Here is a 57,671-nt window from a genome sequence, read left to right as displayed (position 1 = left end):
TCGTGCAGTCCCGCTCGAAGCGGCCGTCCCGGTTCGACGAACTGACCGAACGCGAACGCGAGGTGCTGTCACTCGTCGCCGAGGGCTTGCGCAACAGCGCCGTGGCGGAACGGGCGCACATGAGCGAGAAGTCGGTCGAGCGCCACATCAACTCGATCTTCTCCAAGTTGCACCTCACCGACGAACCCGAGAGCAACCGCCGCGTCCGATCGGTCCTGCTCTGGCTCTCCGAACACGACTAACGCTCCAGCAGCAGCCCGAGCTGGCGTGAGCGGGCGACGAGCGCGCCGCTGCTGTCCCAGAGCGATCCGGTCTCGATCATCCGGCCGCCGGCGAGGTCGTCGCATTCGAAGCGGGCGAGCACCCACCCGGGCGCTGGTCGGCGGCGGACGTGGACGGTCAGCTCGATCGTCGGCACCCACCCGACGCTCCCCATGAGCGGATAGAGCGACGGTGGGAACACGTCGGCGAACATCGTGAGTGCCATCGTCGTCGGATCGGTCCCGTCCGCGAACCGGACCCAACCCGACACGACGGCTCGATCCGAACCGCCCGCTCGTGCACACGACGGGTCGATCACGACGTCGACACGATCGAGGATCGGCAACTCGACGCCTTGATCGAGCTCGGCTCGTGGCACGCAGCGCTCCGGTGGAGACACCTCCGGCTGCGCCACGGTGACGGCACCGTCGGCGCCGACGTCACGAGTCAGGTCGCCGAACGCGCCGGTCGTCGTCAGCCGCTGCCGCCCGTCGAGCTCGAGCGAGGCACGACCGACCGAGACCGTGCGACCACGCTTCACCAGCTCGGCCTCGATCGTCGCGGTGCCGACGGCATCGACGGGACGCAGGAAGTGGGTGGTCACCGACATCGGATCGGGCTGCTCGGTGATCTCGCTCAACGACCGCAGGGCGGCGAGCGTCGCATATCCGCCGTTCGCGGTCTGCCCGATGTTCCAGCGATCGGTGATCGACGTCGTCCAGCGACCGTCGCCCTCGTGCCGGATCGCGGTCTCGTCGTCGAAGTGCCCCACGGTCCTATCGTGGCAGCGCTCGTCGGCGCGGTGCGGCTTCGCTCAGCAGGACATCTCGATGGTGACGTCGAACGGCGTCGTCTCGATCGCGCCCGTTTCCGCGTTCATGGTGCCCGACTGCAGCAAGGTGGCGGTGCCGCTCGCCGATCGGCCGTCAGCCGGCACATCGATCGGCTGCCCTTCTTCGTGGAACCAGAACTGCTGGTCGACCGACACCGAGAACTCGGGGGATTCACCCTGATCGGCCGCGATGCCGCCGGGTTCGAGGAAGATCACCGACAGCTCGCCGCCCTCGACCACGGTGCCCGCGTCGTCGACGAGCGGGAACACGGCTTGGAGCGTGCCCGCCACGGTGGAGCAGAAGGTGTAGTAGTCGTCGTCGGGGCCGGGCTCGACCTGTGCGAACTGATACGTCGTGCCGTCGATCACGACCGTGGCGGTGCCGTTCCCTGCGGCGGGGGCGTCGCCGCCGTCAGCGTCGCCGCCGTCAGCGTCGGCGACGTCGGCGTCAGAGTCGCTATCGGACTCGGCGTCACCGGACTCGGCATCATCGCCGGCGTCCCCGGACACGTCCGCCGCCGCGTCGTCGCTGTCCGTCGAGTCGGTGTCGTCGCCGCCACAGCCGGCGAACACCAGCAGGGCGGCGATCAGGGCCGTTCCAGTCCGTCGCATGGAGCAACGGTACGAGACTTCACGGGCGACGTCGACCGAATATCAGCCGACCGGCGCGATGGTCAGCGCCGGACGGTCAGGATTCGACGGCGTGCCGCTCGAGATCGTCGAGGTCGACGTACTCGAGCGCGCTCACGTGGGTGGCCTCCAGTACGACGGGGCAGGCGCGTCCGGCCGACAGCGCCTCGGCCCAGCGGTCGGCGCAGACGCACCACTGGTCGCCGTCGGTCAGGCCGGCGAATCCGTACTGGGGCATCGGCGTCGACAGATCGTTGCCCTGCTCGGCGGAGAAGGCGAGGAAGTCGTCGGTCACCCGGCAACACACCACGTGCAGGCCCGGGTCGTCGCCGCGGTTCTCACAGCAGCCCGTTCGGTAGTAGCCGGTGCGCGGGTCGTACGAGCAGGGCATGAGTTCAGTGCCGAGCACGTTGATCTGCTGCATCGCCCCGTTGTAGCAGGCGAGGCCGCGCCGACGGGTCAGCCGGCGCCGTCGCCCATGGCTTGCGCCATGGCCTCCATCATCTGGGCGATCATCTCGGAGCGGGGCGGCATGCCGGGGAACTCCTCGGGTGGCTCCGGGTTCTGCCGCTCGGCCACGCGATGCCAGCGTTCGAGCGCGATCTCCAGCCAGTCGCCGTGTGGGATGACCCAATAGCGGTCGTCGCGGACGGCGTCGAGCACCAGCGATGCAACGGCCGACGGTTGCATGCCTTCGTCGATGGCGCGGCGCACGTGGCCGATCTGGATCTCCTGCGCGATGTCTCGAGGCGGGAGTTCGCCGAGCTCGGCCGGCCAGTTGCGGTCGGAGTCGACGATGCCGGTCTTCACCCAGCCGGGGCACAGGCAGCTCACGCCGACCGGCATCTGGGCCGCCTGCATGCTGTTGTAGAGGTTCTCACTGACGGCGACGACAGCGTGCTTGCTGGCGTCGTACGGCCCGGCCAGACCGGGATAGAGCCCGGCCATCGAGGCGGTGTTCACGATGTGGCCGCCGCCCGACATGACGAGGTGGGGGAGGAACGCCCGGATGCCGTGGACGACGCCCCAGAAGTTGACGCCCATCACCCACTCCCAGCCCTCGATCGGGCCGAGCCACGGATCGCCCGCACCGACGACGCCGGCGTTGTTGCACAGCACGTGCACCCCACCGAACCGGTCGACCGTGGTGGCAGCGAGCCCCTCGACCTCCTCGCGTTTGCTGACGTCGACCTTCAGTGCGAGCGTCTCGACGCCGTGGGCGCCGACCTCGTCGGCGGCGGCAGCGAGTGCGTCGTCCTGCACATCGGCGAGCACGACCGAGCAGCCGGCCGAGGCGAATCCGTTCGCCAGTGCCAACCCGATGCCGCTGCCTGCCCCGGTGACGACCGCGACCTTCCCAGAACCCAGCTCCATGATGAACCCCCTCGTGAGCTGGAGCGATCGTAGCCGCGCCGGCGAACACGGCTCGATGGGTGCTCGTCCCCTCCTCGTAGACTGGGACCACTCCGCTCCGGACGATCGCCATGACCACCGCTGACGATTCGAGCAGGGACGAGTCGCCGACCCGGCGTTTCGGACCCGACGCCGTGCCTCCCGAGTACCGCTCGGTGGCGGCTACGGCGACGCTCGTCCCAGGTCGGATCGAACCGGATGTCTGTCTCGGCCCCGGCCGCAGCGACAGTCGTCGGCTGCTGATCGCGTGGTTCGTGAAGAAGTCGTTCTACTGGATGTTCTTCGGCGGTGCTGCCTTCGCCAGCCTCATCCACTTCGTCGAACGCGTCGAGAACGACTTCCGGGTCAACTACCGATCGCCGGAGTCGGTCGAGCACGGACTCCTGTCGGCGTGGGCCTTCGTGGTCCTGGCCGTGCTCATCCGCATCGCCATCGCCTGGATCGCCCTCGCGATGGCCTATCCGCTGGCTCGGGCCCGTGACGCCGATCTCGAGCCGCGTTCGGGTTGGAATCGGCACTATGCGACGTTCAGCGATCGCTACAAGGTGGCCAAGGCGTTCCGCGCGTTGCGGTGGACGCACCATGTCCGTCAGGCGGCGCTCGACCGCGTCGCGCCCGGACCGAGTCGATGGCGGCGCATGGATCCGGCCCTCGACGTCGCCAACGTGCTCGGCGTCATCTCCTTCATTGCAGCGGGCTTGGCGTTCACGACGATCAGCGTGACCGACCTGTTGATCTCCTGAGTCGGGCCGCGACATTGCGCGCGTGTCGTGGCGAGTCGAACGCCCCCACACAGCGTTCGGGCGCTCGGGGCTCTAGGGTGGAGCAAACCACTCTCGAGGGATCACCGGGGCATCATGCACAAGAACGCCAACTTCAGTTTCGAGGACGTCGCCCTCGTGTCGATCGAAGCGGTCGAGGCACCGATCGTCGTCACCTCCGACGAGGTCGACGAGCGGCTGCGCCCGTTCTACGAGCGCACCGACGGCAAGCCGGGTCTGCTCGAGACGCTGGCCGGCATCCGCGAGCGCCGCATGTGGCCCGAAGGCGTGTCGTTCACCGACGCCGCTGCCAAGGCCGGCGAGGCGGCGATCGTGGCCTCCGGCGTCGACCGTTCGAAGATCGGCCTGATGATCGACACGAGCGTCTGCCGCGACCGGCTCGAGCCGTCGAGCGCGGTCACGGTCCACGACGCGCTCGGTCTGCCCACGACCTGCCTCAACTTCGACATCGCCAATGCCTGCCTCGGCTTCGTCAACGGCATGCACCTCGCCGGCGTGATGATCGAGGCCGGCCAGATCGACTACGCGCTGATCGTCGATGGCGAAGGCACCCGTGAGGTCTACGACAACACGATCAACAAGCTCAACGAGCACGGCCAGGGTCTCGACGACATCATCGCCAACTTCGCCACGCTCACGCTCGGTTCGGGCGCTGCCGCAGCGGTGATCGGCCGCCACTCGGAAAACCCGGGGAGCCATCGCATCATGCGTGGCTTCTTCCATGCGGCGACCCGTCACCACGAACTCTGCGTCGGTTCGCTCGAGGGGATGACCACCGACACGCGTGGGCTCCTCGACGCCGGTGTCGAGCTGGCGAAGCTGGCCTGGGAGGACGCCGGGGCCGAAGACGGCTGGGGCGGACGCGATCGCTACGTCCTCCACCAGATCTCCGAAGTGCACACCAACGCGATGCTCGACGTGCTCGGCCTCGACCCCGACAAGGTCCCCAAGACCTTCCCGTACTACGGCAACATCGGCCCGGCTGCGGTGCCGATCACGCTGGCAGCCGTCGCCGACGACCTGTCGACGGGCGATTCGGTGGTGTGCATGGGCATCGGTTCCGGCCTCAACGCCGGCGTGCTCGAACTGCAGTGGTAGACGCCGCGGGCGAGATCGCCGCGAGCCTCCCACCCGACGACCTCGACGGGCTCGACCCGGCGTGGTCGCGCCTGGTCCGGGTTCCGTCGACCGACGGTGTCGGCCGCACCTGGCACCTCCTCGACAATCAGGTGGCCGATCCGACGGTCACCCTGCTGTGCGTACACGGCAACCCGTCGTGGTCGTACCTGTACCGCGATCTCGTCCGGCGGGCGCCGGACGGCGTGCGCGTCATCGCCGTCGATCAGCTCGAGATGGGCTTCTCCGAACGATCGGGCACCGTCCGACGATTGGCGACCCGGATCGACGACCTGACCCAGCTCACCGACGAACTCGCGCTCACCGGGCCGGTCGTCTCGGTCGGTCACGACTGGGGTGGGGCGATCTCGCTCGGCTGGGCGCTCCGTCACGTCGACCGGTTGGCGGGCGTGGTCCTCATGAACACCGCCGTGCACCAGCCCGAGGGCTCCCCGGCTCCGGGGCTCATCCGCATCGCTCGATCGAAGCCGGTGCTCCGCAACCTCACGGTCCGCACCCCCGGCTTCGTGACCGGGGCGCTCGGCCTGTCGTACCCGCCGATCCCGAAGGCGGTGCAGCGGGGCTTCTATGCGCCCTACCGGTCCGCTGATCGTCGGGCGGCGATCGCCGAGTTCGTCGGCGACATCCCACTCGAACCCGACCATCCGAGTGCCGGGCCGCTCGATGCGATCGCCGACGGACTGGACGTGCTGGCCGATGTGCCGGTGCTGCTGGTGTGGGGCGCTCAGGACCGGGTGTTCTCCGATCTGTACCTGCACGACCTCGAGCGTCGCATGCCCCACGCCGATGTGCACCGCTACCCGAAGGCGTCGCACTTCGTCTCCGAGGACGCAGACGCGTTCGGGCCGATCCTCGAGTGGGTCGACACCCTCGACGACCGCCGTCAGCAGCCCGCCTCACCCAGCGATCGCCCGACGCGTCTGCTCGACGTGCCGGCGTGGTCGGGGAACACGGTGGCGATCGCCGGTGCCGACGGTGCACCCGATCTCACCTTTGCCGACTACGCGGCGCGTGTCGACGCGGCGGCGGCGTGGCTCATCGCCGAAGGCGTGTGCCCGGGCGATCGTGTCGCCCTGATGATCCCGCCCGGCGCCAACCTGGCCGTCGCGTTGTACGCGGCATGGCGCATCGGCGCCGTCATCGTGCTGGTCGACTCCGGTCTCGGCCCACGCGGGATGAACGCCGCCATGCGTGTCGCCGACCCCGCTCACCTCCTCGGCATCCGGCGTGCGGTCGTCGCCGCCCGTGCACTCCGGTGGCCCGGACGACGTCTGTCGGTCGACGACATGAACGAGGCGGTCGACCGCCTCGTCGAGACCGAACACGACCTGCCGCCGCTCCCGACCGCCGACGACCCCGCGGCCGTCGTGTTCACGTCGGGTGCGACCGGCCCGTCGAAGGGCGTGCTGTACGGGCACCGTCAACTCGAGGCCCAGCGTGACGCGTTGCGCCGGCTGTACGACATCACCGACGACGATCGTCTCGCGGCAGCCTTCGCGCCGTTCGCGCTCTACGGGCCGGCGCTCGGCATCGCCTCGATCGTGCCCGACATGGACGTCGCCGCACCCGGCACCCTCACGGCAACGGCACTCGGTGACGCCGCCGTCTCGGTCGATGCGACGATCGTGTTCGCATCACCGGCGGCGCTCGTCAACGTCGTCGCCACCGCCGACGAGCTCACCGATGCCCACCGAGCCATGTTCGCCCAGGTCAGGCTCGTCCTGTCGGCGGGCGCCCCTGTCCGGGCATCACTGCTCCGCCAGGTCGCAGCGCTGTTCCCGAACGCAGCGATCCGGACGCCGTACGGCATGACCGAATGCCTCCCGGTCGCCGACATCTCGCTCACCGACCTCGATGCGCTCGACGCGGCAGGCCAACTCGGCGACGGCGTGTGCGTCGGTCGGCCCGTCGCGGGCGTCGACGTCGCGATCCGACCGCTCGACGAACTCGGCGGGCCCGACGGCGACCTCGTCACCACGCCCGGCGTGACCGGTGAGGTCGTGGTTCGTGCCGCCCACATGCGGGTCGGCTACGACCGGCTCTGGTACACCGAACACCGTGCGTCGAACCCCGAGGGATGGCACGCCACCGGCGACGTCGGACACCTCGACGACTCGGGACGGCTGTGGGTCGGCGGACGGATCGGCCACGTGATCGCGACCGGCCGCGGTGCCGTGACCCCGGTACGGCTCGAACAGCAGATCGAGACGCTGGGCGACGTTCGCGCCGCTGCCGTGGTCGGCGTCGGACCGAAGGGCGTCCAACAGCTCGTCGCCATCGTCGAGACCGACACGAAGCGCCCACGCCTCGCCGACGTCGAACTGGTCGACGCCGTCCGCTCGGTCGCCGGTGACGACATCGCGGCCGTGCTCGAGGTCGGTGCGATCCCCGTCGATCGGCGCCACAACTCGAAGATCGACCGCAGTCGGCTCGGCAAGTGGGCCGAGCGCGTGCTCGCCGGCGGCCGGATCGGAACCCCGTGAGGATCCTCGTCACCGGCGCCACCAGCATGATCGGCCGCGCGACGGTCGAGCGGCTGCTCGCCCGTGGCGACGACGTCCGCACCATCCAGCGCAACCCGTCGGGGCTCCCCGTCGCCGAGACGCTCGGCTCCGTCACCGACCCTGCTGCCGTGCGCGCTGCGTGCGACGGTGTCGACGCCGTCGTCCACCTCGCCGCCAAGGTCGGCGTGACGGGGGAGTGGCACGAGTACGAGAACGTCAACGTCCGGGGCACCGAACTCCTCGTCGCCGCCGCTCGACAGTCGGGCGCGGGTCGGTTCGTGCACGTGTCGTCACCATCGGTCGCTCACGCCGGCGACGCGCTGGTCGGCGCCGGAGCCGACCCCGCCGACCCGACCGCGACCAAGGGGCACTACGCGACCAGCAAGGCGCTGGCCGAGGTGGCGGCCCTCGACGCCTCGTCGGACGACCTCCCGGTCGTTGCCATCAGGCCGCACCTCGTCTGGGGCCCCGGCGACACCCAACTCGTCGGTCGCATCGTCGAGCGGGCTCGGAGCGGGCGGCTCGCACTGGTCGGCAGCGGCGCCGCGCTGATCGACACGACCGTCGTCGACAACGCGGCCGACGCGCTGGTCGCAGCGGTCGACCGAGCGCCCGAGCTCGGCGGCCAGGCGTTCGTCGTCTCGAACGGTGAGCCCCGGACCGTCGCCGAACTCGTCGCCCGGATCGCCGCCGCCGCCGGAGTCGACTGGAACGACCGCCACGTGCCCACCGCCGTCGCGAAGGGCGGCGGAGCCGTCGCCGAGCGAGTGTGGGCCCGCACCGGTCGCACCGACGATCCGCCGATGACGTCGTTCCTCGCCGAGCAACTCTCCACCGCCCACTGGTTCGATCAGCGCCGCACCCGCGACGCCCTGGGCTGGCGTCCGGCTGTGACGCTCGCAGAGGGCTTCGAACGGCTCGCTGCGTCATACGGGTCGGCGTGACAAGCTGACGAGGTGAGCAGCGCAACCCGCCGCACGGCGACGCAATGGGGCGTCTACGACGTCGACGTCGTCGACGGTCGGATCGCCTCGGTTCGCGGCATCGACCTCGACCCCGACCCGTCGCCGATCGGTGACACCCTCGTCGACGGTGTGCACTCGCTCCGCATCGAGCGACCCGCCGTCCGGCAAGGCTGGCTCGACGGCGGCCCCGACCGCGCACGCGACCGGCGCGGCGCCGACTCGTTCGTCGAAGTCGACTGGGACGTCGCCCTCCGCCTCGCCGCCGACGAGATCGACCGGGTTCGAACCGAGCGTGGCAACGAGGCGATCTACGGCGGGTCGTACGGCTGGGCGAGCGCCGGCCGCTTCCACCACGCGCAGTCGCAGCTGCACCGCTTCATGAACGTGATCGGCGGTTGCACCCGTTCCGTCGGGTCGTACTCGACTGCGGCGGCACAGACGATCCTGCCCCACGTCGTGGAGCAGTGGTACCGGATGGAGCTCGAGCAGACCACCTGGTCGGAGATCGCCGACGGCGGCGAACTCGTCGTCAGCTTCGGCGGACTCCCGGTGCGCAACAGCCAGGTCTCGTACGGGGGCATCACCCGGCACGAGGTCGGCGACGGCATCCGACGGGCACACGACCGGGGCGTCCGGTTCGTGACGATCGGGCCACAGCGTTCCGACACGCCCGGGTACACCGACCACCGCTGGATCCCGATCCGGCCGGGCACCGACGTCGCGCTCATGCTCGCCGTCGCCCACGTGCTCGGGACCGAGGGGCTGGTCGACCGGGCATTCCTCGATCGCTGCACCGTCGGCTACGAACGCTTCGAGCCGTACGTCCGCGGTGAGAGCGACGGCATCCCGAAGACCCCCGAGTGGGCGGCCGCGATCACGGGGGTGCCCGCCGATGTGATCACCGGGCTCGCCCGCGACATGGCACGGCACCGAACCCTGCTCAATGCATCGTGGGCGCTCCAGCGGGCACACCACGGTGAGCAGCCGTACTGGATGCTCGTCGTCCTGGCGTGCATGCTCGGCGACGTCGGCACCACCGGCGGAGGCTTCGGCTTCGGACACTGCAACGAGGGCCACATCGGCAGCGACGGCCGCCGGTTCGGTTGGGCGGCGCTCCCGCAGGGCACGAGCCCGATCACCTCGATCATCCCCGTCGCCCGGATCGCCGACATGCTGCTGTCGCCGAACCAACCGTTCGACTTCGACGGCCATCGACTCACGTACCCTGAGATCGATCTCGTCTACTGGGCGGGCGGCAACCCCTTCCACCACCATCAGGACCTCAACCGTCTGGTCGCAGCCTGGCAGCGACCGTCGACCGTCATCGTGCACGAACCCTGGTGGACGCCGATCGCCCGGTTCGCCGACATCGTGTTCCCGGCCACCACCGCCCAGGAGCGGATCGACGTCTGCATGTCGAGCCACGATCCGTACGCCCACGTCATGGAACAGGTGGTCGAACCGCCGGCCGATGCCCGATCCGATCATGCGATCTTCGCCGGCATCGCCGAGCGACTCGGACTCGGCGACGCCTTCACCGAGGGGCGTGACGAACGAGCGTGGATGGAACACATGTGGGAACGTTCGGCCGAGCGCGCCCGAGCCGACGGTTTCGACTTGCCGTCGTTCGACGACTTCTGGGCGGCGGGCCGGTACGAGCTCCCACCGGCCGCCGAGCAGCGTGCCGCCTGGCTCGTCGACTTCCGTGACGACCCGGCGGCCCATCCGCTCGACACGCCGTCGGGCCGCATCGAGATCTTCTCCGACACGATCGCCTCGTTCGGCTACGACGACTGCCCCGGGCACCCGGTCTGGCTCGAACCGTACGAGCGCCTCGGCGGCGCCCTGGCCGATCGGTTCCCGCTCCATCTCGTCAGCCACCAGCCGGCGACCCGCCTGCACAGCCAGCTCGACCACAGCGAGTTCAGTCGGCGTCACAAAATCGACGATCGAGAGGTGGTCCGGATCCACCCGGACGCGGCCGCCGAGCGCGGCATCGCCGACGGCGCCACCGTTCGGCTGTTCAACGACCGTGGCGCCTGTCTGGCAGCGGCACGACTCGACCCCGACCTGGCGCCTGACGTGCTGGCGCTTCCGACCGGTGCCTGGTACGCCCCGGCCGAGCCCGGAGTCGTCGGCTCGCTCGAACTCGGCGGCAACCCCAACGTGCTCACCCGCGACGTCGGCACCTCGTCGCTCGCCCAGGGGCCCAGCGCTCACACCTGCCTGGTCGAGATCGAACCGTTCTCGGGCGAGGCGCCGTCACCGAACGCCTACGAACCGCCGCCGTTCCGGTAGGCGGGAGTCGGCTCGGAGCCGGAGCGTCAGCAGCCCTCGGACGGGCGAGCTGTTGCCATCTGCTCGGCGAGTGGCCGCAGATCCATCCACCACGGGGTCGCGCTCGGACGATGCGCACCCGCTTCGACGAGTTCCGGGAAACGTTCGAGCGGTGTCGTGACGATCGAGCCGTCGACGTGGCCGAACATGTGGCTCGACCGATCGCCTCGATCGAGGGCATCGAGCAGTCGGCCGATCGCATCCGCCGCCAGACGCGACGCCTGGATCCGGTCGAACGGGCTCGGTGAGCCGCCCTGTTGGACATGACCGAGGATGGCGCCTCGAACGTCGAAGTCGCCGCCGCTCTCGTGCTCGAACAGGGCCGAGATGAACTCGGTCGTGTAGAGCGGGTCGGCGTGCTCGCTGCGCACGACCAGCCCTCGACGCTTGCCCAACTCGAACCCGGCTCGCAGGGTGGCGAGGTCGGCCTGGAGCCGATCGAGCGAGATGCCGTCCTCGGGGAGATAGACCCGTTCGGCGCCCGTCGCCAAGCCACTCATGAGCGCGAGATAGCCGGAGTCGCGGCCCATGACCTCGACGACGAAGCATCGTTGCGACGCCACCGCCGACTCCTTGATCTTGTCGACGTCGACGATGATGTTGTTGAGCGCGGTGTCGGAGCCGATGCTGAGATCGGTGCCGGGCACGTCGTTGTTGATCGTGGCGGGTAGACACACGATCGGGACGTCGATGCCGGCCGCTCGGGCGGCGTCGCCGATCAAGCGGTTCGCTCCCTGGTACGCGGTCCAGCCACCGACGACCACCAGGCCGTCGAGGCGGTGGCGTGCGATCGTGTCGGCGATGCGGTCGAAGTCGTCGGGCTCGGGCAGTCGCCGGCTGGTGCCCAGTTCGGCGCCTGGTCGAGCCGACCAGCCCGACACGCTCATCCAGCCGAGTTCGGTCGTGTCGTCGTCGATCAACCCGCGGAACCCGTCGACGAGGCCGACGATCCGGTGACCGCGCGCCATCGCGACGCGCACGATCACGCGCACCGCAGCGTTCATCCCAGGCGCCGGCGCACCGGCGTGGAGCACACCCAGCCGTCGTGGGGGAGTGCCGTCGGGTTCTTCGCGGGGTCGGACGGGGACGAGGGTGCGCAGCAGCTCGAACGACGACGTGAAGCTGCTGCCGCGCAGGGCCATGGCTCGGTCGATGTCGTTCGAGGAGATGACGTCGGCGATCGATCGAGTCGCCTCGACGCACTCCATCAGCGGCGACGTCACGACACGGTGGCCACGGATACCGACGAGCTGTGGTTCGGCCCCCGGGTCGGTGGCCAACAGATGCGTCGTGGCGGCGTGACCGAGCACCGTGCCGAGGTATCGATCGAACGCGGTGGGCGAACCGCCGCGCTGGACGTGGCCGAGCGTGGTGACGCGCGTGTCCTCGCCCAACCGCTCCTCGAGCACGGTGCGCACGTCGTGGGCCGTGATCGGGTTGCCGTGGCGATCGACGACGCCCTCCGCGACGAGGACGACGCTGGCGCGGCGGCCGATCTTGCGGCCGCCCGAGAGCACGTCGCACATCGTGTCCTCCCAACCGTCGGCCGGCGGGTTCTCGGGGATGAGCACGAAGTTGGCGCCGGCGGCCAGACTGCCCATCAGCGCGAGATAGCCGCAACGACGCCCCATCACCTCGATCACGAAGGTGCGCTGGTGGCTCGACGCGGTGCTCTGGATGGCGTCGACGGCTTCGATGATGCGGTGCAGGGCCGTGTCGGCGCCGATCGTCATGTCGGTGCCGACCATGTCGTTGTCGATCGAGCCGACGAGTCCGACGAGCCCCAGCTCGTGGTGGTCGGCAGCCGCCTCGGGAGCGAGCTCGCCGGCTGCCACCAGCTCGTCGAGCAACGCGGGCCACTCACGTCGGAAGAGATCGGCGCCGGTGAGACTGCCGTCGCCGCCGATCACCACCAACCCGTCGACCCCTCGTTCGACCAGGTTGTGAGCGGCGCGGCGTCGGCCGTCGCGCGTCCGGAAGTCGTCGCTGCGAGCGGTGCCGAGGTCGGTGCCGCCGAGCTGGAGGATGCCGCTGACGTCGGCCGAGGTCAGCGACTGGATCAGTTCGCCACCGTCGACGAGCCCTTGCAGTCCTTCACGCACGCCGAACACCTCGGCGCCGGCGGCGAGCGCGGCGCGGACGGCCGCCCGCACGGCGGCGTTCATGCCGGCCGAGTCGCCGCCGCTCGTCAGGACCGCCAACTTGCGGGTGCCGGTCACGACGGGGCTCCTTCCACGACGCGGGCGGTCTGTTCGGCGATCGCGTGCTCCTCGTCGGTCGGGACGACCATCACGGTCATGTCCGACGCTGGGGTCGTGATCACCGGCTCGTGCTGTTCGTTGGCCGAGACGTCGAGTTCGACGCCGAACGCCCCGAGGCGCTCGCAGACCCGTCGCCGGACCTCGGCGCTGTGTTCGCCGATCCCGGCGGTGAACACGAGGGCGTCGCACCCGCCGAGCACGGCGACGTAGGCGCCGACGTATTTCACGATCCGGTGACAGAACACGTCGAGCGCGAGTTCGGCATCGGCGTCGCCGGAGCGTGCCCGCTCGGTCACGGTTCGCATGTCGGAGTCGCCGCAGAGACCCACCAACCCACTGCGGCGCACCAGGTCGGCCGACACGTCGGCCTCGCTGCGACCGGACGCTCGTGCGACATGGCCGATCACGGCCGGATCGATGTCTCCGGTGCGGGTCCCCATCACGAGCCCCTCGAGTGGTGTGAGACCCATCGACGTCTCGACGCACCGACCGTGATCGATGGCGGCCATCGACGCACCGTTGCCGAGGTGGGCGACGACGAGGTCGAGTTCGTCACGCGGCCGACCGAGCGCGTCGGCGGCCCGGGCCGACACATAGTCGTACGACGTCCCGTGGAAGCCGTATCGGCGCACGCCGTAGTCGTCGAACCAGCCGCTCGGCACGGCGTAGCGGTACGCGTGGGCGGGCACGGTGCGATGGAACGCCGTGTCGAACACGGCGACGTGGGGAAGATCGGGCCACGCTCGCCGAGCGGCACGGATACCGGCGAGGTTCGCCGGGTTGTGCAGGGGCGCGAGCGGCACCAACGACTCGATGGCGTCGACCACCGCGTCGTCGATCAGGGTCGGCGCCACGAAACGTTCACCGCCATGGACGACGCGGTGACCGACCGCCTCGACGGGTGCGTCGCCCAGCTTCTCGATCACGTCGGCGAGTGCGTATTCGTGATCGACGACCTCCTCGATCAACCCTCGGGCGAGTCGGCGACCGTCGGTGGCGTCGATCAGCTGGTACTTGACCGACGAACTGCCCGAGTTGAGGACGAGGACGGCCATCAGGCGTGCTCCACGCCGGCTTGGATCGCGGTGATGGCGATCGTGTTGACGATGTCGGCCACCAGTGCGCCTCGCGAGAGGTCGTTGACCGGCTTGTTGAGGCCCTGCAACACGGGGCCGACCGCAACGGCGTCGGCCGACCGCTGCACCGCCTTGTAGGTGTTGTTGCCGGTGTTGAGGTCGGGGAAGATGAACACGGTGGCCTGGCCGGCGACATCGCTCCCGGGCAGCTTGCTGCGGGCGACGTCGACGTCGACGGCGGCGTCGTACTGGATCGGCCCCTCGACCTTCAGGTCGGGCCGCAGCTCGCGTACCCGCTCGGTCGCTGCCCGCACCTTGTCGACGTCGGCGCCGGTGCCCGACGCGCCGGTCGAGTAACTGAGCATCGCGATGCGGGGTTCGATCCCGAACATCGATGCGGTGTCGGCCGACGAGGTGGCGATGTCGGCGAGCTCGTCGGCGTTCGGGTCGGGGTTCACGGCGCAGTCGCCGTACACGAGGACGCGATCGGCGAGCAGCATCAGGAACACGCTCGACACGATCGACGTGCCGGGACGGGTCTTGACGAACTCGAGTGCCGGCCGGATCGTGTGTGCGGTCGTGTGCGCCGCACCCGACACCATGCCGTCGGCCAGGCCCTCGTACACCATCATCGTGCCGAAGAAGCTGACGTCGGTCAGGATGTCGTGTGCCCGCTCGAGCGTGATGCCCTTGTGGGCGCGCAGCTCGTGGTAGCGCTTCGCGAAGCGCTCGGTGAGGTCGGAGTCGAGCGGGTCGATGATCGGGATGTCGCCGAGTGCCAGGCCGAGATCGGCGATGCGAGTGCGGATCTGGTCCTGCGGCCCGAGCAGGGTGAGGTCGCACACCTGTCGCCGGCAGATCCGTTCGGCGGCTCGGAGGATGCGGTCGTCGGTGCCCTCGGGCAGGACGATGTGGGCCTTGGCCGCCTTGGCCCGCTCGATCAGGTCGTACTCGAACATGATCGGCGTCACGACGTCGGATCGGCCGACCTCGATGCGTTCGCCCAGGGCGGCCAGATCGACGTGCTCCTCCAGGTGGGCGAGGGCGATGTCGATCTTGCGTCGGTCGCCGGGGGTGATCGCCCCCTCCACCTCGTTCGCCGCGATCGCCGTGTCGAAACTGTCGGTCGAGACCGAGAGCAACGGCACCGGGACACCGCCCGACATGCCGGCGATCAGTGATGTGACGCGATCGTCGGGCCGGAGGCCGCCACTGAGCAGCACGCCCGACACGCTCGGGTAGGCAGCCGACGTCCGGGTCAGCATGGCGGCGAGCACGACGTCGGGACGGTCGCCGGGAGCGATGAACACGGTGTCGTCCTCGACGTGGTCGAGCATGTTCGGCACCGACATCGCGGCCACCTTCACGTGACCGACCGAACGGGTGAGGTCGTCCGGGTCACCGGCGACGAGCTCGGCACCGAGCGCTCCCTGGAGCTGTGCGAGCGAGGGTTGGCGCAGCTCGGGGAGCTCGGGCACGGCCCACACCGGATCGTCGCTCGACTGCTGGGCCAGACGCTCCCGCAGCGGTCCGAGTACCGACGGGCCGACGCGATTCACGACCATCGCACTGATCGCGTCGTCGCCGAACGAGTCACGGCCCACCCGGAATCGTTCGACGATCTCGTCGACGCCGCGGTCGTGACCGTTGACCACGACGACGATCGGGGCGCCCAGGTGCTCGGAGATCCGCAGATTGACGTCGAGCTCGATCGGTGAGGAGGCACCCGTGAAGTCGGTGCCCTCGACGACCACGAAGTCGCTGACGGCCTCGATCTGCCGGAAGCGTTCGACGACCCGAGCCATGCCCGCTCGGGACGCGTTCCCGAGCTCGCTCCGTTCGGAATCGGTGAAGGCGTAACCACACCGTTCGTCGGGCAGCTCGTAGCGTGCTCGGATGAGTGCCAGGTCGTTGTCGTCGCCCGACTGGACGACCGGTCGGAAGAAGCCGACCCGACCGACCCGCCGGGAGAGGAGTTCGACCAGGCCGAGCGCGACGAGCGACTTCCCGCTCGCCGGACCCATCGCCGTCAGGTACACCGCGCGCGTCACGCCCCCGACAGTAACGGCAACGACCGGGGCGCGGCAGTGGACGTCCGGCCCGGTCGGCCAGGGTTCATCGTCCCGTCACCGGTGCGTGACCCGTGTGGCCACGCCGACGCTCAGGTGGTGGCGTTCGCTGCGGTGTCGATCCAGGGGCCGACGCCGCTGATGCGGTCGACGGCGACGCGCACCACGACCAGGTCGGGCGAATCGCGCAATGCCAGCGGGTGTCTGTCGAGACCGGTGTACTTGCGGGCGAGGCGATCCATCAACGTCGGGTCGGCGCCCGTCGTGAGCGTCGCCGTGCCGCGCGCGACGAGGTGGCGCTGGAACCCTTGATCGTTGCGGATGTCGTCCTCGATCGAGATCACGACCGATGGGTCGGCCTCGAGATTCTTCGCTTTTCGGCTCGATCGATCGCAGCCGAAGACGATCTCGTCGTCTTCGATGATGACCCACACGACCGACACCTGGGGCGTTCCGTCGTGGTTGCGGGTCCAGACGTGCGCGACCGCATCCGATCCCAGGAGCGCCTGGGCCGGTGCTGACAACAAGGACATGGTGTGCCCCCTTTCCCCTCGGCCATCCAGTACACCGCGACTTCGACCGCGTGTCCAGAGCGATCGCGGTCAGGGGACGAGCGCGGCAGCCAGTGCGTCGGGATCGTCCGCGGTGACGATGAAGCGTGTCGTGTCGAGTTCGGGGGTGTCGATCACCAGCGCCCGCTGTTCCTTGCGGATCACGGCGACGATCCGCTTGCCCTTGCCGCGCCACGTCCCGATCTTCGTGTGGCCGGGTACCGACAGACCGGGGGCCCGGAAGCCCGACAGTTCACCGTGCGGGTCGTCGACCACCGTCACCGACTCGATCGCCGACCGGGGGATGTGGAGGTCGCCCAGGAACCCCATCACCTTCTCGAATCGCGACAGTTCGATCACAACCTCGTGCTGATTGACCGACATCGACTCCATGACTGCGTCCTTTCCCGGGTTGGCGCGATCACCGTACGAGTCGCCACCGGACGCGACATCATCCCCCGGTCGGATCGTGGTCCGTCCGGAGGATGATGTGCCGGCGAGGGGAGGCCTCGTCCCTCCGTGGTCGACCGGTCAGGTCGGGTCGTGGTTCATCTCCCAGTGCTCGGGCGACCGCCACAGTGCGCTGGCCGTGAGGTTGCGGATCGCCGTCATCTCGCTCGGCAGCCGGGTGTGGAGCTTCATGAACAACTCCTCGACCTGGAGCAGCTCGGCGTCCCAGTCGGCACGGTCGATCGACATGCAGTCGAGGAAATCGGCCTCGGTGAAGTCCTCGAGGCCCTTCCAGTTGATGTCCTGGTAGCGCGGCATCCAGCCGAGCGGGCTCTCGACACCGACCGCCTTGCCCTGCGAACGCTCGACGATCCACTGCAGGATGCGCATGTTCTCGCCGAAGCCGGGCCACACGAACCGGCCGTCGTCGTCACGACGGAACCAGTTGACCTCGAAGATGCGGGGCGGGTTCTGGATGCTGCGTCCGAAGGCGAGCCAGTGGTTGATGTAGCTACCCATGTGGTAGCCGGCGAAGGGCAGCATCGCGAACGGGTCGCGTCGCACGACGCCCTGCTGGCCGAACGCTGCCGCGGTCGTCTCCGATCCCATCGTGGCCGCCATATAGACGCCGTACGCCCAGTTGAAGCTCTGGACGACGAGCGGGATCGTGCCGGAGCGGCGACCGCCGAACACGAATGCGCTGATGGGCACGCCCTTGGGGTCGTCCCAGTCGGGATCGAGCGCCGGATTCTGGGCAGCGGGCGCCGTGAACCGGGCGTTGGGGTGCGAGGCCTTCGTGTCGGAGCCGGGCGTCCAGTCGTTGCCCTGCCAGTCGATCGCGTGAGCGGGCGGTTCGCCGTCCATGCCTTCCCACCACACGTCACCGTCGTCGGTCAGGGCGACGTTGGTGTAGATGGTGTTGGCTCGGATCGACTCCATCGCCGACGGGTTCGTGGCGAACGACGTGCCGGGGGCGACGCCGAAGTAGCCGGCCTCCGGGTTGATCGCGTACAACTTGCCGTCGTCGGGGGAGGGCTTGATCCAGGCGATGTCGTCACCGATGGTGGTGACCTTCCATCCCTCGTCCTGGAACGACTGTGGCGGAACCAGCATGGCGAAGTTCGTCTTGCCACAGGCGCTCGGGAACGCTGCGGCGACGAAGGTCTTCTCACCCTCGGGGTCGGTGACACCCATGATCAACATGTGCTCGGCGAGCCAGCCCTCGTCGCGGGCCATCGTCGAGGCGATGCGCAGCGCCAGGCACTTCTTGCCGAGGAGTGCGTTGCCGCCGTAGCCCGAGCCGTAGCTCCAGATCTCGCGCTCCTCGGGGAAGTGCACGATGTACTTCGTGTCGGGGTTGCAGGGCCACGCGACGTCGGTGTCGCCCTCGGCGAGGGGTGCGCCGACGGTGTGCATGCAGGGCACGAACTCGCCGTCGGTGCCGAGCACCTCGACGGCGCCCTTGCCCATGCGGGTCATGATCTTCATGTTCACGGCGACGTAGGCGGAGTCGGTGATCTCGACGCCGAGCTGGGCGATGTCGGAGCCGAGCGGGCCCATGCTGAACGGGATGACGTACATCGTCCGGCCCGCCATGCAGCCGTCGAAGAGACCGCCGAGGATGCCGCGCATCTCGTCCGGGTCCATCCAGTTGTTGGTCGGGCCCGCGTCCTCCTCGGTGCGTGAGCAGATGTAGGTGCGGTCCTCGACGCGGGCGACGTCGCTCGGGTCGGAACGGGCGAGGAAGCTCCCGGGGCGCTTCTCCTCGTTCAGTCTGATGAACGTGCCGGCGTCGACGAGTTCCTGGGTGAGTCGGTCGTATTCCTCCTGCGAGCCGTCGCAGAAGTGAACCGAGGCCGGCTTGCAGAGTTCGACCATGTCGGTGACCCATGCGATGAGTCCGTCGTGCTGTACGTAGTCCGGGATGTAGTCGGGGGAAGCCATGACTCCATCGTCAATTCCGATCGCCCATCTGTCCACGGCCGAACGTCCCGGATCGGCTGGGGACATGGGTCGTTCGGACGATGCTGAGAGATCGTTCAGGGGCGACATCCGAAGCGGCTCGCGGCGCCGTAGAGTTCCGCGCCGCCATGAATCGTCCCAGTGAAGACGCAGCGCTCGAACGGCTCCGCCGGTTCGACTCGCCCGACCGATCGTCATCCGGCACCGCCGAGATGCCGGCGGCGGCGCGTCCGTCCCCGCCGCCCTCGCAGCTCGACCAGAACACCGGCACCGGCCAGTTGTTCGCGTCCGTCTTCGTGCCCGGCCTGCCCTCGATGAAACGGCACCCCGTGCTCGGCATCGTCCTGTTCGTCGTCGGGGTGCTCCTGCCGTTCGTGATGCTCGCCTGGGTGTACGCGAACCGCGACGACCTGGTCGGATTCGCTCTCGACCCACAGTTCCTGCTGATCGTCACCGCGGCAGCGCTCGGCGCCGTCGTCGTGCGGCTCGCCGCCATCGGCGAGGTGTTCCACGCCCACCGGCGTTCGCCCGGGATCGCCGGTCGATCGTCGGTCGCCGCCGTGCTGGTGCTCGCGCTCGGCCTCCCCGCGTACTGGGTGGCGTTCCAGGCCAACGAGGCCCGCACCGTTGTCGCCGACGTGTTCGCCGGCGGCAGCGACGACCCGCTGTACACGCCGACGAACGCCGCGGTCGACCAGAGCGACTTCACGAACATCGTGCTGTTCGGCGGCGACGCCGGCCCGGGCCGGTGGGGGCTCCGTACCGACACGATGATCCTCGTCACCATCCACGAGCCGACCGGTCGCACGGCGCTGGTGTCGATCCCGCGCAACCTGACCCGCATCCAGTTCCCGCCAGGCACCCCGATGGCCGACGCGTTCCCCAACGGATTCGACGATCTGGGCAACGCGATCTTCCCGTACGTGTCGACGCGCGACGAACTCATGGCCGCCTACAGCCGCGACGGGCTGCAAGCCGAGGCCGTCGCACTGTCCGAAGCACTCGGCTACTCGCTCGGCATCCAGATCGACGACTTCGCCCTCGTCAACATGCAGGGCTTCACGGAGGTGATCGACGCCGTCGGTGGCGTCACCCTCGACCTGGCGACCAGCATCGAGCTGCCACCGTCGCTGCCGGGCGAGCGCGAGCTGCCGTCGTCGATCGGCCCGGGCGCCGTCGACATGGACGGAGCGATGGCGATCGCATACGCCCGTTCGAGGTACGCCGACTCCGACTACCAGCGGATGGGTCGCCAGCGTCAGCTGCTCGCAGCGCTCGGCTCCCAGGTCTCGGCGACCGAGGCGTTGACCGGGTTCGGCTCCGTCACCGGCGTGCTCGACGACTCGATGCGGACCTCGCTGTCGTCGAGCGAGTTCAGCCGGCTCCTGGACCGCCTGGGCGACAACCAGGCGATCCAGGAGTCGGTCGGTCTGATCCCGCCGCTGATCGAGCCGGGCAATCCCGACTACGTGCAGATCCGCACGATCATCGCCGGTGTGCAGAACGCCATGGCGACGGGCAACCCGTCCGGCTACGCCGGCTGAGACCGCTCAGCGTTCGTGATCGCCCTGTCGGTACAGGGCGGTGAGTTCGTCGAGCTTCGCCTTGACGTCGGCGTCGATCGGTGACTCGACCGCTGCGACCGACGCGGCGAGCTGTTCCGGGCGGCTGGCACCGATGATCGGTGCCGTGACCACCGGGTTGGCGAGTACCCACTGGATCGCCATCGTCGTCATCGGCACCCCGGCGTCCTCGGCGACGGCCCGCAGGTCTTCGACCGACGCGAACATCTGATCCTGCCAGTAGCGCTCCGAGTACATCTCGCCTGCGCCGCCGAGCGTGAACCGGGTGCCCTCGGTGGGTGCGCCCTGCCTGTGCTTGCCGGTGAGCAGGCCGCCGGCGAGCGGGTTGTACGGGATGACGGCGACGTCGTCCTCGTCACACAGGCGGAACAGCTCGCGTTCGTTCTCTCGGAACAGGAGGTTGTAGCGGGGCTGCACCGCCTCGAACCGGCTGATGCCGAGCGCCTCGCTGCGACCGATCGCCCGGGCGAGCTGGTACGCCATCGTGTTCGAGCAGCCGACGTATCGGACCTTGCCCGACCGCACGAGGTCGTCCAGTGCCTGGAGCGTCTCGTCGATCGGTGTGTGCGGATCGAAGAAGTGGATCTGGTACAGGTCGACGTAGTCGGTGCCGAGGCGCTCGAGCGACCGGTCGATCGCCCGCATGATGTTCTTGCGGCTGTTGCCCTGATCCCACGCGTTCGGTCCGGTGCGGAAGAAGCACTTGGTGGCCAGGACGATGTCGTCACGACGACCGTGACGTGCCATCCACCGACCGATCAGCTCTTCGGTCCGGCCGATCGTCTCGACCGGACCACCGATCGGGTACACGTCGGCGGTGTCGAAGAACGAGATCCCGGCGTCGTACGCCGTGTCCATGATGGCGAACGAGGTCTCGTCGTCGCACTGGAACCCGAAGGTCATCGTGCCGAGGCACAGCTTCGAGACGCGAAGGCCGGTGCGGCCGAAACGAACATGTTCCATGGCCGCACCGTACCTTCGGCGTGGTCAGCCCATCAGATCGGCGGCTTCGTCGATGAGTGCGGCGAGCTCGTCGATGTCGTCGTCGTCCATCTCGTCGGCCAGCCGGTCGGCTTCGGCGACGAGCGACGCCATCTCGATGTCGTCGGCGTACGGGTTGTCGCGCAATACCTCCGCGAAGACGGCCACGACGGTCGCGAGGCGGAAGTCGTCCGGCGTGCTCGCCCAATCGATCTCGACGTCGCGCAGGTCGATGTCCTCGTCGATCTCGGTCACGTCGCCGTCGTCCGGGTCCTCCCACCGCAGGAACACCTCGCCGATCTCGTCCCGGTCGTCGAGGTCGACGCCACGCTCGAGTTCGAGCTCGTAGACGGCGGTTACCTGGTGACCGGCACCGAGCTCGCCGGCGTCGACGTCGTCGTTGCGGAAATCGCTGTCGCGCACACCCCGGTTCTCGAACCCGATCAGCCGGTAGGCCTCGACGATCTCCGGGTCGAACTCGACCTGGATCTTGGCGTCCTTCGCCACGGTGAGCAGTGTCGATGTCAGCTCGTCCTCGAACAGGCGCTCGGCCTCCTCGTCGGTGTCGACGTAGGCGTAGAAACCGTCGCCCTGGTCGGCGAGCTGCTCCATCGTGACGTCGTTGAAGTTGCCCATGCCGAAGCCGACCGTCACGAGGTTGATGCCGCGGTCGGCATCGTCTCGGATCATCGCCGCCAAGGCGTCCGGGTCGGTCACGCCGACGTTGGCGACACCGTCCGAGGCGAGCACGACCCGATTGATGCCGTCGTCTCGGAAGGCCTCGCCGGCCAGTTCGTAGCCCGTGCGGAGTCCGCTCTCGAGGTTGGTCGACCCGCCGGGCTCGAGGTCGTCGATCGCGTCGAGGATCACGTCTCGTTCGCTGACCGGCGTCGGGAACAGCACGACGCCCGAGGCGTCGGAGTAGGTGACGATCGCGACCGTGTCGTCGTCGTCCAACTCCTCGACGAGGATCTCGAGCGACTCCTTCACCAGCCCGAGACGATCGTCTCGATCCATCGACCCGGACGTGTCGACCACGAAGGTGAGCGCGGCCGGACCCCGGTCGTCGTCGTCGACGATCTCGCCTTGCACACCGATGCGGACGAGCACATTGTCGTCGTCGAACGGTGATGGGCCACCGTCGACGCTGATCTCCAGACCGCTGCGCGGCGTGTCGTAGTCGTACGAGAAGGCGTTGACGTACTCCTCCGGGCGGACCGACTCGATCGGCGGGAGCACCCCTTCGTCGATCCACCGTCGCATGACCGTGTACGAACCGGTGTCGACATCGAGGGCGAACGTCGACAACGGGTCGTCGCTCGTCTCGACGAAGTCGCGATAGCCGTAGTCCTCGAAGGTGTTGTCCTGCTCGCGGTCGGTCGGCTCGACCGGTTCGGACTCGAACAACCCGCCGGACCCGTCCTCACCGGCGGTCGGCGCCGCGGCCTCGTCGGCGAACTCGGCGTCGGCGTCCCCGGCCGGAGCATCGGCAGGTTCCTCCGCCGGCTCCTCGGTCGCCATGTCGTCGCTCTCGGCGTCGTCACCGCTGTCGTCTCGGGCGTCGTCGGCTGGCTCGGACGCCGGTTCGTCGGCCGGTGGTGCGAAGACGTCCTCCTCGTCTCGCCCTCCGTCGGACGACTCGGACGACCGGGACGACTGCTCGACGTCGTCGTCGCTCGAAGAGTCGTCGTCATCCCCACTGCAAGCAGTGAGCATCACCCCCACGGCGACCAAGGCCGCCACTGTCTGGTTCACGTTGCTGCGCTTCATGGCGGTTGGACGAACGTCGCCACCGGACCGGTTCCCGATGCCCATGTGTCGAACGGATGACGAAACGGGGGCCTCCCAACCGGTCGGCGACCGGGTCGAGTCCGTACCGCCGACTGTTCACCACTCGGTCGACGGGTGTTCACCGACCGGCGATCGGACGTCCACCACCCCGATCTAGGTTCGCCGACGATCCCACGATCCCCAGGCGAATGGAGACCCCCGTGACCGTTGACGACGGCATCAGCAACCCTTCGACCAACCGTCCCTTCCAGGACGTGTTGGCCACCAACCTCAGCCGCCGCAAGGCCCTCATCGGCGGCGGCGCCACGGCTGCGATCGCGTTCTTCGGCGCATCGAGCGTCGCCGAGGCCGGCGCGCCCGCCAAGACCGGCAACGGCAAGGGCAACGGCAACGCCGTGTTCCACAATTCCCTGATCGGGTTCGCTCCGTGCCCGAACCCGGGTGGGCCGAACCCGACGATCTCCGACGACTACCAGTACGACGTGATCATCCCGTGGGGCACTCCGCTGCAGCCCGGCGGCGTCGACACCAACGGGGGTCGTCCCGCCTCCGAGGCCGAGGCGCTCCAGCAGATCGGACTCGGGCACGACGGGATGCACTTCTTCCCGATCAACGGGCGCAGCGACCACGGAATCCTGTGCATCAACCACGAGTACGGCACCACGCCCCACGTGCTCGGCAAGGCGTTTCCCGAGAGTCTCGAGGACGTCCGCATCTCGCAGGCGATCCACGGCAACGCGGTCGTCGAACTGAAGCGCACCAACGGCGCGTGGGAGCGGGTCGCGTCGAGCTACAACCGGCGGATCACCCCGAACACCCCGGTCACCTTCGACGGTCCCGTCGCCGGGCACCCGCTGCTCGACAACCCGGCGGGCAACGCTCCCGCCGGCACGGTGAACAACTGCGCCAACGGCTCGACGCCGTGGGGTACGTACCTCACCTGCGAAGAAAACTTCAATGGCTACTTCGGCGCGAACGAGACGTTCACGGCGACCGAGCGTCAGGCGCGTTACGGCCTGTCGTCCGGCGGGTTCGGCTACGGCTGGCACGTCTTCGACGAGCGATTCGACCTGACGAACCCCGACTACGCGAACGAGTCCAACCGCTTCGGCTGGATCGTCGAGATCGACCCGATGAGTCCGACGTCGGCACCGGTGAAGCACACGGCGCTCGGGCGCGTGAAGCACGAAGGCATCGCACTCACCGTCGGCCGTGGCGGTCGCGTGGTCGGCTACATGGGCGACGACGAGCGGTTCGACTACATCTACAAGTTCGTGTCGGCCAAGAACTGGAAGTCGATGCGTGCGCAGGGCAAGAGCCCGCTCAGCGAAGGCCAGCTGTTCGTCGCCCGTTTCGACGACGACGGCACCGGCCAGTGGCTCGAGCTCACGATCGACAACCCGGTGCTCGCCGCCGAGTTCGCCGACCAGGCCGAGGTCCTCGTCTACGCACGCCGAGCCGCCGACCTGCTCGGCGCCACCCCGATGGACCGCCCCGAGTGGACCTCGGTCGCCCCGAACGGCGACGTGTACTGCACCCTGACCAACAACACCCGCCGCACCGAGGCAAACGCCGCCAATCCGCTCGCGCCGAACCCGGACGGGCACATCATCCGCTGGCGCGACAGCGACAAGCACGTCGGGACATCCTTCGAGTGGGACATCTTCCTGATCGCCCAGGACAGCCACGGCACCGAGGCTGCCTACGGATCACCCGACGGCTTGTGGGTCGACCCCGACGGCCGTGTGTTCGTCCAGACCGACGGCGACCAGCCGTACGGCAACAACCAGATGCTCGTCGCCGACCCCAAGACCAAGGAGATCCGGCGCATCTTCGCCGGCGTCGACGGCGACGAGATCACTGGCATCGCCGTTACCCCTGACCGTCGGACGATGTTCGTCAACACCCAGCATCCGGGCAACGGCGACCCGTCGTCGACCAACTTCCCGGTGCCGGGAGCCGGCGGTCCCGAGATCCCTCGCGACGCCACCTTCGTGATCACCCGCAAGGACGGCGGCGTCATCGGTTCGTGACGTCTGCGCCCCGGCCCGGTTCTGGTAGGGAGACCGAGTCGGGGCGCAGCCTCGATCCCGAAGCGGCGCTCAGCTGTCGCGTTCGGCGACGATCTGCGACTCGCGGGCGGCCGCTGCGAAGATGCCCTTCGACATCAGCGACGACTCGACCTTGCGGCGCCGCAGATAGACCTCTGCCCGCTTCGCGTGCACGTCGGGATCGTCGGGTGCTGCCCACCCGGCGAAGTCGGCGAGGTGGCTCGCGAGTCGGATGTCGCCGTCGTCGAGCGCCTGATCGGCTCGGTCGAGCAGGGCCTGCGTGCCGCCGGCCAGCTCGGCCACGACGGCACCCACGGCCGCGTCGGGAGCCGGCTTCAACCGGCTCGCGGCACCGTCCCACCAGCCTCCGAACTGGCGCCAGACATTGCGAACGACGAACTCGGGCTCGTCGTAGAGGGGTCGAAGGTAGGGGAGCGCCAGGGTGTCGTCCGGGACCCGAACCGTGTGCACGATCTCGTCGAGCTTCGCACCGGCGTTCATCATCGACACGACCTCGTCGACGATCGCGTCGAGCGCATCGGCGACGGTGTTCAGCACCGTCGAGATCCGCTCGGCGCCGGCGATCGGCAACCCGTGCGCCGGTACGACCAGTTCGGGCTCGAGCGCCGCCATCCGTCGCAGCGCCGCTGCCCACTCGATCGGGTATCGCTGCACCTTCTGCGGGTTGCCGGCGTTCGGGAAGTTCCAGATCAGGAAATCGCCGGCCATGATCGCCTTGCGATGCGGCAGCCACGCCCACAGATGGTCATCCGTCTCGCCGCGATCGTGGAACAGTTCGATCGTCTCGTCGCCGACCTGCACGGTGTGGGAGTCGCCGACGACGGTCGTCGGCCAGAGGGTGCTCGCCGGCAGGAACTGTCGCCAGCGGGCGAGCGCCTCGTCGTCCGACTCGGCCAGCAGCAGCCCCTGGTCCTGTCGGATTCCGCCGAACTGGCGCTGGTTGATGTCGATGTTCCAGTCGTTGGTCGCCCGGTAGCGCTCGAAGCGTGCGCTGACCCGCTCGTGGCCGATCACGTCGATGTCGTTCCAGCGCTCGGCGAACGCCCCGCTGCCGCCGACGTGGTCGATGTGACCGTGGGTGTAGACGAGATGGGTGACGGGCACGTCGGACCAGTCGTCGATCGCCGCTGCCACGTCGTCGCCGCTGCTGCGGTGTGAGGCGTCGAACGCGATCGCGCCGGCGTCCGTACGCACGACGGCGGAGTGGCTGAAGCTCTCGACGACCGCCATGCCGTCGCCGATCTCGCTGAGCTCTTGCGTGACGCGATTGACCGGCTCGTCGAGGATGCGGTCGTCGATGATGCGGCTGGAGAGTGCGAGCAGATCGGCCATGTCCCGACGGTACTGCTCGGCCCGAACGGGGAACGGACGGAGAAGGTGCGGAACGGGTCCGAACGAGTCGAGAAACAACCGGAGAACTGCCTGGTAGCGGCGGGTGGGCGTCCGTACCGTCGCTCTCGTCCACCCCCGAACCAGGAGGCAGCATGATCCGTACCCGAACCGCCCTCGCCGCCACCGTCGCCGCAGCGCTCACCCTCGCAGCGTGTGGTGACGACGACGGCAACGACACCGCCGCGCCCGTCGAGTCCGTCGCCGATGACGACATGGCCGATGACGACATGGCCGATGACGAGATGGCCGACGACGACATGGCCGACGACGAGATGGCCGATGACGAGATGGCCGATGACGAGATGGCCGATGACGAGATGTCCGACGATGACATGGCCGACGATGACATGTCCGATGACGAGATGTCCGACGATGACATGGCCGATGACGAGATGGCCGACGATGACATGTCCGACGATGACATGTCCGATGACGACATGTCCGATGACGACATGTCCGACGATGACATGGCCGACGATGACATGGCCGACGACATGTCGATGAACGACCTGATGAGTCGCATCATCGACCGTGACGATCTCACCGTCCTCGACGACGCGATCCACGCCGCCGGACTGCAGGACGCCCTGCACGACGAGGGTCCCTTCACCGTGTTCGCTCCCACCGACGAGGCGTTCGCCGCCTACCTCGGCGAGATGGACATGACCGCCGACGACGTCCTCGCCGACACCGACGCCCTCACGACGCTGCTCGAGGCCCACGTGGTCGAAGGCAGCGACGACGCCGCCATGGTGATGGACATGAACGGCCAGGCCTTCACCACCCTCGCCGGCAGCGAACTCACCATCACCGTCGACGGTGACACGGTGATGGTCGGCGACGCCACCGTCGTCGAATACGACATCACCGCCGACAACGGCGTGATCCACATCATCGACACCGTCTTGACGCCGCCCGCCGGCTGAACGAACCTCGCTGGGTGCGGCGTTCGCCGCACCTGGCGACGGGAGCGCACATGACCTCCATCGACATCGACCACGAACAGCACGACGACCGGCACGACCAGCACGACGACGCGGGGCCGGACGAACCGTCGACGCCCGGCGACGACCGCGTCGCACGCCTCGTCCATCCACGGGCGATCCGGTGGTTCCACTGGATCAACGTCCCGCTGCTGACCATCATGGTGTGGAGCGGCCTCCGCATCTACTGGGCCGAGGACGTCTATGCGTTCGGCATCGGCAGCTGGGAGTGGTTCGCGTTCTTCCCCGAGGTCGTCTACGAACAACTCGGCCTCGACCGCCGGTTGGCGCGCGGGATGGCGTTCCACTTCTCGTTCGGGTGGTTGTTCGTCATCAACGGCGTCGCCTACTCGATCTACCTCGCTCTGACGGGGGAGTGGCGGCACATCGTCCCCGACCGACGGGTGCCGAGAGAAGCCGCCCAGGTCGTCGCTCACGATCTGCACCTCCGCAAGGACGCCCCGCCGCAGGGCAAGTACAACGCCGCCCAGCGCATGGCGTACACCGCCGTGCTCGTCATGGCGGCGATCCTCGTGATCAGCGGCTTCGCGATCTACAAGCCGACCCAGCTCCACCCGCTGCCGTACCTGTTCGGCGGCTACCAGGGCGCACGGCTCACCCACTTCGCGATGACGATCGGCATCGTCCTGTTCTTCGTCGTCCACCTGCTCCAGGTGGCCCGTGCCGGATGGAACAACTTCCGCTCGATGATCACCGGCTACAGCCTCGAACCCGCCAGTCCCGCCGACGTCGCGGCCCCCGACGTCACCACACCCACCGACGAGGAGGCCACGTCATGAGTGGCACCGAAACCACCGACGATCGCCCTGGACCCGACGACGACCGGCAGCACGACGACGATCGGGCCCGGCAGCTCGCCGCCCAGACCGCCGACGCACCCACGATCCCGGTCTCGGAGTTCCGCACTCGCTCGCGGCGATCGTTCCTCACGGGTGCCGCCGCCGTCGTGGTCGGCGGCGGGCTGTGGCGGTGGGTCCAGACCCAAGACACCGACGACGGCATCCCGCAGGTGCTGCGCGACACCCTCGAGGCGAACGAGTCGATCTGGACCGCCCTGCCCGCGCGCTCGGCGCCCGAGTACGACATCGCCGACGCCAGCCCGATCCAGATCAACGGCCGACTCGGGATCCGCAACGAGATCGACCTCGACGAGTGGACCGTCCGCGTCGAGGCGCCCGACGGCACGATGCTCGATGAACTCGACATCTCGACCTTCGAGGCGCTGCCCCAGTACGACCTCGTCTACGAGCACAAGTGCATCGAGGGCTGGTCGAACATCACCCACTGGGGAGGGCCCCGTTTCGCCGACTTCCACGCCCGCTACGCCGACGAGGTCGGCGACGTGCCCTACGTCGGGCTGGCGACGCCCGATCGTCAGTACTACGTCGGCTGGGACATGCCGTCGATCCTGCACCCGCAGACGCTGCTCGCGATGCGTGAGCACGGCGAGCCGTTGTCGCAGGCGCACGGTGCACCGCTCCGGCTCGCCACGCCGAACAAGTACGGCATCAAGGCGATCAAGCGGATCGGCGTGATCCGGTACTCGTACGAGCGCCCGGCCGACTACTGGGCCGAGCGCAGCTACGACTGGTACGCCGGACTCTGATCGTCCGGCATCGCCGGGTCAGGCGCGCGGCTCTCGGGGCAGACCGAGCACCCGCTCACCGAGGATGTTGCGCATGATGTTCGACGTGCCACCCATGATCGTGTAGCCGGGCGCGTAGAGGAGGCCGTGCACGACGTCGTTCCACACCGTGGCGTCGGCGCCGTAGACACGGGCGACGAACTCGGCGACCTCGATCTCGTGCTCGGTGCAGAAGCACTTCGTGGCGGCGGAGAACCCCGTGGGTGCCTGCCCGAGCACCTCACGAGTGACGAGGATGCGTCCGATCCGGTAGGCCGATTCGAGTCGGGCGATCTCCTGGCGGACGCGCGGGTCGGAGGTGTCGGCCCGGTCGCACGCGAGTTGGAACAGGGCACGGTTCGAGACCAGCCGGTCGATGCCGCCGCGTTCGTGTTCGAGCTGGCGCATCGTCTGCTTGAACGCGTTGCCCTCGACGCCGACCAGGTTGGGGAGCGGCACCCGCACGTCGGTGAAGAACACCTCGCAGAAGTGCTGGTTCGTGGTCATGTCCTTGATCGGACGGACCTCGATGCCGGGCGTGTCCATCGGCACGATGATCTCGCTGATGCCCTGGTGGGGCGGGCCGTCGCTGCTCGTGCGGCAGATCAGGTAGATGTAGTCGGCGACATCACCGAAGCTGGTCCAGATCTTCTGGCCGTTGATCACCCACTCGTCGCCGTCGCGTCGTGCCGACGTGACGAGCGATGCGAGATCGCTGCCGGCGTTCGGTTCCGACATGCCGATGCACCAGGTGGTGTCGCCCGACAACATGCCCGGCAGGAACTCGGCCTGCTGGTCGTCGCGGCCGTAGGCGATCAGGGTCGGCCCCATCTGTCGGTCGGCGAACCACATGGCCGCGATCGGTGCGCCGGCGGCGATCAGTTCCTCACCGATGATCAGGCGGTCGACCGGCGGGCGACCCTGGCCGCCGAACTCGGTCGGCCAGGTCAGGCCGATCCAACCCAGTGCGGCCATCTCCTTCGCGAAGTCCTTCGAGAAGCCGTTGATCCACGAGTCGTTGTGACGACCGAACCGCTCCACCGCGTCGGCGGCGACCTGACGGGCCTGCTCACGCAACTCGATCTGTTCGGGCGACCACGCGAAGTCCATGGCGACGATCGTATGCGTGAGCAACCCTCACCCCCGAATCGGTCGGGACGGACGGGCTCGCGCACTGAGTGGTTGGCCAAACCCGAAATGTGACATTTCCGTGGTCGGATTTTCCGGTTCTTGAACGAATTCCTCGGAATTCCTTGAATTTCGGGGTGACAGCGCCGAGACGAGATTCATACGCTGGAAGCATGTTGGGTACTCGGAACGGCGCGATTCGGCGAATCGCCACCGCGATCACAGCGGTATCTGTACTGAGCGTCGTCGCCACCGCGCCGAGCGTGCTGGCTGACGAACCCCCGGCCGGCGAACCGGCTCCCGAGACGACCGCTCCCACGAGCACGGTCGCTCCGGAGGCCACGACGACGACCACCGTTGCGCCGACCACGACGACGACCACCACGGTCGCCCCCACGACGACCACGACGACGGTTGCTCCGACGACGTCCACCACCACGACCAGCACGACCGTGGCGAGCGACGACGGTGCCGTGGGAGTCGTCGACGGTGACACCGTTGCCGTCGGGGCCCCGCCCGTGCCGACGACCACGATCGTCGCCGTCGGTCTGCCGCCCGTCCCGCCCACCACCGTGGCGGTGGCGGTCGGTCTCCCGCCGGTGCCGCCGACGACGGCCGCGCCGGCCTCGACGCCGACGCCGACGGCCGCGGCGCCGACGCCGCTCGCCACCCGCACCCGCCCGATCCCGACCGTCACCCGTGACCGCGTCGGTGATGCCACGGCGATCGTGTCGCTCGGCATCGAGCGCTTCGCCGACCTCTTCTGATCTGGCGCCTTCTGATACGGCGCCGGCCCGCTCGAGCCGCCCTCGGGACGACCTGACGCCGGACGCGACGAACGGCCGCCCGGAGGCGGCCGTTCGGCTCGATCGATTCGCTTCGGGTGATCAGCGGTTGCCGATCTCCACGTAGTCGCGCTCGTCGGGGCCGGTGTACCACTGGCGGGGACGCGAGATCTTCTGATCCTTGTCGTTCAACAGCTCCTGCCAGTGGGCGAGCCAACCGGCCGTGCGCGGGATCGCGAACAGCACGGTGAACATCTCGACGGGGAATCCCATCGCCTGGTAGATCAGGCCCGAGTAGAAGTCGACGTTCGGGTACAGCTTGCGGTCGACGAAGTACGAGTCCTTCAGTGCGACCTCTTCGAGGGCCAGCGCGATGTCGAGCAGCGGGTTCTTGCCGGTCACCTCGAACACGTCGTAGGCCGTCTTCTTGATGATCGTGGCCCGGGGGTCGTAGTTCTTGTAGACGCGGTGGCCGAAGCCCATCAGGCGGCCCTCGCCGTTCTTGACCGAGTCGATGAAGGCCGGCACGTTCTCGACGGAGCCGATCTCGCTGAGCATGCGCACGACGGCCTCGTTGGCGCCACCGTGCAGCGGGCCGTACAGGGCGCTCGCCGCAGCGGCAGCCGACGAGTAGGGATCGGCGTGGCTCGACCCGACGACGCGCATTGCGGTCGTGCCGCAGTTCTGCTCGTGGTCGGCGTGGAGGATGAACAAGATGTCCATCGCCCGCTCGAGGATCGGGTCGACCTGGTAGTCGTTGCCGACCTTCCACATCATGTTGAGGAAGTTGGCGGGGTACGAGAGCTCGTTCTCCGGGTAGTTGAACGGCAGGCCCTGGGAGAAGCGGTACGACATCGCAGCGATCGTCGGGGTCTTCGCGATCAACCGCAGGATCTGCTTGCGGCGGGATGCCTCGTCGTCGATGTCCTTGGCGCCGTCGTAGAACGTGCCGAGCGCGGCGATCGCCGACACGAACAGGCCCATCGGGTGGGCGTCGTAGTGGAAGCCGTCGACGAACCGCTTGCGCATGTTCTCGTGGATGTACGTGTGGTGCGTGACGTCGTGGCGCCACTGCTCGAGCTCGGCCGTCGTCGGGAGCTCACCGTGCAGCAGGAGGTAGGCGACCTCGAGGAAGGTCGACTTCTCGGCGAGCTGCTCGATCGGGTAGCCGCGATAGCGGAGAATGCCGGCGCCGCCGTCGAGATACGTGATCTCCGACTTGCACGACGCCGTCTGCATGTAGGCGGGGTCGTACACGAACAAGCTCGGGTCGAGCTCGCGGACGGCCGCCGCAGGGAACACACCGCCTTCGATCGGTACGGTGACGGTCTTGCCGGTGCGGTCGTCGGTGATGGTGATGGTGTCGGGCACGTCGCTTCCTTCGTGTCTCACGCGTTGAATAGGGCTGTTCTCCCGTGTCGGGACTGTATCGGCCCAGGGCACCAACGCTTCAACGAAGCGTTTGAACATCTGATGACGGCCCGCCCGGTGGGCATTGGCCCGCGCCGACGGTGACTCAGAGCGGGGTGTTGCCGTGCTTGCGGCGCGGCAGGCGCTCGCGCTTGTTCGCCAGCATCGACAACGCGGCGGCCACCTCGCGACGTGTTTCCGCCGGGTCGATGACGCCGTCGACGAGGCCACGGTCGGCCGCGATGTACGGGTTGAGGAGACGTTCGGCGTAGTCGACCTCGAACGCCGCTCGTTCCTCGTCGGTCGCCCGGCGCTGCAGGATGGCGGCGGCCTGGCCGGCGCCCATCACGGCCAGTTCGGCCCAGGGCCAGGCGAGGCACACGTCGTTCCCCATCGTCTTGGAGTCCATGACGATGTAGGCGCCGCCGTAGCTCTTGCGCAAGATGATGCAGATCCGGGGCACGGTCGCCCGTCCGTAGGCGTAAACGAGCTGGGCGCCGTGGCGGATCATGCCGCGCCACTCGAGGTCCTTGCCGGGGTAGAAGCCGGGCGTGTCGACGAGGGTGAGGATCGGCAGGTTGAACGAGTCGCAGAACGACACGAAGCGGGCGGCCTTCTGCGACGCCGGGATGTCGAGCGTGCCGGCGAGGTTCATCGGCTGGTTGGCGATGATGCCGATCGGGCGACCGCCGACGGTCGCGAAGGCGGTCACGACGTTGCCGGCCCAGCGTGCGCGGATCTCCATGAACGAGTCGTCGTCAACGATCGCCTCCGCGACCTGGCGCACGTCGTAGCTACCGGTCGACGATTCGGGGATCAGTTCGCCCGCCTCGGGGCACGGCCGGTCGACCGGGTCGGTGACGGGCCAGCGCGGCGGTTCGAGGTCGACGTGGTCGGGCAGGTAGGCGAGGAGCTCGGTGACCATCTCGGTGCCGGCGTCTCGATCGGCGACGACGCCGACCGGCAGGCCGGCGTTCTGCTCGAGCGGGCCCGGGCTCCCGAGGTCGTCCTTGGTGATGTCGATGCCGGTGAACTGGCGGACCATCACCGGGCCGTTGACGAACGCATACGAACGTTCGGTCATGATGACGAAGTCGACCAGGCCGAGCAACAGCGCCGGTCCGGAGACAGCCGGTCCGTCGACGATGGCGAAGGTGGGGACGGCGCCGGAGCAGCGGGTGAGGGCGCGGGCGACACGCCCCCAGCCGTCGAGTGCTGCGATCCCTTCGCCGATGTCGGCGCCGGCGGAGTTGACGACCATCACGAGCGGGATCCGCTCGTCGAACGCGGTTCGGGCCGCGATCTCCATCGTCATGGTCATCGCCTGGGTGAGCGGCGCCGCCGGGTCGACGGCGTCGAACTCGAGCCACGACACGCGTCGACCGTCGAGGAGCCGGATGCGAGTGCTGACCGGTCCGGGGACGGCCGCGGCGAGTTGGAGTTCGTCGAGGGACATCGGGTCGGACACTATCCGGACCGACCCGACGGCGACAGGGTGCCGTCGCGCTCTCGCCCCGAGCCGGCCATCGCCGCCGTCGACGGACGCCCGTGTCGTCAGGACGAGCGCTGGAGCGGGAACGTCTCCGAGCCGAGGTGCACGCCGGGCTGATCGGCGCCGTGCGAGGCGATCACGTCGGCCAGCACCTCGGCGACGGCCGTCGTCGCGGCGCTCGGCGCCGGGCGGCGGCGCCGAGCGAACGCAACGACGCGACGGGGGAGTTCGGGCACCGTGATGCGGCTGAATCGGCCGTCGACCTGGCGTGGCGCCGCCGTGGCCGGGACGATCGCTGCGCCGTAGCCGTCGAACGCCAGCGACGCGAGCAGGCGCACGCCGTCGATCTCGGCTTGTGCCCGCAACGTCACGTCGACGCTGCCGGCGGCCCGGTCGAGCACCCGTCGCAGTGCGGCACCCTTCGGCGGGAGGAGCAGGGGGGTGTCCTCGAGTTCGGTGAGCGACATCTCGTCACGCCCGGCGAGTGGATGTCCGGCGGGAGCGAGCAGGAGAAGGTCTTCGGCGAACAGCGGCTCGACGACGAGTTCGGGGTCGTCGATCGGCAGGTGGATGATCGCCGCATTGAGCTGGCCGGACAGCACGCCCGGCACGATCGTGGTCGTGGAACCCTCGCTGACGATCGGGTGGACTCGTGGGTGTCGCTCGGCGACGGCGCCGAGCAGCTGCGGCATCATCCAGCGGGCCGTCGTACCGATCACGCCGATGCGGGCATCGCCCGACACGTCGTCGTCGAGCGAGGCGATGTCGGCCGCGATGTCGTCGATCTCCTGGAGGACGCGGCGTGCCCGCTCGACGACTCGGACCCCTTCCTCGGTCAGGGTGCCGTTCGAACGGTCGACGAGCGGTGCGCCGAGTTCGCGCTCGAGCTTGGCCACATGGCCGGACACGTTGGACTGCACCGTGTAGAGGGCTCGTGCAGCGGCGCTGAAGGTGCCGTGATCGGCCACGGCGACGATGGCGGCGAGCTGGCGGACGTCCATGCCGGGAGCCTATCGGCAAAACAGATAATGACTATCGTCATGTTCTACTTGCCAGATGCACACGTGCACGTGCATACTTTCACAAACAGAACGACGCGAGAACACCCCCCATGTTCCGCTCGGAGGGACTTCCACCAATCGGCCCCCCACCGAAGGAAGATCCCAGGTTGAGACGCCCCGATTCCCCCAATCGGGGCGTTTCCCGTTTTTCCGTTCCCGTCCCGGCGCTGTCCCGTCGCGGCCGGGACGCCTAGGCTGCGGCCGTGGCATCACAGGGAGCGGCCTTCTTCGACCTCGATCGCACACTGCTGCGCGGCGCCAGCGGGGAGGTGTTCTCGCACGCGATGAAGGAGGCCGGCCTGGTCAGCCGCTCCGTGCCGGGCGAGAAGTTCGTCTACCAGCTGTTCAACACGATCGGCGAGACGCTGCCGTCGATGGCACTCGCCCGTCAGGCCGTGACGCTGGCGAAGGGGCGGTCACGTCGGTCGGTGCAGGACGCCGCCGAGACGGTGGCCCACCAACTCGTCGCCATGGTGCAGCCGTTCGCGGCGGGGGTCTTCGCGCAGCACCGTGATGCCGGGCGGCCGATCGTGCTCGCCACCACCACCCCGTACGACCTCGTCAAGCCCTTCGCCGACCTGCTCGGCCTCGACGACGTGATCGCCACCCGGTACGGCGTCGCTGCCGACGGCGATACCTACGACGGCACCCTCGCCGGCCCGTTCGTCTGGTCGGCGGGCAAGCTCGAGGCGGTCCGCGCCTGGGCGTCGAAGCACGACATCGACATGGCGGAGAGCTGGGCGTACTCCGACTCGGTGTACGACACGCCGTTGCTCGGCGCCGTCGGCAACCCGGTCGTGGTCAACCCCGACCCTCGCATGACGCTCATGGCCGCCGCCCGCCGCTGGCCGACGCTGCACCTCGACGTGTCACCGGGCGTGCGCAAGCTACCCGTCGTCGGCCTCGAGTTGCAGAAGCTCGGCATGATGTTCGCCCGGCCGTCGCTCGTCCCGTTCGCCGACATCCACATCGAGGGCACCGAGAACATCCCCGATGAGGGGCCGGTCATCCTGGTCGGGAACCACCGTTCGTACTTCGACCCGACCATGATGGCCATGGTCGTCGCCCGCACCGGCCGCACGATCCGCTTCCTCGGCAAGAAGGAGGTGTTCGACGCACCGCTCGTCGGCACCCTCGCCACCGCGCTCGGCGGTATCCGCGTCGACCGCGGCACCGGCTCCGACGAACCGCTCTCAGCCGCCGCCGACGCGCTGGCAGGCGGCGAGATGGTCGGCATCATGCCGCAGGGCACGATCCCGCGCGGCCCGGCGTTCTTCGAACCGAAGCTCACCGGTCGCTGGGGTGCGGCGCGCCTGGCCGCGCTCACCAAGGCCCCGGTGATCCCGGTCGGGCTGTGGGGAACCGAGAAGGTGTGGCCCCGATCGGCGCGGGTGCCCGATCTGCTCAACGTCACCGACCCGCCGGAGGTCACGGCGACCGTCGGACCGGAGGTGTCGTTGAAGTACAAGAGTGCCGACGCCGACACCAAGCGGATCATGAAGGCGATCACGAAGCTGCTGCCGCCCGTGGCGCACGAGCCGTACGACCCGACGCCCGAGGAGCTGGCACGCACCTACCCGCCCGGCTACCACGGCGACCCGGAGCACGAGGCCGAGCGTCGCCCCGGCACCGACTGATCCCGACAGCGAAGCCGAACGCCGCCCCGGCACCGACTGATCCCGACAGCGAAGCCGAACGCCGCCCCGGCACCGACTGATCCCGACACGGGCGCGCCGTGTGTCAGGGCAGCGTCTCGACCGACCAGTCGTCGTGGTCGCGCACGAGGAGTGTCCGGCCGTTGAGGACCGCTTCGGCCGACCACACGCTGTCGTCGTCCGGGTCGACGAGATCGATCGTCGACCAGTCGACGCCGTCGGTGGTGGCGATCAGCCAGCGATCGTGGTCCGATCGAGCCGGTTCGGACACTCCGCCGGTCTGGGCCTCCAGGTAGGCGTTGACGACCAGGGCCGACGGCAGGCGGGCGATCTCGGTCCCGTCGTCGTCGGTCACGGCGACGGTCTCCTGGTCGCCGGCGCCGAGCGTGTCGAACAGCTCGGTGCGTTCCTCGGTCGGGATGAGGCGGTCGACGACGACGTCGCCCGTCGCTACGTCGGTGACCACGAGAGTGAAGGTCTGCAGGTCGTCGACGATCTCGTACTGGAGCCCGTCGTGCTCGAATCCGAACTCGATCGGTGGTGCCGGCGTCGTCGTCACCGAGTCGACGACCCACGTCGGCGACGCTCGGCGGCCCCACAGTCCAAAGTCGCCGGGCACGTCCGGGCCGGCGATCTCGACGAGCCCATCGACCGGGTCCCATGTCATGAAGATAGGAGCGGAGACATCGGAGCGGCGACCGGCGATGAGCACCCGGTCGCCGAGCGGCGCCGACCCCGTGACCACGAGCTCGACCGGGAGTGCCGCTGACTCGGTCCACGAACGTCCGTCCCCCGACCGGAAGACGGAGTTGCCGACGTAGACCAACTCGCCGGAGGGGAGCGCATGCAGCGATCGGGCGGTCGCTCCGAGAGGATCGTCCAGCGCGGAGTTGCTCGGGAGGTCGATCCTCTCTGCCGCCGGAGCACCCCCGAAGGTCCCGGTGAACAACCGCTGTTGCGGCAGGCCGTCGATCTCGCGAGGGCCGTCGGGCAACCCGAGCTCGACGAAATCGAACGACCGGACGATCTGGCCCTCGCCGGTGACGTAGTCGACCGTCAGCGACTCCTCGTCGTAGGTGAGGCCGAACGCCCGGTCGCCGATCTCGCCGCGAACGTCGGGCGGCAGCACCTCGAGCCAGTCGATGTGTCGTGACACCTCCGCCAGCGCGAACCACTGATCGCCGACGGTCACGACGGTGTCGACCCAGCCGACCTCGTCGAGGTAGCTCGGTTCGTCCGGGTCGGGGCCGAGGGGAAACTCGGCGAATCGCCAGTCGGACAGATCATCGGTAGCGGCGAGACTGACCACGGTCGAGCCCTGATCGGAGCCCGGTTCGGTCGACCATGCGACCAGGCCGTCCGATGTCGGCAGCGCAGCACGGTAGGCGCGGCCGCCGGGGACCTCGGTCAGGGTCCACGTCTCCCCGTCGCCCGTGGTCCAGATCTCGGTGACCTGCGTCGCAGGTCCGCTGCCGTAGATCGCGTCGGAGGCCTCTGGATGGTTCGTGATCACCTCGGTGACTTCGCCGAGCAGGCCGGCCTCGTCGAGGATGCGCGTCGCCTCCTCGATCGTCGGTGGGAGTCCGTCGGCGAACAGGGCGATCGCCTCCTCGGAGAACAGGTCGCGAATCTCGGGTGGGAGACGGTCGGGGAGAGGTGGCGTGATGGTTCGGGTCGTGACCATGGCGAAACCGTCGCCGAACGGAACGAGACTGCCGAACGAGGTCTCGGGTGGCACGGTCGGCGTCGTGTCGTCGGGCTGTGCGTCGACGTCGGCCGGCGTCGCCGTCGTCGGTGGCCCGGACGTCGATGGCCCGGACGTCGATGGCCCGGTCGTCGGAGAGATGGCGTCGGGCGCCTGGATGGTGGTCGGCGTGGCCGGTGTGGGTTGTGCAGGCGCCGTCGACGTGGGCGGGACGCTGTCGCTCGTGGAGACGGTCGAGTCGTCGGAGCCGCTCGCGAGCACAGCGGCCGAACCGACGACCAGCGCCAACACGGCGCCGCCACCGATGAGTCGCCGGTGCCGACGGCGGCGGCGCCCACGGGCTGCGATGTCGCCCGGGGCGGCGGCACCGAGTTGGAGGCTCGCCGCGGAGGCGTCGAGCGTCCGGCGCAGCCGGCGGTCGCGGTCGGGGGGTTCGGGGATCGGGTTCATCCGTCGCTCCTGAGGTCGTCGTCGAGTCGTTCGAGCGCCCTGCTCAGCCTGCTCTTCACGGTGCCGGCCGGCACCTCGAGCGCGGCGGCGGTGGCCGCCTCCGACCAGTCGAGGTAGTAGCGAGCGACCACCACCGCACGATGGTCGGGCGACAGGCGGGCGAGCGCCCCAGCGACGGCGTCGTCGTAGCCGTCGATCGCTGCCGAGGTGCGGCTGCGATCGGGCGGGAACGCGGTGCTCACCTCTCGTCGTCGTTTCCGCAGGCGCGACCGGGCCCAGTTCAACCCGACCCGGTAGACCCATCCGGCGGGGTTGTCCATGGCCGACACGCTCGACCACCGAGCCCACGCCCGGGTCAGGCCCTCGGCGGCAGCGTCACGGCCGAGCTCGGCGTCGTTCAGGGTGAGTGCGAGCGCACGCGCCAGCGACGGCTGGACGGCGACGCAGAACTCGTCGAAATCGTCGGTCCGCAGTCGGGTCGCAGGCGCGGCGTCCGCGGTCGTCGCGGTCGTCGCCGCGCTCGTCGTCGGGGTCCCACCTGTGGCCGAACCGTCGTGGTTCTCGGTCACCTGCACGACCATAGAACGCATGACGCGCGTGTTCGGTTCCATTCCGTGGTCGATGCTGGTTGTTCGGCGGCGGTGCGGCCGCGTTCGTTCTGGTTTGGACGCGACCTGAAACGGGCATGTTCGCCCGCATGTCATCTTGTCGGTGGCCGGATGGCGACGCATCGTGGCCGAACACGGCGCGATCACGTCGTTGTCCAGCACCGATGCGCGAAAACCAGTGGATTGTGACCGATGAAACCGGGAATGATCTCTATGAAGAAGGCGTTACGGGACTACTGTGGAAGGCCACAGCGGGCGACATAACTGGCGAGGAAGGTCGTGATGGGTACGACGGTGCAATCCGGAGGACGTGACGTCACCGGATCAATCGCGTCGTGGTGGCGCAGCCGATACGGCTTCCGCCTGCTGCTCGAGATCGGCATCTGCGCCGGCCTGCTCGTCATCTACCGAACGATCCGTCTGTTCACCCGTGGCGACCTGCGTGCGGCGTTCGACAACGCCCGCGGCGTGATCAGCTTCGAGACCTGGCTCGGCCTGCCCTTCGAGGACAACCTGCAGCAGTTCCTGCTCGATCACCCCACGATCATCAAGCTGCTCAACCAGTACTACGTGGTGTTCCACTTCCCGGCCGCGATCGGCCTGCTGCTGTGGCTGTACTGGCGCCACCACGGCCACTACTCCTTCGTGCGGAACCTGATGGCGTTCGTGACCTTCTCGGCCCTCGTCATCCACCTGATCTTCCCGCTGGCTCCACCCCGGATGATGGCCGGTTTCGTCGACACGATGGCGACGTTCGGGCCGAGCATCTACCCGGCCAACGCGCTCGACGGCGCCGCCAACCAGATCGCCGCCATGCCGTCGCTGCACTTCGGCTGGGCGATGATCGAGGCGATCGCCGTGATCATGGTGCTCAAGTCACCGTGGCGCTATCTGATCCTGATCCACCCGGCGCTGATGACGCTGGCGATCATCGCAACGGCGAACCACTGGTGGATCGACGCCGCCGTCGCCGGCATCTTGATCATGGCGGCGATCGGTGTCTATCGGGTCGTGCAGGCCTGGGTCGGCGATCGTCGCTGGTCGTGGACGAAGCTGCGGTTCCAGACCGCCGCCGGACTCGACCAGCTCGAGGCGCACGCCAACTCGGCGTCGCCCACGGCGAACGCGCCACAGCGCGACGTCGACTCGTCGACGACGTCCTGATCGCGTCACCACCCGAAGCTCGACCTCCCGCGCAGACCGTGCGCATCGCCGTGCCCGTCACAGGGCGCCGTGGCTGAACTGGCTCGCAACCGGGACGCAACGACGCCGGGTCCGGTGAGGGATCGCTCCCCACCGAACCCGGCGTCGGACCGGGCCGTTGTGCGACCCGTTCGTGATGCTGCTCGCCGTCAGGCGGTGCCGTCGGCGACCTTCTGGCGCACGATGTTGAGCGCCGAACCCGCACGGAACCACTCGACCTGCTCGGGGCTGAACGTGTGGTTCGCTTCGAAGTCGATCGTGGTGCCGTCGGGCTTGACGATCTGGCAGTGCACCGGCTGGTCGGGCACCGGCGGGAGACCGAGCACGTTGATGCGGTCGTCCTCGTCGATCAGGTCGTAGGTGGCCGGATCGGAGAAGGTCAGCGGCACCATGCCCTGCTTCTTCAGGTTGGTTTCGTGGATGCGAGCGAAGCTGCGGGCGATCGCCACCAGACCCATGCGGAAGCGGGGCTCCATCGCTGCATGTTCACGGCTCGAGCCCTCACCCATGTTCTCGTCGCCGATGACGACCCACGGCTGTCCGGCCTCGTGGTACGCCTTGGCGATCTCGGGGAACGTCTGGGTGTCGCCGGTGAGCACGTTCTTGCCGTGGCCGACCTCGTAGGCCGAGCCGTCTGCGTTCGTGTACGCGTTGACGGCGCCGAGGTAGAGGTTGCCCGAGATGTTCTCGAGGTGACCGCGGTACTTCAGCCACGGGCCGGCCATCGAGATGTGGTCGGTCGTGAACTTGCCCTGGGCCTTCACCAGGATCGGCAGGTCGCGGTAGTCGTCGCCGCTCCACGCCGGGAACGGGTCGAGCAGCTGCAGGCGGTCGCTCGATGGGCTGACGATGACCTCGACGTCGGACGAGTCGGCCGGCGGGGGCGTGAACGTGTCCTCGCCCGGGTCGTAGCCGGCGTCGGGGAGCACCTGGCCGACCGGCGGGTCGAGGCTGACCTCGGTGCCGTCGGGGGCGGTGATCGTGTCGGTGGTCGGGTCGAAGTCGAGGCGGCCCGAGAGGGCGATCGCCATGACCGTGTCGGGCGACGTGACGAAGGCGAGCGTGTTCGCCGAGCCGTCGTTGCGCTTCGGGAAGTTGCGGTTGAACGAGGTGACGATCGTGTTGATCTCACCGGTCACCGACTCGGGGCGGCTCCACTGGCCGATGCAGGGACCGCAGGCGTTGGCGAGCACCGTCGCACCGATCGCCTCGAGATCGGCGAGCAGGCCGTCGCGCTCGATCGTGGCTCGGGTCTGCTCGGACCCGGGGGTGATCAGGAGGTCGGTCTTGGCCGTGAGGCCCTTCGCAGCGGCCTGGCGTGCGATCGACGCCGCACGGGTGATGTCCTCGTACGAGCTGTTGGTGCACGAGCCGATCAGCGTGGCCGACGGTTCGAGCGGCCAACCGTTCTCGCGAGCCGCAGCGCCGACGCCGTCGGCGCCGGCCTTGTGGGCGAGGTCGGGCGTGTGCGGGCCGTTGAGGAGCGGCTTGAGCTGATCGAGGTCGATCTCGATGACCTGGTCGTACAGGGCGCCCTCGTCGGGCCGCAGGTCGTCGGCGACCTTGTCGGCGGCGTCGGCGATCGCCTCGCGGCCGGTGGCCTTGAGGTACATCGCCATGTTCTGGTCGTAGCCGAACACCGACGTCGTGGCGCCGATCTCGGCACCCATGTTGCAGATCGTGGCCTTGCCGGTGGCGCTGATCGAGTCGGCGCCAGGGCCGTGGTACTCGATGATGGCGCCGGTGCCGCCCTTGACCGTCAGCTGTCGGGCGACCTCGAGGATGACGTCCTTCGGGCTCGACCAACCCGAGAGCGAGCCGGTGAGCTTGACGCCGATGACCTTCGGCCAGCGGACGTTCCACGGGAAGCCGGTCATGACGTCGACGGCGTCGGCGCCACCGACGCCGATCGCGACCATGCCGAGGCCGCCGGCGTTCGGGGTGTGGCTGTCGGTGCCGATCATCATGCCGCCGGGGAAGGCGTAGTTCTCGAGCACGACCTGGTGGATGATGCCGGAGCCGGGGCCCCAGAAGCCGATCTGGTACTTGGCCGAGACGCTCTTCAGGAAGTCGTAGACCTCCTTGTTGGTGTCGATCGCGACACCGAGGTCGATCTGCGCGCCGACCTTGGCCTGGATCAGGTGGTCGCAGTGCACTGTCGACGGCACGGCCACCTCGGGCAGCCCGGCGGTCATGAACTGCAGCAGCGCCATCTGGGCGGTGGCGTCCTGCATCGCGACGCGGTCGGGGTTGAAGTCGTTGTAGGTGACGCCACGGTCGACGTCGACCGACGGATCGGCCAGGTGGTTGATGAGGATCTTCTCGGCGAGGGTGAGCGGGCGGCCGAGACGTTCACGGCCGAGCTGGACGTTGTCGGGGAGCGACGCGTAGACGCGCTCCACGAGCTCGATAGGGGTACTGGCGGTCACGGTCATGTAGACAACTATAATACAAGTCTGATGGAAGCGGCAAAGAGTCCGGACGGCGGCCACGGAGCCGACAGCACCGGTGCGTGTCCCACGTCGCCGTGGCGTGGCATCGACCACGTCCAGCTCGCCATCCCCGTTGCGTCCGAAGACGAGGCGAGGGCGTTCTACGTCGGTGTGCTGGGTCTCGTCGAGGTGCCGAAACCGCCGGTGATGGCGGCCCGCGGCGGGGCCTGGTTCGAGGCGGGCAGCACGGTGGTCCACGTCGGTGCCGACCCCGACTTCGTGCCGGCCCGCAAGGCGCACCCGGCACTGCTGGTCGCCGATCTCGATGCCTTCGTCGTCGAGCGGGGGCTCGACGTGCGATGGAGCGACGAGATCCCCGGCACCGTCCGATGTCACCTCGACGATCCGTTCGGGAACCGCATCGAGCTGGTGGAGGCATCGAGCTGATGGGAACGGCCTGATGCGTTCGATCCGCTACCAGGAGATCGCCGAGGCACTGCGCGAGCGCGTCCGGAACGCCGCTCCTGGCTCGCTGCTCCCGTCCGAGTCGGAGCTGTCGGCCGAGTTCTCCGCGAGCCGCGTCACCGTGCGCCGAGCGCTCGAACTGGTCCGCGACGACGGCCTGATCGATGCCCGACAGGGGTTCGGGTGGTTCGTCGCGACCGAGCCGGTGCCCCAGCGGCTCGAGTCGCTCGGCACGATCGAGGCGCAGCTCGAGACGAGCGGGCGCGACGCGCAGCGCCGGGTGCTCGAGTTCGCCTTCGAGAAGCCCCCCGCCCACGTGCGACGCGTGCTCGGGGTCGCCAAGGTGCTGCGGGTCAAGCGCGTCAATCTGGCCGACGGCGAACCGTTCGCCGTCGTCACCGTCTGGTGCCCGGCCGAGCTGGGGGAGCGGCTGTCGTTGAGCGACGTCGAGCGGCACCCGTTCTACGAGTTGCTCGACGGCAAGCTGCGAGGCGCCACGCAGACGATCGGCGCCGATGTCGCCCATGCCGACGAGGCCGACCTCCTGGCCGTGCCCGTCGGCGCGCCGTTGCTCAAGTGTCGACGCGTCACCAACGACGCAGACGGGCGGCCGATTCTGATGAGCGAACATCTCTTCCCGGCACACCGCACCGAGTTCGTCGTCGAACTCCCCAACGACGTCCCGAGCGTCACCCCCGCCGGCCTCCGCCTCGTCGAGTGACGACCGATTCCTGGTCGCCTACGCTGGCGCCATGGCGAACGCACGACTCCTCGATGCGGTGCATCGTCTCGACGGCGGCGAGGGCGCGACCGATGCCGTGTGGGGTGATCGCATCATGGGGCCGGTTCGGTTCGGCGGGGCTGTCCTGAGCGTCGTCGTGTTCCTGATCGCTGTCGCTTCGGGGCCCGGTTCGGTTGCCCGATGGGGGTTCGGGCTGGCTGCCCTGGCCCTGCCGTTCCTCGCCGAGGTCGTGCGCCCGCCCGTCGCGTTGGCGACCACGCCGGGCGGCGTCGCCGTCTACCGGTCGGCCCGGTGGCGTCGAAAGCCGGTCGAACGGGTCGACGTGGTCGCCCCCGAGCGGCTGCGGCTGGAGGGACTGGGTCTGCTGAGCGACCGGTGGTCGGTCGACGGCGATGACGTGTCGGTGCCGCGGTGGCACCGGTTGCGGGTTCAGCAGTGGTGCGAGGCGTCGCCCGCCGTCACCACTCGTCCCAGTGGCTGACTTCCTCGGCGGGGAGTCGCTTGGCGAGCTTGAAATCGGTGCCTTGGGTGTAGGCGATCGGGAACAAGCCGGCCTGGCTGTACTTGTCGTGCGGGATGCCGAGGATCTCGGCGGCCTGCTCGTCGCCGCCGTTGGGCAGGTGCAGCGTGGTCCACGCCGAACCGATCCCGCGCTCGCGCAGCGCCAGCATGAAACTCCACACCGCCGGCAGGAGCGATCCCCAGTAGCCGGCCGACCCGGCGACACCGTCGCCCGGCTTGCCCTCCAGGCACGGGATCATGAGCACGGGCGCCTCGTGGAAGTGCTCCGACAGATAGCTCGCCGAGTCGACGACCTTCTCGGCGCGCTCGCCACGGACGTCACCGTCGTCGTACGTCGGGCGAGGCATGTTGCGGTAGGCGTCGAAGCGCTCGGCGTAGATGTCGCGGAGGGCCTTCTTCTTGTCGGGGTCGGTGACGAACACCCACTGCCAGCCCTGGCGGTTGGAGCCGGTGGGCGCCTGGAGCGCGATCTCGAGGCACTCCATGATCACCTCCCGCTCCACGGGGCGCTCGAAGTCGAGTCGCTTGCGGACGGCGCGGGTGGTGGTGAGTACTTCGTCGGCGGAGAGTCCCAGATGCATGGCCGCAGTCTGGCAGCGGCGTGAAACTTCCTTCGGGTCGGACGTGTGACGTGCGACGCTGGGCCCATGACGGGGGAGCAGGGCGACTACCGCTCGATCAATCACGCCAACTGGGAGTCCCGGGTGCCGCACCACGCGGCGAGCGACGAGTACGCCCTCGACGCGTTCCGGTCCGACCCGAAGCGGCTGTCCGATGTGGTGCGGTTCGATGTGCCGCGCCTCGGCGACATCGCCGGACTCGACGTCGTGCACCTCCAGTGCCACATCGGCACCGACACCCTGTCGCTCGCACGCCTCGGCGCGACCGTCACCGGGCTCGACTTCAGCGAGTCGGCGATCGAGGTCGCCCGCGATCTCGCGGCCACGGCCGGCCCGCCGGTCGACTACGTGGTGTCCGACGTGTACGACGCGCCGGAGGCGTTGGGGGAGGAGCGATTCGATCTCGTCTTCACCGGGATCGGCGCACTGTGCTGGCTGCCGAGTGTCGAGCGCTGGGCCGGCGTCGTGGCGCGGCTGCTCCGGCCGGGCGGCGAACTGTTCATCCGTGAGGGGCACCCGGTGCTGTGGGCGATGGACGATCCTCGACCCGATCGCCTCGTGGCGCTGGAGTATCCGTACTTCGAGACCGACGGCGTGCCGTTCTCCGACGAGTCGACCTACGTCGATCACGACGGAGCGTTGGCCGCCCCCGACATCGTCCACTTCAACCACGGTCTCGCCGAGATCTTCAACGCGCTGTGGTCGAACGGGCTCGAGATCACCGGCTTCGAGGAGCACGATTCGGTGCCGTGGCCGGCGCTCGGCGACCAGATGATCGACATCGGCGGCGGCGAGTTCCGGTTGGCCGACCGACCCGAGCGCCTCCCGCACAGCTACACACTGCGGGCGCGTCGGGTCTGACGGCCGCGACGTCCGACGGTTCGTCGGCGACGACGGCGACGGGGCAAGCTGTCCACATGTCTGATCGCGTCATCGTCACCATCAACGACGGCATCGCCGAGGTCCGCTTCAACCGGGCCGACAAGCGCAACGCCCTCGACCGCGAGCAGTTCGCTGCGATCGCCGAAGCGGGCGAGTCGCTCAAGACCGCCGACGGCGTCCGTGCCGTCGTGCTCGTGGGCGACGGTGAGTCGTTCTGCGCCGGACTCGACTTCTCGATCTTCGGCGACATGGCCGGCGGCAACGGCGCCGGCGGGGAGAACGACCGTGGCAACCCCGGCGCGATGGAGGACGGTCGCATCACGCACCTCGGCCAGCAGGTCTGTTGGGTGTGGGAAGAGCTGCCGATGCCGGTGATCGCCGCCGTGCACGGACACGCCCTCGGCGGCGGTCTGCAGATCGCGCTGGGCGCCGACATCCGCATCGCGCACCCCGACACCAAGTGGTCGGTGCGTGAGGTGCACTGGGGTCTGGTGCCCGACATGACCGGCACGTTCATGCTGAGCAAGGTCGTCCGCCAAGACGTCGCTCGCGAACTCACCTATACGGCACGCATGGTCGGCGGGCGCGAGGCGTACGACCTCGGTCTCGTCACGCGCCTGTCCGACACGCCGTACGAGGACGCCATGGCGCTCGCTCGCGAGATCGCCGGTCGGAGCCCCGGTGCGGTGCGTGGTGCCAAGACGGCGTTCAAGCACCTGTTCGACGAGAGCGCCGCCGAGCAGTTCGAACTCGAGCGCCGCCTGATCGGCGAACAGATCGGCTCCCCGAACCAGGTCGAGTCGGTCATGGCCAACATGGAAAAGCGAGCTCCGAACTTCGCCGACTGACCTAGGCCTCACCCCCTGCACCCCGCCGCACACTCGGCCAAGGCGTGAACAAACTGCGGAATAGTTCCGCAGTTTGTTCACGCATTCGGCGTTGTCGGGTGGGTGTTTAGGGGGTGAGGCGGGCGGCGAGCTTGTCGAGAGCCATCTGCCAACCCATCTCGCCGGGGGAGCCGGCGGGAATGCCCTCGTGGGTGAGGGTCAGCTGTGTCGAACCGTCGGCCTCGGACCCGACGCTCGTGAGGTCGACGACGACTCGCGTGGTCGTCGGAGCGCCCTCGGGCATACCCATCTCGGTTGCGGTGAGGACGCGACCGGTCGCGTCGCAGACCGACTCGGTGTAGACGAGGCGCGTCGGTGGGTCGAGCTCGACGAACTCGCCGGTGAACCACATTTCGTGGGTGCCCTGCGGCGTCGGCATCCGCATGCAGACCAATCGGTCCCCGCCGGGTTCGGGTTCGAAGCGCTGCACCTCGAGTTCGGCGCCTTGCGGGCCGTACCAGGCACCGAAGTGTTCGGCCTCGGCGAACATCGACCAGACGGTGTCGATCGGTGCCTCGAAGGTCCGGGTGATGATGACGGCGGGTGCCGTGTCGCTGTTGCTCATGTCGGTTGCTCCTGGTCGTTGTCGCGGTGGTGATCGTCGGTGGCGGGGGAGAGGGCGGCGAGGTAGTCGTCCATGCGGTCGAGGCGGTCGTCCCAGAGGCGGCGGTAGTGCTCGGTCCACGACGCGACGATGCGGAGCGCGTCGGGGTTGATCGTGCACGGCCGGTACTGGGCGCGACGGCCCTGGGTGATGAGACCGGCGTGTTCGAGCACCTTGACGTGCTTCGACACGGCCGGCAGCGACAGGTCGAACGGCTCGGCCAGTTCGTTGACCGTCGCCTCGCCCTCGGCGAGCCGCTGCAGCATCCGGCGTCGCGTCGTGCTCGCCAAGGCTGCGAACATCTCGCTCAGCCGCTCGTCGTCTCGTTGGGTCGTCTTCGTTATTTCACTCATGTATGAAGTAGCAAACTACACGTCCCGATGCACACCCGCAAGGGTCGTGGGGCGCAACCCGGACGTCAGTGGACAGAGCTGCGTCGACGGGCCGAGGCAACGCCGATCAGGCCGAGCGTGACGAGGGCGGCTGCCATCACAGCGATTGTGTCGGTCGTGCTCGTGCCGGTCGGGGGTAGACCGCCGGTCGGCGGGAGCGTCGGCTCCGGTTCGCCGCCGGTGTCGGGGATCGACGGTGGGACGGTTGCGCCGGGATTCGGGCCGGTGACGATGAACGCACAACTGTTCGCGCCCCGAGTGTCGCCGGGCGGCGCGGCGACTTCGACCGGATCGCAGCCCACGTTCTCGACCGACACGGTGTCGACCGGCACGTCCTCGAGCGTCAGGGTGTACGACCCGGGCTCCAGGCCGAGACAGCCCGATGTGAGCACATTGGTGCCGTCCCGTTCGAGCTCACAGGGCTGCCTCGATCCGCCCTCCGAGCTCGCCCACAGCGAGACGGTGTCGAGCCAGGTCAGATCGTCGAACGCGATCGCTTCGACGTAGACCTCGAGCGGTGGCCACCAGTCGCCACCCCAGCACCTGACGTGTGGTTGCGTCGCGGTGATCTCGACCTCGGTGCCGGTCCCGACCGTCGGGCCGGCGCCGACTCCGAGCGTGCAGTCGACCGACGAGATGTAGCCGGCGGGCGCTGCGGCCTCGAGGCGGTACGTTCCCTCGTCGAGCGGGCAGAACGAGTACGGGTTGCCGACGTTGAACCCGACGCAGGTCGACGCGTCGACTGCCTCGTCGTCGGCGCCGAACGCATCGAAGCCCTCCCAGGCCTCGTCGGTCGCCCCGATGCCCGGCGGAGCGATCAGCATCTCGCAACCCACATACCCGAGCGCTGCGTTCTCGTCGTTCACGAAGGGAGGAACGACATATGCGTTGACCTGGTCGTGGCACGACGTGGTGGCGGTGTGGCCGCCCGGCAACCCGGTCACGACGAAGTCGTATGTTCCGGCACCGACGCCGACACACTGGAGTCGAACCACCGGGTCTCGTTGATCGCCGGGTTCGACGCTGGTGGGGCCACAGTCGGTGCCGGTGATGTCGGTGCCGTCGCGGGTGACCGTAATCGTCGGGTCGACGTCTCCGACGACCCATGCGGCGAGTGACAGATCGATCGATGCCGACGGCCCGGCGCCGACGGCCGCGGCGCCGGGCCCGCCGATCGCGACGGCGATCGCTCCACCCATCGCGACGACGAACGTCAAGACGCCGATGATTCGATTCCGACTGGCCCCCGCCTGCAGCATGGCCCGAGCGTAGCGACGTCCCGACAACGATGGCGTGCCACGCTCCGTGGCAGTTCGATCGACCGTGCGGGCCATCGGTGGTGGTGCTGGCACCATGCGCGTCTGCGATGGTCTTTGTGGTCCGCCCGCGCGATCTCGTAACATGGCAATTCCTTCGGGCCAACGTCGTCCCGGAATCCTGACAACCCCTCTTCCGCTGGAAGGATCCGATGCAGACGTACCCCGGCCCCACGGGTCTCTACGACCCGCGTTTCGAACACGACTCCTGTGGCGTGTCGTTCGTCGCCCACATGCAGGGCCATGCCTCGAACGAGCTCGTCCAGACGGGTCTGCTCGCGCTGACGAACCTGGAGCACCGCGGCGCCACCGGCGCCGAGCCCGACACCGGGGACGGCGCGGGCATCCTGATCCAGATCCCCGATCGCCTGTTCCGCGACACGGTCGACTTCGACCTGCCCGCCGCCGGCTCGTACGCCGCCGGCATCGCGTTCCTGCCGGCCGCCGACGACGTGCGCGTCAAGGTGATGGCCCGCATCGAGCAGATCTTCGACGAGGAAGGTCTGACGGTGCTGGGTTGGCGCGACGTGCCGGTCGACCCCGACTGCCTCGGCAAGACATCGCGCTCGGTCATGCCGAGCTTCCGGCAGCTGTTCGTCACCTCGCCCGGTGGCGAGACCGGCGTGGCGCTCGACCGCCGCACCTACGTCGCCCGCAAGCGGGTCGAACACGAGCACAAGACCGGCGACGAGGAGATGTACTTCGCGTCGCTGTCGGCCCGCACGATCGTCTACAAGGGCATGCTCACCACGCCCCAGCTCGGCCAGTTCTTCGGCGATCTGACCGACGAGCGGATCGAGTCGGCGCTGCTGCTCGTGCACTCCCGCTTCTCGACCAACACCTTCCCGTCGTGGCCGCTTGCGCACCCGTACCGGTACGTCGCCCACAACGGCGAGATCAACACGGTGCAGGGCAACCAGAACTGGATGCGTGCACGCGAGGCCATGGCGGCCAGCCCGCACCTGCCCGGACTCGAGCAGGCGTTCCCGATCTGCACGCCCGGCGCGTCCGACACCGCCCGCTTCGACGAGGCGCTCGAGCTGTTGCATCTCGGTGGCCGGCCGCTGCACCACGCGGTGATGATGATGATCCCCGAGGCGTGGGAGAACAACCCGGAGATGGACGCCGACCGGCGCGCCTTCTACGAGTTTCACGCGTCGGTCATGGAGCCGTGGGACGGCCCCGCCAGCGTCACCTTCACCGACGGCGAGGTGATCGGCGCGGTGCTCGACCGCAACGGTCTGCGCCCGAGCCGCTACTGGGTCACCGACGACGACCTCGTCATCATGGCGTCGGAGGTCGGCGTGATCGACGTCGACCCGTCGAAGGTGATCAGCAAGGGTCGTCTGCAGCCCGGCAAGATGTTCCTGATCGACACGCGCGAGGGGCGCATCGTCGACGACGAGGAGATCAAGAAGCAGCTCGCCGCCGAACACCCCTACGGCGAGTGGGTTCGCAACGGCATGGTGAGCCTGCCCGACCTGCCCGAGCGCGAACACATCGTGTTCAGCCACGACAGCGTGCTGCGTCGGCAGCAGATGTTCGGCTACACCCACGAAGAGCTGAAGATCATCATCGCGCCGATGGCGAAGGCCGGCGCCGAACCGATCGGTTCGATGGGCACCGACACGCCGATCGCCGTCCTGTCGGACCGGCCGCGGTTGCTGTTCGACTACTTCCAGCAGCTGTTCGCACAGGTCACGAACCCGCCGCTCGACGCGATCCGCGAAGAGGTCGTCACGGCGATCTCGTCGACGATCGGGCCCGAGTCGAACCTGCTCCAGCCGGGCCCCGACAGCTGCCGCCAGCTGCACCTGCCGTACCCGGTGCTCGACAACGACGAGCTCGCCAAGATCATCCACTCGAACAGCGACGGCCAGTTCCCCGGTCTGGCGGCCCACGTCGTCAAGGGCCTGTACCGGGTCGACGGCGGCGGTGACGCACTCCGCGAAGCGCTCGATGCGATCTTCGCCGAGGTGTCGGCGGCGATCGACGGGGGAGCGCGGATCATCGTGCTCTCCGACCGCAACGCCGACTCCGTCGAGGCGCCGATCCCGTCGCTGCTCCTCACCTCGGCCGTGCACCATCACCTGGTACGCACCAAGCAGCGCACCAAGGTCGGTCTCGTCGTCGAGTGCGGTGACGCCCGCGAAGTGCACCATATGGCGCTCCTCATCGGGTACGGCGCCGGCGCGATCAACCCGTACCTCGCGTTCGAGTCGATCGAAGACCTCATCGCCGAAGGCCTCCACGGCATGGGCGGGCTCGACCCCCAGCAGGCGATCAAGAACTACATCAAGGCGTGCTCGAAGGGCGTGCTGAAGGTCATGTCGAAGATCGGTATCTCGACGGTCGCCTCCTACACGGGTGCCCAGATCTTCGAGGCGATCGGCCTCGGCGACGAACTGGTCGACAAGTACTTCACCGGCACCGTGAGCCGTCTCGGTGGCATCGGCCTCGACGAGATCGCCCGCGCCATCCAGCTGCGGCACTCGGTCGCCAACCCGCGTCGTCCCGAGCTGCGGTCGCACCGTCGGCTCGAGCTGGGTGGCGAGTACCAGTGGCGTCGCGAAGGCGAGTACCACCTCTTCAACCCCGAGACGGTGTTCAAGCTGCAGCACGCCACCCGTGCCAAGCGGTACGACATCTTCAAGGAGTACACGAGCCGGGTCGACGATCAGTCGAACAAGCTCGCGACCCTGCGTGGCCTGTTCCAGTTCAAGGACGGCGCACGCCCGCCGGTGCCGATCGACGAGGTCGAGCCGGTGAGCGAGATCGTCAAGCGGTTCTCGACCGGCGCCATGTCGTACGGCTCGATCTCCGCCGAGGCACACGAGACGCTCGCCGTCGCCATGAACCAGCTCGGCGCCAAGTCGAACACCGGTGAAGGGGGCGAAGATCCCGACCGTCTGTACGACCCCACCCGTCGTTCGTCGATCAAGCAGGTCGCCTCCGGCCGGTTCGGCGTCACCGCCGAGTACCTCACCAACTCCGACGACATCCAGATCAAGATGGCGCAGGGCGCGAAGCCCGGCGAGGGCGGCCAGCTGCCCGGCCACAAGGTGTGGCCGTGGATCGCCAAGACCCGCCACTCCACGCCGGGCGTCGGCCTGATCAGCCCGCCGCCGCACCACGACATCTATTCGATCGAGGACCTGAAGCAGCTCATCCACGATCTGAAGAACGCGAACCCGATGGCTCGTGTGCACGTGAAGCTCGTCGCCGAGATGGGCGTCGGCACGGTTGCCGCCGGCGTCTCGAAGGCGAAGGCCGACGTCGTCCTGATCTCCGGTCACGACGGTGGCACGGGCGCCTCACCGCTCACCTCGCTCAAGCACGCCGGTGGGCCGTGGGAGCTCGGTCTCGCCGAGACCCAGCAGACACTGGTGCTCAACGGGTTGCGCGACCGCATCGTCGTGCAGACCGACGGCCAGCTGAAGACGGGCCGTGACGTCGTGATCGCCGCACTGCTCGGTGCCGAAGAGTACGGCTTCGCCACGGCGCCGCTCGTCGTGTCGGGCTGCGTGATGATGCGTGTCTGTCACCTCGACACCTGCCCCGTCGGCGTCGCCACCCAGAACCCCGAGCTCCGCAAGCGGTTCACGGGCAAGCCCGAGTTCGTCGTGAACTTCTTCGAGTACATCGCCGAGGAGATCCGCGAGTACATGGCCGAGCTCGGCTTCCGCACCCTCGACGAGATGATCGGCCACGTCGAGATGCTCGACGTGAAGCCCGCCGTCGACCACTGGAAGGCGCACGGCCTCGACATCGCCCCGATCCTCAAGCTGGTCGAGAACCCCTATGAGCAGGCGTTCGTCTGCACGCAGGAGCAAGACCACGGCCTCGACGAGGCGCTCGACCAGGAGCTGATCCGGCTCGCGCAGCCGGCGATCACCGACGCACAGCACGTCGAGATCGACCTCCCGATCCGCAACGTGCACCGCACGGTCGGCACCCTGCTCGGCCACGAGGTCACCAAGGTCTGGAAGGGCGCGGGTCTGCCCGACGGCACGATCGACATCACGTTCACCGGTTCGGCAGGGCAGAGCTTCGGTGCGTTCGTCCCGGCCGGTATCACGATGAAGCTGCTCGGCGACGCCAACGACTACGTCGGCAAGGGCCTGTCGGGCGGCCGCCTGATCGTTCGTCCGCCCGAGTCGTCCCCGTTCGTCGCCGAGGATCAGATCATCGCCGGCAACGTGATCGGCTATGGCGCCACCGGTGGTGAGATCTACCTGCGCGGCATCGTCGGCGAGCGGTTCTGCGTCCGCAACTCGGGTGCCACCGCCGTCGTCGAAGGCGTCGGCGATCACGGATGCGAGTACATGACCGGTGGTCGTGTCGTCATCCTCGGTTCGACCGGACGCAACTTCGGTGCCGGCATGTCGGGCGGCATCGCCTACGTGTACGACCGGGGCAATCACTTCGACCGTCGGGTCAACTACGAGATGGTCGAGGTCGAACAGCTCGACGAGGACGATCGCGAGTTCCTGCGCAGCGCCATCGAGAAGCACCACCAGTACACCGACTCCGCCGTCGCCGCCCGCATGCTGGCGTCGTGGAGCGTCGAGGTCAGCCGGTTCCGCAAGGTCATGCCGGTCGACTACAAGCGGGTGCTCACCGTCACTGCCGAGGCCGAGGCGGAGGGCCTCACCGAGGACGAGACCGTCGTCCGCATCATGGAAGCGGCCAAGGCGAAGTGAGCGGCCGGATGATTCGAGTGACACGAGTGACGAGGAGCGAGGAGACGAACGATGGGTGAGACGACCGGATTCCTGCAGTGGGAACGTGAGACCCCGCAGTACCGCCCCGTGCCGGTGCGATTGAAGGACTGGCGCGAGGTCTACGAGGAGTTCCCCGTCGAGAAGGTGCAGACCCAGGCGGGTCGCTGCATGGACTGCGGCATCCCGTTCTGCAACAACGGTTGCCCGCTCGGCAACCTGATTCCCGACTGGAACGATCTCGTCTACCGCGACCACTGGCGTGACGCGATCGACCGCCTGCACGCCACCAACAACTTCCCGGAGTTCACGGGCCGCTTGTGCCCGGCTCCGTGCGAGTCGGCGTGCGTGCTCGGCATCAACCAGCCGCCGGTGGCGATCAAGCAGGTCGAGGTCGAGATCATCGACTACGCCTTCGACCAGGGATGGGTCGCCCCGCAGATCCCGTCGGTGAAGACCGGCAAGCGGGTCGCCGTCATCGGTTCGGGCCCAGCCGGGCTCGCCGCTGCACAGCAACTCACCCGGGCCGGACACGACACCGTCGTGCTCGAGCGTGCCGACCGCATCGGTGGTCTGCTCCGCTACGGCATCCCCGAGTTCAAGATGGAGAAGCGTCACATCGACCGCCGTCTCGACCAGATGGAAGCCGAGGGCACCGAGTTCCGCACCAACGCGGTCGTCGGCGAGAACGTCGACATCTCGGTCTTGCAGGCATCGTACGACGCGATCGTTCTGGCCTGCGGCGCCACCCAGTGGCGCGACCTGCCGGTGCCGGGTCGAGAGCTGAACAACATCTACCAGGCGATGGAGTACCTGCCGTTCGCCAACCGCGTGCAGCTCGGCGACATCGAGTCGTCGCCGATCGACGTCAACGGCAAGCACGTCGTGATCATCGGCGGTGGCGACACCGGCGCCGACTGTCTCGGCACCGCGCACCGTCAGGGTGCCGCCTCGGTCACCCAGCTCGAGATCATGCCTCGGCCACCCGAAGAGCGGGCGGGGACGAACCCCTGGCCGCAGTTCGCGTTCACGTACAAGGTCACGTCGGCCCACGACGAGGGCGGCGAGCGGATGTATTCGGTCAACACCGAGCGCTTCGTCGACGACGGCAACGGCAACGTGAAGGCGCTCGCCCTGCACGAGGTCCAGATGGTCGACGGCAAGTTCGAGAAGGTCGAAGGCACCGACGTCGAGATCCCCGCCGACTACGTGTTCCTGGCGATGGGCTTCACCGGCACCGAGTCGTTCCCGTGGCTCGACGAGCTCGGCGTCGAGCGCGACGGCCGCTCGAACGTGGTCCGCGACGCCGACTTCATGACCAACGTGCCCGGCGTGTTCACCGCCGGCGACATGGGCCGTGGCCAGAGCCTGATCGTCTGGGCGATCGCCGAGGGCCGCTCGGCCGCAGCCGGCGTCGACCGCTACCTGATGGGCGACACCCGACTCCCGGCGCCGATCGCACCGACCGACCGTCCACTCATGTGACCGGTGCTCGGCACGGCGTGTCGCGGGTCTGCGTGACCCGTGGCACGCCGGGCTGAGCAGTACCTGAGGGTGCCACCACTCAGGGGGTCGAACCCCGTACGCTGTCGGTCATGAAATCCAGTCCTCGCGCGACGTTCGCGCTCACGATCGGTGTCGCCTCCATGGCGCTGCTCTCGGGATGCGGTTCGTCCGACGGCGAGGCCGCCAGCTCTGGCGACACGCTCAACTACGTGCCGACCACGAGCTACGCCCTGAAGGCTCCGGCGACGACGACCACCACCACGACGATCGCCCCCGGTGAGACGCCGGCGGGTGGCACCGTGCCGAATGAGCAGTCGTACACGATCCAGTCGGGCGACAGCCTGTCGGCGATCGCCGGCCGCTTCGACGTCACGATGGACGCCATCGTCGCCTACAACGGCTGGACCGACGGCATCAACCACGTGCTGCTGCCGGGCGACACCATCCTCATCCCGCCGGGCTCGGCGGCGCCGGGTGCGAGCGAAACGCCGTCGTCGGGCGGGTCGACCGACTCGTCGACCGACTCCGGCTCGAGCGAGACCGCCGACTCGGGAGACACCGACGAAGCGACGGGCACCGGCTGCTCGCACACCATCGTGGCCGGGGACAACCCGACCCGCGTCGCCAACCAGTACGACATCACCGTCGACCAGTTGAGCAACGCGAACCTGAACAACCCGGTCTGGAACACCTTCCTCGTCGGCAGCACCCTCAACATCCCGCCCGAAGGCAGCTGCTGACCACTGATCGCGCGAGCTCGTCAGTGCACGATGTTCGAGTGCTCGAGTTCCGGCGAGCAGCCGCCGACCACCTGGAGGGGCAAGCATTCTGGCGCCCCGGTTCGCAACCCTGCCGTTCTCGGTGATCTGAGTCCGGCATACCGGACGAGAGCCCCCGAGAACTGAGCGTTGAGGCGGGTGCCGGGGTTCTCGGTGATGTGAGTCCGAGATGTCGGACGAGAGCCGCCGAGAACGGTGCGCTGGGCCGGGATCCGGGGTTCTCGCGATGTGAGTCCGGGATGTCGGACGAGAGCCGCCGAGATCGGTGGGTCGAGTGCTCGGTGGTGCTGGATGGTGGGTTGGCAGGGTGTGTGCTCGGAAGCAGCGAGTTCGGTCGCCGGCGGGTTCTCGGTGATCTGAGTCCGAGATGTCGGACGAGAGCCGCCGAGATCGTGGGTGGTCGAGTGCTCGGTGGTGCTGGATGGTGGGTTGGCAGGGTGTGTGCTCGGAAGCAGCGAGTTCGGTCGCCGGCGGGTTCTCGGTGATCTGAGTCCGAGATGTCGGAAGAGAGCCGCCGAGATCGGTGCGCCGGGCCGGGAGCAAGGGTTCTCGGGGCGTTCGTTGCGGTTTGCGCAACGGCTTCCGCCGAGATCGGGCTGGTGCGGGAATGCGGTCTCGGGTCGTCGTGA

46 protein-coding genes (1 of these 46 only partly in view) are annotated in these 57,671 nt (G+C 68.6%); 22 read left to right on the top strand and 24 right to left on the bottom strand.

Annotated features, from left to right (window positions below; genetic code table 11):
- On the top strand, positions 1–242 hold the final stretch of the coding sequence (locus BDK89_RS12055) for a response regulator transcription factor (protein ID WP_133869179.1). The gene continues 451 nt to the left of window position 1, outside the view; only the last 242 of its 693 coding nucleotides appear in the window; its start codon lies off the left edge, out of view; the stop codon is at positions 240–242.
- Here BDK89_RS12055 and BDK89_RS12050 read toward each other — a convergent pair.
- The 4 genes from BDK89_RS12050 to BDK89_RS12035 all read right to left on the bottom strand — a co-directional run bounded on the left by BDK89_RS12050 (position 239) and on the right by BDK89_RS12035 (position 3,097).
- The gene (locus tag BDK89_RS12050) at positions 239–1,033 is read right to left on the bottom strand and encodes a thioesterase family protein (protein WP_133869178.1); all 795 of its coding nucleotides are present in this window, start codon (positions 1,031–1,033) and stop codon (positions 239–241) included. The two genes, BDK89_RS12055 and BDK89_RS12050, sit on opposite strands and share 4 nt — an antisense overlap.
- A gap of 42 nt (positions 1,034–1,075) precedes the next feature.
- Complete coding sequence (locus BDK89_RS12045) at positions 1,076–1,705, bottom strand: hypothetical protein (protein ID WP_133869177.1); 630 nt, start codon at positions 1,703–1,705, stop codon at positions 1,076–1,078.
- 76 nt (positions 1,706–1,781) lie between these two features.
- Positions 1,782–2,147 (bottom strand): DUF2237 family protein, encoded by a 366-nt coding sequence (locus tag BDK89_RS12040; RefSeq protein ID WP_133869176.1) that lies wholly within the window; start codon positions 2,145–2,147, stop codon positions 1,782–1,784.
- A gap of 35 nt (positions 2,148–2,182) precedes the next feature.
- On the bottom strand, positions 2,183–3,097 hold the full coding sequence (locus BDK89_RS12035; protein ID WP_133869175.1) for an SDR family NAD(P)-dependent oxidoreductase: 915 nt from the start codon (positions 3,095–3,097) through the stop codon (positions 2,183–2,185).
- A 110-nt stretch (positions 3,098–3,207) separates the two neighbouring features.
- Between BDK89_RS12035 and BDK89_RS12030 the strand changes: the two genes are divergently transcribed.
- The 5 genes from BDK89_RS12030 to BDK89_RS12010 all read left to right on the top strand — a co-directional run bounded on the left by BDK89_RS12030 (position 3,208) and on the right by BDK89_RS12010 (position 10,822).
- Entirely contained in the window at positions 3,208–3,879 is a 672-nt protein-coding gene (locus BDK89_RS12030; RefSeq protein WP_133869174.1) for a hypothetical protein, read from the top strand.
- Between the two features lie 114 nt (positions 3,880–3,993).
- Entirely contained in the window at positions 3,994–5,016 is a 1,023-nt protein-coding gene (locus tag BDK89_RS12025) for a 3-oxoacyl-ACP synthase III (protein WP_133869173.1), read from the top strand.
- Positions 5,010–7,538: an alpha/beta fold hydrolase gene (locus BDK89_RS12020; RefSeq protein ID WP_133869172.1), complete on the top strand. Its 2,529-nt coding sequence runs from the start codon at positions 5,010–5,012 to the stop codon at positions 7,536–7,538. The genes BDK89_RS12025 and BDK89_RS12020 overlap by 7 nt, the downstream gene beginning before the upstream one ends.
- The gene (locus BDK89_RS12015) at positions 7,535–8,503 is read left to right on the top strand and encodes an NAD-dependent epimerase/dehydratase family protein (protein ID WP_133869171.1); all 969 of its coding nucleotides are present in this window, start codon (positions 7,535–7,537) and stop codon (positions 8,501–8,503) included. The genes BDK89_RS12020 and BDK89_RS12015 overlap by 4 nt, the downstream gene beginning before the upstream one ends.
- 12 nt (positions 8,504–8,515) lie before the next feature.
- On the top strand, positions 8,516–10,822 hold the full coding sequence (locus BDK89_RS12010; RefSeq protein WP_133869170.1) for a molybdopterin-dependent oxidoreductase: 2,307 nt from the start codon (positions 8,516–8,518) through the stop codon (positions 10,820–10,822).
- A 26-nt stretch (positions 10,823–10,848) separates the two neighbouring features.
- Here the strand turns inward: BDK89_RS12010 and BDK89_RS12005 are convergent, their stop codons facing one another.
- From BDK89_RS12005 to BDK89_RS11980, 6 genes are all read right to left on the bottom strand, one after another.
- Positions 10,849–13,080, bottom strand: coding sequence for a 6-phosphofructokinase (locus tag BDK89_RS12005; RefSeq protein WP_133869169.1), 2,232 nt, complete (start codon positions 13,078–13,080; stop codon positions 10,849–10,851).
- Entirely contained in the window at positions 13,077–14,177 is a 1,101-nt protein-coding gene (locus BDK89_RS12000; protein ID WP_133869168.1) for an acetate/propionate family kinase, read from the bottom strand. The genes BDK89_RS12005 and BDK89_RS12000 overlap by 4 nt, the downstream gene beginning before the upstream one ends.
- Positions 14,177–16,249: a phosphate acetyltransferase gene (pta, locus tag BDK89_RS11995; RefSeq protein ID WP_133869167.1), complete on the bottom strand. Its 2,073-nt coding sequence runs from the start codon at positions 16,247–16,249 to the stop codon at positions 14,177–14,179. Before pta ends, BDK89_RS12000 begins: the two co-directional genes overlap by 1 nt.
- Positions 16,250–16,359: 110 nt before the next feature.
- Entirely contained in the window at positions 16,360–16,800 is a 441-nt protein-coding gene (locus BDK89_RS11990; RefSeq protein ID WP_133869166.1) for a TIGR03618 family F420-dependent PPOX class oxidoreductase, read from the bottom strand.
- Between the two features lie 69 nt (positions 16,801–16,869).
- The gene (locus tag BDK89_RS11985; protein WP_133869165.1) at positions 16,870–17,211 is read right to left on the bottom strand and encodes a hypothetical protein; all 342 of its coding nucleotides are present in this window, start codon (positions 17,209–17,211) and stop codon (positions 16,870–16,872) included.
- Positions 17,212–17,349: 138 nt separating this feature from the next.
- Positions 17,350–19,212: a phosphoenolpyruvate carboxykinase (GTP) gene (locus tag BDK89_RS11980; protein ID WP_133869164.1), complete on the bottom strand. Its 1,863-nt coding sequence runs from the start codon at positions 19,210–19,212 to the stop codon at positions 17,350–17,352.
- A 146-nt stretch (positions 19,213–19,358) separates the two neighbouring features.
- Here BDK89_RS11980 and BDK89_RS11975 point away from each other — a divergent pair, with 146 nt between their 5' ends.
- Positions 19,359–20,774 (top strand): LCP family protein, encoded by a 1,416-nt coding sequence (locus BDK89_RS11975; RefSeq protein WP_166657548.1) that lies wholly within the window; start codon positions 19,359–19,361, stop codon positions 20,772–20,774.
- A 6-nt stretch (positions 20,775–20,780) separates the two neighbouring features.
- Here BDK89_RS11975 and BDK89_RS11970 read toward each other — a convergent pair whose 3' ends face one another.
- Both BDK89_RS11970 and BDK89_RS11965 read right to left on the bottom strand, forming a co-directional pair.
- Positions 20,781–21,776, bottom strand: coding sequence for an aldo/keto reductase (locus tag BDK89_RS11970; RefSeq protein WP_133869162.1), 996 nt, complete (start codon positions 21,774–21,776; stop codon positions 20,781–20,783).
- Positions 21,777–21,800: 24 nt separating this feature from the next.
- Positions 21,801–23,549: a vWA domain-containing protein gene (locus BDK89_RS11965; protein WP_133869161.1), complete on the bottom strand. Its 1,749-nt coding sequence runs from the start codon at positions 23,547–23,549 to the stop codon at positions 21,801–21,803.
- A 236-nt stretch (positions 23,550–23,785) separates the two neighbouring features.
- On the opposite strand from BDK89_RS11965, the gene BDK89_RS11960 reads away from it, so the two are divergent.
- Positions 23,786–25,618, top strand: a complete 1,833-nt coding sequence (locus tag BDK89_RS11960) for a PhoX family protein (protein WP_133869160.1) — start codon at positions 23,786–23,788, stop codon at positions 25,616–25,618.
- A 69-nt stretch (positions 25,619–25,687) separates the two neighbouring features.
- Here the strand turns inward: BDK89_RS11960 and BDK89_RS11955 are convergent, their stop codons facing one another.
- A complete protein-coding gene (locus BDK89_RS11955; RefSeq protein ID WP_133869159.1) occupies positions 25,688–26,989 on the bottom strand; it encodes an alkyl sulfatase dimerization domain-containing protein in 1,302 nt (433 codons plus the stop codon).
- Positions 26,990–27,141: 152 nt separating this feature from the next.
- Here BDK89_RS11955 and BDK89_RS11950 point away from each other — a divergent pair, with 152 nt between their 5' ends.
- Genes BDK89_RS11950 through BDK89_RS11940 form a run of 3 tightly spaced genes read left to right on the top strand, consistent with a single transcriptional unit; the run spans position 27,142 to position 29,659 of the window.
- Positions 27,142–27,975 (top strand): fasciclin domain-containing protein, encoded by an 834-nt coding sequence (locus BDK89_RS11950; RefSeq protein ID WP_133869158.1) that lies wholly within the window; start codon positions 27,142–27,144, stop codon positions 27,973–27,975.
- 50 nt (positions 27,976–28,025) lie between these two features.
- Complete coding sequence (locus BDK89_RS11945) at positions 28,026–28,832, top strand: cytochrome b/b6 domain-containing protein (RefSeq protein WP_133869157.1); 807 nt, start codon at positions 28,026–28,028, stop codon at positions 28,830–28,832.
- A complete protein-coding gene (locus tag BDK89_RS11940; RefSeq protein ID WP_166657547.1) occupies positions 28,829–29,659 on the top strand; it encodes a molybdopterin-dependent oxidoreductase in 831 nt (276 codons plus the stop codon). Before BDK89_RS11945 ends, BDK89_RS11940 begins: the two co-directional genes overlap by 4 nt.
- A gap of 18 nt (positions 29,660–29,677) precedes the next feature.
- Here the strand turns inward: BDK89_RS11940 and BDK89_RS11935 are convergent, their stop codons facing one another.
- Positions 29,678–30,787: an acyl-CoA dehydrogenase family protein gene (locus tag BDK89_RS11935; protein ID WP_133869155.1), complete on the bottom strand. Its 1,110-nt coding sequence runs from the start codon at positions 30,785–30,787 to the stop codon at positions 29,678–29,680.
- Between the two features lie 281 nt (positions 30,788–31,068).
- Between BDK89_RS11935 and BDK89_RS22180 the strand changes: the two genes are divergently transcribed.
- Entirely contained in the window at positions 31,069–31,572 is a 504-nt protein-coding gene (locus BDK89_RS22180) for a hypothetical protein (protein WP_133869154.1), read from the top strand.
- Between the two features lie 120 nt (positions 31,573–31,692).
- Here the strand turns inward: BDK89_RS22180 and BDK89_RS11925 are convergent, their stop codons facing one another.
- From BDK89_RS11925 to BDK89_RS11915, 3 genes are all read right to left on the bottom strand, one after another.
- On the bottom strand, positions 31,693–32,961 hold the full coding sequence (locus BDK89_RS11925) for a citrate synthase (RefSeq protein WP_133869153.1): 1,269 nt from the start codon (positions 32,959–32,961) through the stop codon (positions 31,693–31,695).
- A 145-nt stretch (positions 32,962–33,106) separates the two neighbouring features.
- Positions 33,107–34,456 carry an acyl-CoA carboxylase subunit beta gene (locus BDK89_RS11920; RefSeq protein WP_133869152.1) on the bottom strand — a complete coding sequence of 450 codons (1,350 nt, stop codon included), beginning with the start codon at positions 34,454–34,456 and terminating at the stop codon, positions 33,107–33,109.
- 98 nt (positions 34,457–34,554) lie between these two features.
- The gene (locus BDK89_RS11915) at positions 34,555–35,493 is read right to left on the bottom strand and encodes a LysR family transcriptional regulator (RefSeq protein ID WP_133869151.1); all 939 of its coding nucleotides are present in this window, start codon (positions 35,491–35,493) and stop codon (positions 34,555–34,557) included.
- Between the two features lie 263 nt (positions 35,494–35,756).
- Between BDK89_RS11915 and BDK89_RS11910 the strand changes: the two genes are divergently transcribed.
- On the top strand, positions 35,757–37,190 hold the full coding sequence (locus tag BDK89_RS11910) for an HAD-IB family hydrolase (protein ID WP_133869150.1): 1,434 nt from the start codon (positions 35,757–35,759) through the stop codon (positions 37,188–37,190).
- Positions 37,191–37,293: 103 nt separating this feature from the next.
- Here the strand turns inward: BDK89_RS11910 and BDK89_RS11905 are convergent, their stop codons facing one another.
- Together BDK89_RS11905 and BDK89_RS11900 are read right to left on the bottom strand one after the other, a co-directional pair.
- The gene (locus BDK89_RS11905; RefSeq protein WP_133869149.1) at positions 37,294–39,363 is read right to left on the bottom strand and encodes a hypothetical protein; all 2,070 of its coding nucleotides are present in this window, start codon (positions 39,361–39,363) and stop codon (positions 37,294–37,296) included.
- Positions 39,360–39,932, bottom strand: coding sequence for a sigma factor-like helix-turn-helix DNA-binding protein (locus BDK89_RS11900; RefSeq protein WP_166657545.1), 573 nt, complete (start codon positions 39,930–39,932; stop codon positions 39,360–39,362). The genes BDK89_RS11905 and BDK89_RS11900 overlap by 4 nt, the downstream gene beginning before the upstream one ends.
- A 321-nt stretch (positions 39,933–40,253) precedes the next feature.
- On the opposite strand from BDK89_RS11900, the gene BDK89_RS11895 reads away from it, so the two are divergent.
- A complete protein-coding gene (locus BDK89_RS11895; protein ID WP_133869147.1) occupies positions 40,254–41,135 on the top strand; it encodes a phosphatase PAP2 family protein in 882 nt (293 codons plus the stop codon).
- Between the two features lie 188 nt (positions 41,136–41,323).
- Here the strand turns inward: BDK89_RS11895 and BDK89_RS11890 are convergent, their stop codons facing one another.
- Positions 41,324–43,609 (bottom strand): aconitate hydratase, encoded by a 2,286-nt coding sequence (locus BDK89_RS11890; protein ID WP_133869146.1) that lies wholly within the window; start codon positions 43,607–43,609, stop codon positions 41,324–41,326.
- Between the two features lie 24 nt (positions 43,610–43,633).
- Here BDK89_RS11890 and BDK89_RS11885 point away from each other — a divergent pair, with 24 nt between their 5' ends.
- From BDK89_RS11885 to BDK89_RS11875, 3 genes are read left to right on the top strand one after another with little or no spacing between them, the layout of a single operon-like run.
- The gene (locus BDK89_RS11885; protein WP_243839159.1) at positions 43,634–44,053 is read left to right on the top strand and encodes a VOC family protein; all 420 of its coding nucleotides are present in this window, start codon (positions 43,634–43,636) and stop codon (positions 44,051–44,053) included.
- 13 nt (positions 44,054–44,066) lie between these two features.
- Complete coding sequence (locus tag BDK89_RS11880; RefSeq protein ID WP_166657544.1) at positions 44,067–44,792, top strand: GntR family transcriptional regulator; 726 nt, start codon at positions 44,067–44,069, stop codon at positions 44,790–44,792.
- Positions 44,793–44,823: 31 nt separating this feature from the next.
- Positions 44,824–45,294, top strand: a complete 471-nt coding sequence (locus BDK89_RS11875) for a hypothetical protein (protein WP_133869144.1) — start codon at positions 44,824–44,826, stop codon at positions 45,292–45,294.
- Here the strand turns inward: BDK89_RS11875 and BDK89_RS11870 are convergent.
- Positions 45,272–45,916, bottom strand: coding sequence for a nitroreductase family protein (locus BDK89_RS11870; protein ID WP_133869143.1), 645 nt, complete (start codon positions 45,914–45,916; stop codon positions 45,272–45,274). The two genes, BDK89_RS11875 and BDK89_RS11870, sit on opposite strands and share 23 nt — an antisense overlap.
- Before the next feature lie 66 nt (positions 45,917–45,982).
- Here BDK89_RS11870 and BDK89_RS11865 point away from each other — a divergent pair, with 66 nt between their 5' ends.
- Together BDK89_RS11865 and BDK89_RS11860 are read left to right on the top strand one after the other, a co-directional pair.
- Positions 45,983–46,816: a methyltransferase domain-containing protein gene (locus tag BDK89_RS11865; protein ID WP_133869142.1), complete on the top strand. Its 834-nt coding sequence runs from the start codon at positions 45,983–45,985 to the stop codon at positions 46,814–46,816.
- A gap of 56 nt (positions 46,817–46,872) precedes the next feature.
- Entirely contained in the window at positions 46,873–47,685 is an 813-nt protein-coding gene (locus tag BDK89_RS11860) for a crotonase/enoyl-CoA hydratase family protein (RefSeq protein ID WP_133869141.1), read from the top strand.
- Between the two features lie 106 nt (positions 47,686–47,791).
- On the opposite strand, the gene BDK89_RS11855 is transcribed toward BDK89_RS11860, so the two are convergent.
- The 3 genes from BDK89_RS11855 to BDK89_RS11845 all read right to left on the bottom strand — a co-directional run bounded on the left by BDK89_RS11855 (position 47,792) and on the right by BDK89_RS11845 (position 49,979).
- The gene (locus BDK89_RS11855) at positions 47,792–48,289 is read right to left on the bottom strand and encodes an SRPBCC family protein (protein WP_133869140.1); all 498 of its coding nucleotides are present in this window, start codon (positions 48,287–48,289) and stop codon (positions 47,792–47,794) included.
- A complete protein-coding gene (locus BDK89_RS11850) occupies positions 48,286–48,681 on the bottom strand; it encodes an ArsR/SmtB family transcription factor (RefSeq protein ID WP_133869139.1) in 396 nt (131 codons plus the stop codon). Before BDK89_RS11850 ends, BDK89_RS11855 begins: the two co-directional genes overlap by 4 nt.
- 65 nt (positions 48,682–48,746) lie before the next feature.
- Positions 48,747–49,979: a hypothetical protein gene (locus BDK89_RS11845; RefSeq protein ID WP_133869138.1), complete on the bottom strand. Its 1,233-nt coding sequence runs from the start codon at positions 49,977–49,979 to the stop codon at positions 48,747–48,749.
- A gap of 209 nt (positions 49,980–50,188) precedes the next feature.
- On the opposite strand from BDK89_RS11845, the gene gltB reads away from it, so the two are divergent.
- The 3 genes from gltB to BDK89_RS11830 all read left to right on the top strand — a co-directional run bounded on the left by gltB (position 50,189) and on the right by BDK89_RS11830 (position 57,003).
- Complete coding sequence (gene gltB, locus BDK89_RS11840) at positions 50,189–54,739, top strand: glutamate synthase large subunit (protein WP_133869137.1); 4,551 nt, start codon at positions 50,189–50,191, stop codon at positions 54,737–54,739.
- Positions 54,740–54,790: 51 nt separating this feature from the next.
- Positions 54,791–56,242: a glutamate synthase subunit beta gene (locus BDK89_RS11835; RefSeq protein WP_133869136.1), complete on the top strand. Its 1,452-nt coding sequence runs from the start codon at positions 54,791–54,793 to the stop codon at positions 56,240–56,242.
- A 110-nt stretch (positions 56,243–56,352) separates the two neighbouring features.
- Positions 56,353–57,003, top strand: a complete 651-nt coding sequence (locus BDK89_RS11830) for a LysM peptidoglycan-binding domain-containing protein (protein ID WP_133869135.1) — start codon at positions 56,353–56,355, stop codon at positions 57,001–57,003.
- Positions 57,004–57,671 lie beyond the last annotated feature (668 nt).

This window comes from Ilumatobacter fluminis, from assembly GCF_004364865.1.
Classification (GTDB): domain Bacteria; phylum Actinomycetota; class Acidimicrobiia; order Acidimicrobiales; family Ilumatobacteraceae; genus Ilumatobacter; species Ilumatobacter fluminis.
The sequence above is the reverse complement of the archived record's forward strand: the minus strand, read 5'-3'. Positions and strand labels throughout refer to the sequence as shown.

Coding starts and splice junctions, on each gene's coding strand:
- BDK89_RS11880 (WP_166657544.1), top strand. CDS start 44,067: ATGCGTTCGATCCGCTACCAGGAGATCGCCGAGGCACTGCGCGAGCGC.
- BDK89_RS12030 (WP_133869174.1), top strand. CDS start 3,208: ATGACCACCGCTGACGATTCGAGCAGGGACGAGTCGCCGACCCGGCGT.
- BDK89_RS11850 (WP_133869139.1), bottom strand. CDS start 48,681: ATGAGTGAAATAACGAAGACGACCCAACGAGACGACGAGCGGCTGAGC.
- BDK89_RS11860 (WP_133869141.1), top strand. CDS start 46,873: ATGTCTGATCGCGTCATCGTCACCATCAACGACGGCATCGCCGAGGTC.
- BDK89_RS11970 (WP_133869162.1), bottom strand. CDS start 21,776: ATGGAACATGTTCGTTTCGGCCGCACCGGCCTTCGCGTCTCGAAGCTG.
- BDK89_RS11905 (WP_133869149.1), bottom strand. CDS start 39,363: ATGAACCCGATCCCCGAACCCCCCGACCGCGACCGCCGGCTGCGCCGG.
- BDK89_RS11865 (WP_133869142.1), top strand. CDS start 45,983: ATGACGGGGGAGCAGGGCGACTACCGCTCGATCAATCACGCCAACTGG.
- BDK89_RS12025 (WP_133869173.1), top strand. CDS start 3,994: ATGCACAAGAACGCCAACTTCAGTTTCGAGGACGTCGCCCTCGTGTCG.
- BDK89_RS12000 (WP_133869168.1), bottom strand. CDS start 14,177: ATGGCCGTCCTCGTCCTCAACTCGGGCAGTTCGTCGGTCAAGTACCAG.
- BDK89_RS11975 (WP_166657548.1), top strand. CDS start 19,359: ATGAATCGTCCCAGTGAAGACGCAGCGCTCGAACGGCTCCGCCGGTTC.
- BDK89_RS11895 (WP_133869147.1), top strand. CDS start 40,254: ATGGGTACGACGGTGCAATCCGGAGGACGTGACGTCACCGGATCAATC.
- BDK89_RS11990 (WP_133869166.1), bottom strand. CDS start 16,800: ATGTCCTTGTTGTCAGCACCGGCCCAGGCGCTCCTGGGATCGGATGCG.
- BDK89_RS11875 (WP_133869144.1), top strand. CDS start 44,824: ATGGCGAACGCACGACTCCTCGATGCGGTGCATCGTCTCGACGGCGGC.
- BDK89_RS11855 (WP_133869140.1), bottom strand. CDS start 48,289: ATGAGCAACAGCGACACGGCACCCGCCGTCATCATCACCCGGACCTTC.
- BDK89_RS11935 (WP_133869155.1), bottom strand. CDS start 30,787: ATGGACTTCGCGTGGTCGCCCGAACAGATCGAGTTGCGTGAGCAGGCC.
- gltB (WP_133869137.1), top strand. CDS start 50,189: ATGCAGACGTACCCCGGCCCCACGGGTCTCTACGACCCGCGTTTCGAA.
- BDK89_RS11830 (WP_133869135.1), top strand. CDS start 56,353: ATGAAATCCAGTCCTCGCGCGACGTTCGCGCTCACGATCGGTGTCGCC.
- BDK89_RS11955 (WP_133869159.1), bottom strand. CDS start 26,989: ATGGCCGATCTGCTCGCACTCTCCAGCCGCATCATCGACGACCGCATC.
- BDK89_RS11950 (WP_133869158.1), top strand. CDS start 27,142: ATGATCCGTACCCGAACCGCCCTCGCCGCCACCGTCGCCGCAGCGCTC.
- BDK89_RS11885 (WP_243839159.1), top strand. CDS start 43,634: ATGGAAGCGGCAAAGAGTCCGGACGGCGGCCACGGAGCCGACAGCACC.
- BDK89_RS11920 (WP_133869152.1), bottom strand. CDS start 34,456: ATGTCCCTCGACGAACTCCAACTCGCCGCGGCCGTCCCCGGACCGGTC.
- BDK89_RS12040 (WP_133869176.1), bottom strand. CDS start 2,147: ATGCAGCAGATCAACGTGCTCGGCACTGAACTCATGCCCTGCTCGTAC.
- BDK89_RS11940 (WP_166657547.1), top strand. CDS start 28,829: ATGAGTGGCACCGAAACCACCGACGATCGCCCTGGACCCGACGACGAC.
- BDK89_RS12045 (WP_133869177.1), bottom strand. CDS start 1,705: ATGCGACGGACTGGAACGGCCCTGATCGCCGCCCTGCTGGTGTTCGCC.
- BDK89_RS11890 (WP_133869146.1), bottom strand. CDS start 43,609: ATGACCGTGACCGCCAGTACCCCTATCGAGCTCGTGGAGCGCGTCTAC.
- BDK89_RS12035 (WP_133869175.1), bottom strand. CDS start 3,097: ATGGAGCTGGGTTCTGGGAAGGTCGCGGTCGTCACCGGGGCAGGCAGC.
- BDK89_RS11870 (WP_133869143.1), bottom strand. CDS start 45,916: ATGCATCTGGGACTCTCCGCCGACGAAGTACTCACCACCACCCGCGCC.
- BDK89_RS11985 (WP_133869165.1), bottom strand. CDS start 17,211: ATGGAGTCGATGTCGGTCAATCAGCACGAGGTTGTGATCGAACTGTCG.
- BDK89_RS11835 (WP_133869136.1), top strand. CDS start 54,791: ATGGGTGAGACGACCGGATTCCTGCAGTGGGAACGTGAGACCCCGCAG.
- BDK89_RS11845 (WP_133869138.1), bottom strand. CDS start 49,979: ATGCTGCAGGCGGGGGCCAGTCGGAATCGAATCATCGGCGTCTTGACG.
- BDK89_RS11980 (WP_133869164.1), bottom strand. CDS start 19,212: ATGGCTTCCCCCGACTACATCCCGGACTACGTACAGCACGACGGACTC.
- BDK89_RS11915 (WP_133869151.1), bottom strand. CDS start 35,493: ATGGACGTCCGCCAGCTCGCCGCCATCGTCGCCGTGGCCGATCACGGC.
- BDK89_RS11945 (WP_133869157.1), top strand. CDS start 28,026: ATGACCTCCATCGACATCGACCACGAACAGCACGACGACCGGCACGAC.